The following is a 57,671-nucleotide window of genomic DNA, read 5'->3' as shown; positions in this document are numbered from 1 at the left end:
TTGGGCGGTCATCGCCTGACAGAAGCTCCAAACACGCTTGCTTGGCGTGTGCAACCTCATAGAGCGCCTCAACCGTCCAACCTTCTTTTGCTTCCAAACCGGCCTCAGCGAGTGCAATTCTCGCGCCCTTGGCTCTTGCCCGCGCTCTATCGTTTTCCTCGGTCGGCGGCATTGCCAGCGCGATCTTCTTATGGCCCAAATCACTCAGGTGTTTGGCAGCCAGATACCCAGCCTCATGGTTATCTACACCAACACACGAGAGCCGTGATTTATCGTCAAAGTTCCACATGGCAATGGCAGGGATTTTCTGCTGTTCAACAAGAACATAGGTCGCATCCAAGTGGTCAAGACCAATAAGCGCAATCCCATCAACCCGATGTTCCAGCAGCTTTCTTAAAACGACCTCTTCCTTCTTCAAGTCAAAGCCATGAGTTGCAATGAGAATTGTAAAGCCGGTCTCTTCCGCGACCTCTGAAAACGCTTGGATTAGTTCCGAGAAAATGACGTTAGCAACAACAGGAACAACAAGCCCGATTGTACCACTGCGCTTGCCGTGAATGGTCTGCGCAGCGCGGTTGCGAATATACCCAAGGCCGCGCACTGCGTCCTCTATTCGGTTTCTTGTTTCCGGCTTCACAAGATCAGGATGATTGAACGCCCTAGATACGGTTGCGGGTGAAACCCCAGCCTTGTTGGCGACTGCGAAGATGTCAATTTTTTCGGATTTTGAATTCCGTCTATTCATGAATAAGCGAGCCAATGAAAATTTTTATGAAAACGTTTGCAATACTATTTTCATACCATATCCTTTCACCTAAGGGAAGAGGAGGTCTCCCTGAACACCTTTTAAGTGCATCCATCTGCACGGCAAGAATTTAAGTATATTTAGTTGAAAGGACGGCCAACATGACCAAGATGACGACGGAGGAAGCGTTCATCAAAGTTCTTCAGATGCATGGTATTGAACATGCATTTGGCATTATCGGCTCAGCAATGATGCCTATCTCTGATCTTTTCCCAGAGGCCGGAATTACTTTCTGGGACTGTGCGCATGAGTGTAACGCAGGCATGATTGCTGACGGTTACACACGCTCCACCGGCAAAATGTCTATGGTCGTTGCCCAGAACGGACCGGGTATCACCAGCCTCGTTACACCAATCAAAACTGCTTACTGGAACCATACGCCGCTGCTTCTGGTAACGCCGCAAGCCGCCAACAAGACCATGGGTCAAGGCGGTTTTCAGGAAGTTGAACAGATGGCCCTGTTTGAAGACATGGTGGCCTATCAGGAAGAAGTGCGCGATGCATCCCGCGTTCCTGAAGTGCTCAACCGTGTGATCCTTCAGGCAAAGCGCGCCTCTGCTCCGGCGCAGATCAACATTCCTCGTGATTTCTGGACTCAGGTCATTGATGTAGACCTGCCTGCAATTGTTGAATTTGAGCGCCCATCTGGCGGCGAAGAAGCGATTGCGCGTGCAGCTGAACTTCTTTCAAACGCCAAGTTCCCTGTTATTTTGAACGGCGCTGGTGTTGTAATCGGCGGCGCAATTGAAGCGTCCAAGGCTCTGGCAGAACGCCTTGATGCACCCGTCTGCTGCGGCTACCAGCACAATGACGCCTTCCCGGGTTCTCACCCTCTGCATGCTGGCCCATTGGGTTACAACGGCTCAAAAGCTGCAATGGAACTCATTGCAAAAGCTGATGTGGTTCTTGCTCTTGGCACCCGTCTCAACCCGTTCTCTACCCTGCCCGGTTATGGCATTGATTACTGGCCGAAGGACGCCTCCATTATTCAGGTAGACATCAACCCAGACCGTATTGGCCTAACCAAGCCAGTAACGGTTGGCATTGTGGGCGATGCGAAAAAGGTTGCAGAGTCTATTCTGTCCAAGCTTTCTGCTAATGCGGGTGATTTCGACCGCTCAGGCCGCACTGCACTTATCGCCAAAACCAAATCTACGTGGGCTCAGGCCCTAACCTCCATGGATCACGAGGATGATGATCCGGGCACCACATGGAACGAGCGCGCTCGCGGCCGTGAGCCAGAAAAAATGTCACCGCGTATGGCATGGCGTGCGATTACTGCAGTTCTGCCAAAGAACGCGATCATCAGCTCTGACATTGGCAACAACTGCGCCATTGGCAATGCCTATCCAAGCTTTGAAAAGGGACGCAAATACCTTGCTCCGGGCCTCTTCGGCCCTTGCGGTTACGGTCTTCCTGCTATCTGCGGTGCAAAGATCGGCTGCCCTGACACTCCGGTAGTCGGTTTTGCTGGTGACGGTGCGTTCGGCATTTCCATGAACGAGATGGTATCTGTTGGCCGCGAGGATTGGCCGGCGATCACAATGGTGATCTTCCGCAACTACCAGTGGGGCGCAGAAAAGCGCAACACAACCCTTTGGTTTAACGACAATTTCGTTGGCACTGAGCTGAACGAGAAGGTTTCTTATGCCGACATCGCGAAGGCGTGCGGCGTGGAAGGCGTTGCCGTTTACTCCATGGATGAGTTGACCGACGCTCTCGCGAAAGCCGTTGAGGAACAGACACACTACGGCAAGACGACCTTCATTGAGGTCATGCTCAATCAGGAACTTGGCGAACCGTTCCGCCGCGATGCGATGAAGAAGCCGGTCAGCGTTGCAGGTATCAGCATTGATGATATGCGCCGCAAGCCATCCGAGGCAGAGCTCTAGTTATAGCATCCAAACTTAAACAGAAAGGCCGGAGCTAAAACTCCGGCCTTTTCATTGTTCCAGCCTATCGGCCAAGAAGCGTTTTCAAAACGAAGCGTTTTAGGGCGGTGGTATATGGCGGATAGATAAACTTGGTAGAGTTGAAACCACCTTTACTGAGAACAGACTTGGCCTTGGAAAGCGTCTTGAACCCTTCCGGACCGTGATAGTGCCCCATACCGGATGGTCCTATCCCGCCAAACGGCAGGTCATCAATCGCCACATGCATCACACAGTCGTTGATGGAAACGCCGCCAGAGTGGGTCTGATGCAGAACATGCTCCTGCTTTGCCTTATCATTGCTGAAGTAATAAAGGGCCAACGGGCGTGCCCGCGCTCTCACGAATTCTAGCGCATCTTCGAGTTCGTCGTAGGCAATGACCGGCAGCAACGGGCCAAAGATTTCCTCCTGCATCACTGCCATATCGTCAGTTACTTCAGTCAAAACATGAGGCGCCAGTTTTCGGCCAGCCTCCACGTTAGCATCTGGGACTGAGTGAGCTTGCGCGCCCTGCTCACCAGCAGACTTCAAAAGCCCGTTGAGACGCGCAAAATGCCGATCATTGATGATAGAGGAGTAGTCTTTGTTCTCCTGCCAACGCGGATACATCCGTTCAAAAGCTGCAAGGTAAGCTGAAACAAATGCGTCGCGTTTTTCACGCGGTACCAACACATAATCCGGCGCTATACAAGTCTGGCCCGCGTTCAAGGACTTACCAAAACAGATACGATCAGCGGCTTCCTCAAGCGGGAAGTCCCTATCAATGATGGTTGGCGACTTACCGCCTAGCTCTAATGTCACTGGTGTCAGGTTATCAGCCGCTGCCCGCATAACATGACGGCCAACTGCAGTGGAACCTGTGAACACCAGATGGTCCCACGGCTGGGAAGAGAACTCGGTAGCGACCTGAGCGTCCCCCTCAACCACGCAAACAAGGTCTTTCGGAAACGCTTTACCAAGCACCTCAGCAAGCAAGCGCGAGGTGGCAGGCGTGAACTCTGACATCTTAACCGCCGCGCGATTACCCGCGGCTAAAGCTGTCATCAGCGGCCCAATGCTCAACATCAGTGGGTAGTTGAACGGAACAAGAATACCGACGGTACCAAGAGGCTGGTATATCACACGCGCTTTAGCTGGCTGCATCATCATGGATACGTGCCGCTTGCTAGGTTTCATCCAGCGCTTCAAATGCTTCAGCTGATACTTGATGCCTTCCAAAATCGGATAGAACTCGGCTATCTCGGTTTCTGTATAGGCGCGACCATTGAAGTCCTCATCGAGCGCCTTTTTAAAAGCCTCGCGGTTCTCTGTGAGGGCGTTTTTGAGGGTAAGCAGCCGTTCGCGGCGCTCTTCAAACGAGGGGTATTGATCGCGAAGGAACGCTTCTCTTTGAAGCTTAAGAATGTCAGCAACAGAAGGTGCAGCCTGTACTGCCTCTTCCGCCACCAGTGTATCTGACTGAATATTCACGCGTGCGTCCTCCTCCCGCTAAGGCTTGCACCCTATTACATGGAGCAGGTTGCACGCGCGTCAACTAGAACACAAGTCTGAGATTAGGCTCAGACTCGCATTTCCTCGGCGCAAGAGCCGTATTTACGCAACCTTGGAAGGCTGGAACAGCACTTCCGGTTCCAGCATTTTAAAGCCGGTCGGAACAATCTTCAGCTCGCGCTGACCAGATTTCAACGTGGACTGCAGAACCTCGTAGATTGCAGAGATCGTGCGGCTCAGAGCCTCAGGAGCGCTATAACCTTTGAGGATATGGCCGAGGAAGAGCGAAGACAGCATATCGCCAGCACCATTTGGAGCGATCTCCAGCGGCACGATAGGCGTAGTGACAGTCCAAGCGCCCTCATCGCTCACAACAAGGATTGTAATGGTGTCCGGTGCAGTCTCTTCAACGACCAGAGAGCTGACGACTACAATTTTTGGACCCATTTTACGCAGCAGTTCAGCAGCTTCCAGCGCATCCGCCATCGTTTTCACGGTACGGCCAGAGGCAAGTTCAAGCTCGAACATATTTGGCGTAATGATGTCTGCAGCCGGAATGGCTTTTTTGACGAACAGTTCAGGAATACCTTCCTGAACGAAGATACCGCGTCCCACGTCACCCATAACAGGATCACAGCAGTAAAGAGCCTTCGGATTTTCCGCACGAACACGGGCGACAGTATCCACCACCGCATTAACGATAGGCGCACTGCCCATGTAGCCGGAAAGAACCGCTTCACAGCCACCCAATGCCCCGCGAGCATGCATGCCATCAACCAGTTCACTGATGAAGTCACCATCAAACACGCGACCTGTCCAAGTGCCATAACCGGTGTGGTTAGAGAACTGGACCGTATGGATCGGCCACGTTTCATGACCCATCAGTTGCAGCGGGAAAACAGCAGCCGAGTTACCAACATGACCAAAGGCAACATGTGATTGAATTGAAAGAATACTCATGGGCAGAAATTCCGGTATTCGTGCGCTAACAGCGATTATGTAAGTTTGGTTCGACCCTAAAGTTAGTTAGGGCTTGAGGCAACTTTCCTTTAATGGAACACCCTAAGAAATCACTGGTATTTTGCGGGAGATTTGCAGGGTAAGCACGCCGTGGGAATTTGAGTTTTCCTTTACAATTAAAAACGGCGATTCTGTGCAAGTAAACCCACCTACCAAAGAGCCAAAGGTCCATCTGATTAGTGTTTGCGAGCGGGGCAATCTGGATACATGGAAGGTAGGGTCCCGCTACATTCTCAAGAACGTAAAGGCCGATACCTACCGCGTAATTGTACCTGAGAAGCAGCTACAGCTTTTTCAAGAAAACACGCCGACTTCGTTTTCAGTCGAAAATGAAAATCTCTACACGCTAGAGTTTGGAGCAAAGCTAAAAAAGGCGACTGAGCGAGATAATCCGCAGCGTTATGGCTGGTATCTTCAGCAGCTTATAAAGCTAACCGCAGCAGCCCAGTTTGATGTTGATGATCTCGTTATCATCTGGGATGCAGATACCATTCCTCTACGGCCGATCAACTTCGTCAGCAACAGCGGCAAACTCAGTTACTACCGCAGTAAAGAACACCACAAACCTTACTTCTCAATGATAGAAAGGTTGCTGGGCTACCCTCGCCAGACAAAAGCATCCTTCATTGCTCAGTGCTTCCCGCTGAGGGTTTCTTGGCTTCACCACTTTATCGCCGAGGTGGAGGCGAAGCACGAGAAGCCTTGGCAACAAGCGATTATAGATCTGATCGACTTCACCGAGCCATCCGGCTTTAGCGAATACGAAACACTGGGTGCATTCATCGCTCATAACTTCAATAGTGAGATAACGTTCATCCGCCGCAAATGGTTGAGGTTTGGGCAGGAGCTGGTCAATAGCGCGAGCGATCTTGAAAGACCGGCCTCACGTTTATTGTTGGGCGGGTACGATCACGTAACCTTTGAAAGGTGGGTCGCGCCACCTTCGAGCTCCTCACCACTTCATAGTATCTACGCGCGGAGAAGAAGCATAGCGCGGAGCTTACTGCTCTACCTCACTCCACCCCACTTCGGTTGGCCTCACGTTCCCGTAGCTCACCGCTTTTCGGAGCATTTAGAGGACAGCTCATTGGAAAACCCTGCGACAGTTGAGAGCCCTTAGTAACTGGCCGCAAATAGGTCCACGTAAGTTGGCACTCACTAGTTTGTAGACCATATTCGGCACCCGGCGCTCCGAAATGTCTCGTCTAGGCACCACTGCATCAAAGAGAAAACGTCGCTGAGAAAACAAAAAGCCCCGCCGACGTATCACGCCAGCGGGGCCCCCATAAGATCTTTGCATGAAGTCCGTTAGCCTGCTTTGGCAACAGCTGTCAGGAATTCATCAACCTCGCGGTTCAATGCCTCTGTCTTCTCAGAGACCTGTGTGGAGACGCCCAACACTTCCTCAGAAGCGCGGCTGGTCTCGTTCACATCAGAAACCACGCGGTCCATGTTCTCATTAACATGAGACGCACCCGCTGCAGCTTCCTGCACATTGCGGCTAATTTCGGAAGTTGCAGAGCCCTGCTGCTCAACAGCTGTCGCGATGGCGGAAGTGTACTTGGTCACTTCGTCCATGGTGCGGGCAATGCCTTCGATGGAAATAACCGCTTCGGATGTAGAGTTCTGAATCTCGCTGATCTGCGAACTAATTTCCTCGGTCGCCTTAGAGGTCTGGTTGGCAAGCTCTTTCACTTCGGCTGCCACAACCGCAAAGCCTTTACCTGCATCACCTGCACGGGCCGCTTCAATAGTTGCGTTAAGAGCCAGAAGGTTGGTTTGCTCGGCAATTGCCTGAATGAGACCAACAACCTCACCAATTTTGGATGTTGCCTCGGCGAGCTCCGTAATGCGCTGGTTGGAAAGGTGTGCACCATCGGTTGCCTTGTCGACAACAGCAGTTGTTGCGCTGACCTGACGGGCGATTTCTTCGATGGAAGAGGAAAGCTCTTCGGCTGCCGAAGAAACCATCTGCACGTTTACAGCAGTTTCATTGGATGCCGCGGTAGCCCGCTGAGTGGTATCGCTGGTGCCACGAGCAAGCTCAACCATGTTGTTTGCCGTCTCACCCATGTAGCTCATGCTGGTGCTGACAGAGCCAAGCATATCGCGGGAAGTTTCACGGAACTGGCTGATAAGTTCCTCAATCTGCTTTTGCTTGGCAGCTTCCTTATCGGACTTTTCTGCCTGCTCCTGACGAAGACGAGCGCGCTCGATAGCGTTGTCGCGGAACACCTGAACTGTGCGGCTCATTTCGCCGATTTCATCTTTACGGCGAGTACCGTCAATCTCTACGTCCGTATCACCGGAAGCCAAGCGCTTCATGATGTTTGTGAGGCGGTTGGTAGGACGGGTAATGCCGAGAGACAGCAGCGTTGCAATAAGAGCGGTGAGAACCAAGCAGACCACCAAAGCGCTGCCGATCATCTTCATCGCGTTGCTGCCAACAGCGTTCGCGGTTTCAGCTTCTGTGGTTGCAATGTCGCTGATGTCTTTTTGAACCACTGCGGACTGTGCAGTCAGGTTCTGCAGCTGCTCTGCAAGGTCACCACGGCTGGAAACGAGTGAATCGAAGCTCTGCTGGATTGCACCAACCAGTGCGCCAATTTCCTTGGCTTCCTTGCTTGCGCCCTTAATGTTCTTCACTTCGCCGTTGAAGCCTTTTGCCATCTTGGCCAGTTCTGTCAGGCGTGTGTTGACGTCCGCAGGCGTTGTGGTTGAGCCAGCGCGGGCGTAGTCGATAATCAGCATGCCGGACTGCAAGGTGTTTTGCAGCAGTTCTTCCATCGCGCCTTCAGCGGACTGGATGACTTTCGCTCGCTGGTTGGCCTCTTCGGTGCCAACGGTTGCCACATCGACAGAACGGTAGGTGATACCCAGAACAATCTTCGCGTTGGCAAGCAGATCATCGATCGATGTGCCTACTTCCTGACGCAGAGAATAGAGTTCCGAGAATTCGGTTGTGTTATTCAGCGCCTGAAGCTTGGTAACCAGCGTGTTGACCTGCTCGCTCAAGCGATCAAGGGTTGCCTTGTCCAGAGATTCCAGACCAACACCAACAAGCGCTTTTACATCGCGGCGGGCTTTAGCAGCTTCAAGAAGAACCACGTGGGCAAGGTCCTCGCTTGAGCGCGTGCTGTACATAAGGAAGTCGTGACGAAGAGTAAGGGCTTTTTGCAGAATATCAGAGACGATACGTCCCGCATCATCTGCCTTCTTTTGTAGCGCAATTGCATCGTCAGCCTGCTGTGCGGCCAGCTTCGCCTCTTTCTCTACAAGCGCCTTGATCGACTGGTTTACAGTGCGAAGCTCTGCAATTGCTTCAAGCACTTTTTCCATCTGCGCTTCTTGGGCCGCAACAGAACTACGCACATACCCGAATGTTGACTGCAGGATGCGAACGTCCTTGATCATCATCTCGGTTGTTTCAAGAGGCTTGCCATGGGCGACCATGCTTTCGCGGAATGCTTGAAGCTGGGAAGCAAGCGTATCAAGCTGCGCTGCCGCCTCGTCCCCTTCTTTCGGGCCAAAGTCACGGGTGTAACTCTCGCGAGCAGCCGATGCGCTCTCCAGAGACTGCATAAGCCGCGTTGTTTCGCTGGTAATCTCAGTCTGCTGCGCCAGCTGGGACAGTGCTAATGCACCGATACCGCCAATTGCCGCCGACAATAACAAAACAACAACAAAGCTAGCGCCAATTTTGACTGATAGCTTTAAGTTCGAAAACACCCTTAAGACACTGCCCATCATCTTCCCCACTCGCCCACACGACGAACCTGTAAAAAATGCCAATGCACTTAGAAGTGGTTGGATGCAGTTAATTTTCGATTAAGTGGATATTTTCAATTCTTCGGACCAAGCCAAACAACTGATGAATTGAGCGATTTATTGTTTCTGCCTCATCGGCAATCCGCGCTTATTACTACGCAGGTTTGACTAGATTTTACTTATTCCGACTCAATCAATACACACCGAAGGTTGTATATGCGTCGAATAATAACGGATTCCCCAAGGCAAAATGCTGGCAGCGCACACCTCATGCGTGCACCGCTCCCATTCGCCTCCAGCAAAGTTAGCTGTGGCCGTCGACAAGAACTTGGCTGACGCTCAAATCATTATCAAGCAATGTAATAGATGCGCGGTATCCGCTTCTAAGGTAGCCAAGCTCACTGGCAAGCCCCAGCGCATGAGCGGGATTTGTGCCCGCCATTTTTAGCGCTGCGGCGAGATCAACCTCAGCGTAGCGAACCATGTTCGCAACGGCTTCATTCATGGCAAGCTGAGCCCCTGCCAAAGTACCTTCTGCATTTGTCAGGCGGCCATCGCGCAAGAAGATCCTGTAGCCATCCAACTCAAACTCGGTCTTCGTACCGGCAAGCGTTTGCATAGCATCACTCACCAGACAAAGGGTGTCTGGCTTGAGCGTCGCCGCCAACTTTAAGTTATCAGGATGAACATGAACGCCATCGGCAATAATGCCGGCGAACGCCTCTTCATGGGCAAGAATGCTACCAACCACACCGGGGTCGCGAGCGCTGATCTGCGACATCGCGTTAAACAGATGCGTCGCCCCTTTGAGGCCATGCTCGAGCGCCTTAGAGCATTCATCACCACTTGCTTGACTGTGCCCTACAAACACAATCACTCCCGCCTTCTCCAATTGCTCCAAAACAGTGGAACTGGTGCATTCCGGAGCAAGGGTCAGGAGGAGTTTACCGGGAAACGTCGCCCGCAAGCGCTCAAGGTCGCTTTCGTCCAGTTCCCGAATAAAACCGGCACTATGAATGCCGGGCCGCTGCTTGGAAAGAAATGGCCCTTCCAGATGAATACCAATGATGCCGGAGGACGTGGCCATTGCCATCGCCTCTTGAACGCCTGCCAGGGCTCCTTCATAGGCCGTCCCGCTGGCGGTTATAAACGTTGGCAACAGGTGGGCAGTGCCCCCTTTTCGCGCGCCTTCCGCAATCTTTAAAAGACCAGATGCCCCACACTTACTATCAAACTGAACATCATTGGCACCGTTTATCTGTATGTCGATGAAACCCGGTGCTGCGATGTCAGCGACCACCGCGCCGTTTTCTCGTGCCTGCTTTTCGTCTGCGCCATCGATTGCCTCAATACGGCCAGCATCAATGGTAATGAGCTGGTTTGACTTTGGCTCGGCGCCACTGCCGTCAAACAGGCGACGAGCAAATACGAAACGTGGTTGGTTAGTCTCAGGCATAAAGACGATCTTCCCCGGCAGGGTGAACCTGCTCGTAGTAGTGTTTAAGCTTCAACTTGCTTGCGGCAGCTTCGTCAAGAATTACGGTTACCCGTTGGTGGAACTGCAAGGCGGAGGCCGGACAGATAGCGCTCAGCGGACCTTCGATCATGTGCGCGGCAGCATCAGCTTTGCTCTCGCCGGTAGCCAGCAATACACAATGGCGAGCACTCAAAATGCTCTCAATGCCCATGGTGATGGCAAAGTGAGGCATCTCTTCATCGCTGTCGAAGTACTGGCGGTTCGCTTGCAGTGTAGATGTGGTCAGCGTCTTCACACGGGTTCTAGAACGAAGGCTGGAAGTTGGCTCGTTGAAACCGATGTGCCCGTTCTTACCAATACCCAGAAGCTGAAGATCAATGCCGCCGGATGTTTCAATCAACGCCTCATAGGCATCAGCGGCAGCAACAGGATCAGCAGCGTCCCCTTTTGGCAGGTGCGTATTTTGCGTTTGAATATCGATGTGCTTGAAGAGCGCTTCTTTCATGTAGGTGTGGTAGGAGCTTGGATGGCTTGGCGCCAAACCCACATACTCATCAAGATTGAAGCTCTGAACAGAGGCAAACGAAACGCCGCCCTTCTGGTATTCGGCAACGATATTTTCGTAGACCCGTTCCATGGTTCCGCCGGTAGCCAAACCAAGAATGCAATCTGGCTTGGCCCGCACCATTTCCATAATCAGGCTGGAAGCCTTTTGTTCTGCTTGTTGTGCGCTCTTAAAAATCAGTGTTTTCATTCTTGCTTTCCTGCTGTGATCGAGCAGAGCGAACCTGCAATTATTGGCTACAACTGTGGCATCACAGAAGTGCTGGCGCAGAACCGCTCCCATTTTTTATTTTCCGGCAGTGACCAGCCTGCCTCAGCAACCGCATAAAGTCTTGGGAAGACGACGTAATTGAACATTGACTGGGTGGAGATATGCTCACACCAAATTCCGGCCTGAACACCCTTGAGTTTGTCTTTGAGGGCTTCAGGTAAGGCGCTATCTGCCTCGTATTTATAGCAGGCTTCAGGTGTGCTCACACCCGCCCAGCTTGCGCCCGGTTCATTCCAACCGCTCGCTTGAACCATATCCATGTAATAGGCTTGGCCGGGGGTTGCGATAACGTCATAACCCGCTTCAGCCAACTGAGCGATAACCTCTGGCTTTTGCCAAGCAAACAGGAGAGTTCCTTCGTTGTTCACTCCACCCCCATGAGCGACTTCGTCCCAACCAGCTAAATCTTTATCAAGCTTTGCCAGTATGTCTTTGACTCTGCGCATAAAATACGCCTGCAGTCGCATAGTGCCGTTAAGTCCCTGCTGGCTCATCATCTCCTTGGCTAGTGGAGATTGCTGCCAAGACTGTACGTTCACCTCATCACCGCCAACATGGACAAAGCGGGATGGGAACAGCTCTGCCACCTCCTCAAAAACCTTTTCAAGGAAAGCGTAGGTTTCTTCCATCGCGGGGTTAAGCGCGTTGTTCGGATAACCTTGAACAGACTGGTAGCTGTTTTCCGGCTCATCCGGGTCCTTAAGGTGTGGTAGCGCCTTTAAGACCGCAGTCGCGTGGCCGGGCACGTCGATCTCTGGAACCACGTCGATATTGAGAGAGGCGGCATGTGCAACAACCTCGCGCACTTCCTCTTGTGTGTAGTGGCCGCAATACTCGACTGCGCCATAACCAAGCTGAGGAATAAGCGGCCCTTCAGGGCGGCGTACCGAGCCAATCTCCGTGAGTTCCGGATAGGCTTTGATCTCCAGACGCCACGCTTCATCGTCGGTCAGGTGCCACTGCAAAACATTCATGCGGGACCAAGCAAGAATGTCGATAAAGCGCAGTACTTGGCTCTTGGTCCAGAAGTGGCGGGATACATCAAGGTGGGACCCACGCCACTCATAGCGCGGTGCGTCTTGAATATAACCGCTTACAGGGAACTTATATGTCCGCGGTTCCCGCGCGCAGCCCATCAACATTTGCGCAAGTACAGTCAAGCCGTAGTCGCGTCCTGCCTGATCGCTAAATGACAGGCTTACTTTTCCATCAGCAAAGTCCAGCCGGTAGCCTTCACGCCCGTGACCGGCTTCCTTTACAAACACCACTTGAGATGGCGTAGAAGCTGGCAAAAGCACAAAAGGCATCCGCTCTTGAGGAAACAGCCGGTGAGCAAGTTTGGAAACTTTCGCCATAGAGGCGATATCTTCCGCACTTGTGTTCGCCGCTGGAGAAAGAGTGATGGGACTATCGCCCTGCTCCGTGATTGCGACGGTCTTTGGCCACGGGAGGATGGCGTTCGGAACGGTCAACTCTCCGGTAGGAAGAACCCGACGCTCTTGGCTGTCTTCGCCTCCAACCAGATTGAGATCACCAACGCTCACCGGCTGAATCTCTCCATTGGCAAGTTTTAGGAAGGCCGACTTAGGGCCATCTTGGAAATGTCGTGGCGGCTCTTTCAAGCCTTCCAGTTCAAGCTCTACGCTTCCCAAAGCAGGCAGAACAGATGAGGCGGCCAGTTGGATTTCGTGAAATCCACCAAAGCGCTCAACAAGTTCGCCGCCTTTCACGTTTACATCGGCTCTAGCATAGGCAACGCAGGTGTAACACAGCGAAAAACCTTCCAGCGCCTCTTCTCCCAGATTGCGAAGAATCAACTGAAAGCGCCCAATGCGTTCGTCACCTGATGGATTAAAGTAAGTGTCGAGATGAACGCAAGCGCTGGAGACTGTTTCCGCTGGAGACATGCTGAAACTATCCTGAACTGAGAAGTCTGAAAGGAGCCCACCGCGCTTACACGCGGCAGGCAGGAGGGAGGACGTAAAGTCTTTTAAGCTGGCTCGACCTGAAGCATCGCTGGGTCGACATCTTCAAGCTTTACGAGGCGCTCTAGGGCCGCGCCAGTGCTGTCAAAGAGGTGACAGTCAGAAGCGTTGAAACCAACCGGAGCGGCTTCACCAACCACAACAGGTGCTGCACCATCAAGCAAAGAACAGAAACTTGTGTTAGCGCCCTCTACCGTGGCGTGGGAAACCGTATGGATACCGAGGCGTTCAACAACGTTGGCAACTACTGAAATGTGCGCGTCGGCCTGACCAAGTTTGATGTGCTCTGGACGGATGCCCAGTGTCATCTTCTGGCCTTCAAGGTTCGCTTGGCCCTTCACAGGTACTTCGACCTCGCCGCCATCTGGCAGGGTGACGGTAACGCTGTTTTCAGCAGAAGCTTTGCAGGTTACCTCAACGAAGTTCATCTTCGGGTTGCCGATGAAGCCTGCAACAAAGAGGTTCTGCGGCTTGTGGTATAGCTCAAGCGGTGAGCCCACCTGAGAGATCACCCCGCCATCCAGAACAACAATGCGGTCTGCCATTGTCATCGCTTCGATCTGGTCGTGGGTCACATAAATCATGGTTGCGCCAAGGCTGCCGTGGAGCTTGGAAAGCTCGACACGCATGTCTGAACGCAGGGCCGCATCAAGGTTGGAGAGCGGCTCGTCAAAAAGGAAAACAGAAGGCTCGCGGACAATGGCGCGGCCAATAGCAACACGCTGGCGCTGACCACCGGAGAGCTGGCCTGGCTTGTGCTTGAGGCGCTCATCCAGCTGCAAAATGCGGGAAGCTTTGCGAACACGCTCTTCCACCTCGGCTTCGCTCATCTTGGCGACGCGCAACGGGAATGCGATGTTCTCGTAAACACTCATATGAGGGTAAAGGGCGTAGGACTGAAACACCATGGAGATGCCACGCTTCACTGGCGGTAGGTTGTTCACTACCTTGCCGTCGATGAAGACCGTGCCGTCCGAGACTTCCTCCAGACCTGCAATCATGCGCAGCAGTGTGGATTTACCACAGCCGGATGGACCAACAAAAACGATGAACTCACCGTCTTTAACATCCAGAGATACACCCTTGATGACCTCGGTAGATCCGAAGCTCTTTTTTACGTCTTGAAGTGCCAGCTGGCCCATGATCTTTCCTTCCCCCAAAAAAGGGGCCGGACACCGCAACGCAGCGCCCGGCATTCCTCTATTACTTGTATTCTTCCAGGCGCTCAGCAGCTTCTTCTACTGCTTCTTCCGCGCTAACTTCACCAAGAACAACGCCCTGAATTGCTTCAACAACAACGTCCTGCAGGCCGATGTAATCAGTTACGAACGGCTCTGGACCACCAGATGGGATCGCGTTGATGAAGGTGCCCCAAGTTGGGTCGTTTTCGATGATGCCAGCAACTTCAGGCATGTCGCGCAGTGGAGTGAAGCCTTCCTTCACTTCAAACGCCATCTGGTTCTCAGGGTTAGTCAGCCACTTGCCGAGGCTAAGTGCCTGCTCTTCAACGCCAGAGCCTTTGAACACTGCAAGAGAGTCAGTGATCAGCAAGGTGGAGTTTGCACCCTTAGGACCAGCAGGAACCGGAGCAAGACCGAAGTTGGTGTCACCGATCAGACCACGCCCCCAAGGACCGTTGATGAACATCGCGATTTTGCCTTCTGCGAACAGAGGGTTCAGTTTCGCGCGGTCATAAGCAACAGGACCTGGCTGGGAAACTTCCGCAAGCTTGCCGTAGAATTCCATAGTCTCAACGTTGTTCGGGCTGTTGAATACGATCTCACCGTCAGCGTTGATCAGCTCACCGCCGTTCGCGTACATGTAGTTCAGGAACTGGTGCATGGTGTTATCGAAGGAAGCTGCTGCAAGGCCGTAGCCGTCTGCATCTGTCTTCTCTTTGATCACAGTTGCGAACTCAAGCAGTTCGTCCCAGTTCTTTGGTGGCGTTTCTGGGTCAAGACCAGCTGCTGCGAACAGGTCTTTGTTCCAGTAAAGCGCCTTGGTGGAGAATGCGCGTGGCAGGCCCCACTGCTGACCACCTGCGGTGATGGTGCCGAGAATTGGCGCTGCGTAGGTAGCCTTCTCTTCTTCGGTCATGTCTACCGAGATGATCAGGTCGTTCTGAGCAAGCTGCTTCAGAGTACGAGAGCCGATGTAAGCAATTGCTGGCGGTTTACCTGCAGAAGCGAGTGTGGTGGATTTTTCCTGACACTGACCCCATGGCACGAACTCAACGTCAACGTTGAAACCGGCGTTCGCAGCTTCCCACTCCTCAATGTGAGCTGCCTGAACAGGAATACCCGCTCCGTTGTTGTCACCGCAGACAATCATGTGAATGCGTTTGTCTTCAGCTGCTGCTGATCCAATAACTGTGGCTGCAAAAACGCCGCCCAAAAGTACTGATTTAATATTCATTCCAACCTCCGAAAAAGAATAGTTTTCTTTTTGGTCTCACTCCTTCACTGCACCTGCCGTCAAACCGGCAACAATGTAGCGTTGGAGGAAGATGTAAATGACCAGCACAGGAACAATGCCGACCAGACTCGCGGCCATCAGTTCGTTCCAAACAACTTCCTGACGACCGAAAAACTGGAACAAACCAACTGGGAGGGGGTTGAGTTCATTCTTGGAGTTAAAGGTGAGCGCATAGATAAACTGCTGCGCATAGGCGACGATGAAGGTCGCGATTGCCACCACGATAATTCCCGGCATAGCAACTGGAATAATAACGCGGCGCAGAGTGTACATACGGCTGGCACCATCTGCCCAAGCAGCTTCTTCCAGCTCCTTAGGGATCTTGAGAAGGTACGAGCGTAGCAACCAGATTCCTGTCGGGATGACGAACGCCGTACCCGGAGCAATCATGGCGAAGTAGGTGTTCAAGAGGCCAAGCTGATGCATAACCTTGAACAGCGGAATAATAAGAACAGCGCCAGACACCATGTTCACTGCAAGAAAAGCAGCCAGCAATGTGTTGCTGCCTTTGAACTTGAAGCGGGCAAAGGCATAGGCCGCTGGAATAATGGCAAGCAGTGCAAACACCGTTACAGAACTTGCGATAAGGAACGAGTTGAAGATGTAAAGACCAAGCAGCGGGACGTTCTCCCACATGGTGACATAGGCCCTAAAACTCATCTCCTCGGTGATGAAGCGGTAAGGGATCGAGAACAGCGCATCCAGAGGACGCATGGACACCACAAACGCTTCTACAAACGGCGCCAGAATAAACGTGAGGAAGACAGCGATACCAGCATAGATGGCGACAACTTCCCACCAACGGTACTTATCAATCATTATGCTTCTCCACGTTTAGCAAGGCGGGACAGAAGGAAGAAGTAGAAGCCTGTGAACGCACTCAGGAAGCACACAATCATCACAGCACGCGCTGCACCTTCACCATACTTGAAGCGACTGATGGCCGTTTTGTAGGTGTCGATAATCATCGTCGTCGTAGAGCCACGCGGACCGCCCTCGGTCAAAATCCAGATGATATCGAAGGAGTTAAACGTCCAGATCGCGGAAAGCAGAGCCATTGTTGCCATTGCAGGCATGATAAGCGGCAGCGTGATACGGCGGAAGCGATAGAAGCGCCCTGCACCATCAACCCATGCAGCCTCCTGCATTTCCTTGGAGATGCCCTGCATTGCAGCCAGCAGATAGACGGTGACCATAGGCGTGCCGATCCAGACATCGGTAATGATGGTCGCCATAAACGCGGTATCACGGTAAGCAAGGAATTCCAGCGGAGTACCGATCATATGCATGCGCTGCATAAGGCCGGAAATCATGCCGAACTGGCCGTTATACATCCAGCCCCAGATGAACACGCCAACAGCAATCGGCACAATCCATGGCGGCATAACGAGCACGCGGAAGAGCGCCCGACCGGGAACAGCAGCGTTCAAAAGAACAGCGCCAAGCAGACCAACGAGCATTTTGAAGCTGACCGAAAGGGCCATCCAGTAAAAGGTCCGCCCGATCACTTCAGGAAAGCGGCGAGAGAACATTTTTTCATAGTTGGCAAGGCCAACGAAGTTCTCTTCCGGCTTCAACGAAGCGTCAGTAAAGGAAAGACGAACGGTCTCGACAAGAGGCCACGCCACGATCACCATGGTGATCAGCAAAGCCGGAACGAGCAGAAAATAGGGAAATAAATCAATCCGCTTACGCGTTGCGATGTCATAGGATCGATCAAGGGCTACGGTCATTGCGTTATCACCTTAGTTCGAAAGATAGGCATCGAAGCGGTCCCATGTCTGGGTCATATCTATTACTGCTCCGCTGTTTCTTGCTTGATCTAGTTTGAGGGCTGTCAGGCCAGCTTCCAGCGCTTCAACGACTGAAACCGGAAGCGGCTCGCCGCGCTCCAAATGCGCGACCAAATCTCGTGCCATCGCCTGATCTGCGCCGTAGTGGCCAGCTTGCTCACCATCCAGCGTTTCCTTCTCGCTCACGACACTGCCGGAAAACGCGTCATGAACTTTGAAGAACCCGCGGATAAAGTCGCCTTCGGCCATGCCCTTGGTTCCGATCACCGCAAAGCGACGGAATTCATCAGGGACAAACATGTTGGTATGGAAACAAAGCTGCGAGCCATTGCTGTACTCGATCAACGCCGTCTGGTGATCGATCAAGTCGCCATCGCTATTGTATTCCGAGGCCCCGCCATTCCAGCGCGGCGAAAACGGGTCAATTGAGCGAGCGGTATCCGGCTGCGGGAAACCTTTAAAGTCTGCGGGCCTGTTTTCAGGCCGGAAAATGCGGCGCCCGCCAAAGCTGGCGATCTTTGCAGGACGTGCGCCAACAAGACCCTGATAGAGGTCTAGATCATGGCAGCACTTCTCAAGCATAAAGCCGCCGGAAAGACTCGTGAAGCGGCGCCAGTCGCGCATAAAGAACGAACCGTGATAAGGCCCGATATGCTCGCTGGCTTCAATGGAGACAACTTCACCAAGCTGACCATTTGCCTGCGCTTCACGAAGCGCCACGTAGAGCGGAGAGTAGCGCAACACCAACCCCACCATGACGCGTTCATGTCCGTTGTGCTTCTGCATAAGATCAAGCAGCTGGAAAGTTTCTTCCTCGCTGATAACCACTGGCTTTTCGCAGAAGATCTTTGGCGTATCAGACTCCCGAGCCGCCTTTAGGTGCTCCAGATGCAGAAAATTCGGAGATCCAATCAGCAGTACATCCGGCTTTTCTTCAGCCAGCATAATCGCCAGATCATCATAGGATGTGAGCGGCGCGCCGTTGATCTCTTCCACTAGATGAATAGCTGCGGGCGCAGGGTCTACATAAGCTGCAAAAGTGAAGTCAGGCTTTGCCTGTTTCAACTCTTTAGAAACAGCTGCAATTCGAGCACCTACGCCAACGATACAGACCTTCATGCTGCGAGCCTCCCCGTTGCTTGTGCTTGCTGGCCAGCAATACCAGCGCCAACTAGGCCGCCGTTGCGAGCAAACATGCCCGGAACCACCACTGGCTCTGCGTAGTGCGCGAGGGTCATTTCCCGAACGCGCTTGTCAATTTTCGTAAGCAGAGCAGGTTCGCTTGCAAGACCGCCACTAACCGGCACGACATCGGCACCAAGCGCGTTCAACATCACGGTAAGAGCGCGGGCTAGATGCTCGCAAAAAATCTCGATCGTTACACCGCAGTCTTCATCGCCAGCGTGCCAGCCTTCGGTAATCTGGATGCTGCTCTTATGAGTGCCGTGCAGCCCGACGTGGAGCTTTTCCATTCCACGCGCCGAACAGATCGCATCAATGCAGCCCACATGACCACAACCGCAGGAAATAGCTGGAAAATCTTCAATAAGCCCGCCACAGGTAGGATCGACAATCGGACCATGGCCCCACTCGCCAGCGACGCCGCCATGCCCCTTGAGAAGTTGCCCGTTTACAACCAGCCCGCCGCCGACACCGGTGCCCAAAATGACGCCGAAGACAACTTCTTTACCAACACCTACACCACAGTGAGCCTCAGCTAAGGCAAAGCAATCAGCGTCGTTAGTAAGAAGAACCGGCAGACCAAGCTCGGCGGAAAGTTCATCCTGCACCTTGCGGCCATCAAGACACGGAACATTTGCAACAGTTGCAATGCCGGTATCACGGTCAAAAAAGCCAGCAATAGAAAGAGAAACGGCAGAAGCACTGCTGAGAGAAGCGCCTTCTTTGATTACATCAACAAAGGATGCCCATGAATGCGCGGGTGTAGGGCGGGCATGACCTTCCATCATAGTGCCGACCTTATCGCGCCAGCCGGAACGCATGAATGAACCACCGATGTCGTAACAAAGAATCATTACCGCCTGGCTCCCCCCTGCTCTAGGCCGCAAAATCTAATACCAATATAGGACCATTTTTTTCTAGGCGTAAATACCTATTTCATAAAAACTTCATTATCAGAAGGTCTCACATCGCTATCTTCTTGGAATTAAACCAAATTTACCTAGAGATTTTTTCGGAGCTTCCCTAGGAGAGCAAACCGCAGCTTCCTTAGGTGCCTCCTATTTTCCGTCGCTGAACATAGGATTCTTCTAGGGCTTTTCGCGTCTAAATGGCGATTCTCGGCAAAAAGTTGAGAGGCTCTCAATTTTCAACCTTTGCAAAGACCGGAAAATTTCGTATTGGTATCACAATTGGTATTAGTCATGAAAATGTGGTGATGTCAGAAAGCCCAGTCATTTCTCTGCTAGAGCCCGGACCTTGGCTTAGCCCGTCCGGTGGGCCGCGCTATATTCAGCTGCGGCGGCGCATTCAGCAGGCGATTGAATCCGGCGCGCTGCAAGAAAATGACCCGCTTCCATCAGAACGCGACATAGCAGCGGTTACCGGCCTAAGCCGCGTTACCGTTAGAAAAGCCGTCGCGGCGTTGGTAGATGACGAACTCGTCTATCAAAAACAAGGCTCTGGCTCCTTTGTAAATCCGCAGACCGACAGATTCGAGCAAAGCCTTTCGCGCCTTTCATCGTTTACCGAAGATATGGCCAGACGCGGAATGCACGTGCAGTCACGCTGGCTGGATTGTGGTGTTTTTGCCCCTTCCACTCAGGAAACATTTGCGCTCGGTTTAGAACCTGACGAACATGTCACGCGTCTAAACCGCCTTCGCTTGGCAAACGGCACGCCGATGGCGATAGAAATGGCCAGCACGTCAGCAAAGATCCTTCCCAACCCACAAAAGGTGGAAGGCTCTCTTTATACCGCACTCAGCGAAGCAGGGCATAAACCTGCAAGAGCGGTACAGCGCATCTCGGCGATTAATCTGGATGAAGAGCAAGCAAAGTTGCTTGGAGTGCCTGTTGGTGCGGCGGGTCTACACATCGAGCGCGTAGCGTATTCCACTTCGGGCAGGGTTGTCGAGCGGACAATCTCGATCTATCGCGGCGATGTCTATGATTTTGTTGCCGAATTGAAGGTGTCGCTCTAAACGCGAAGTGGGCCCCTGCGCGCGCATGGCCCACTCCCTATTTTCTAGGCCCATATCGGCTCTATTTCAGAACCAAAACAGGCATTCTGGATTCAGGCAAAATGGCATCAGCCTACAGCTAAGCAGCAGAAGCACTTCTCACCTCATCTAGGAATGCGTTGACCTGATGTCGCAAATAGTTTGCCTGTTCCAGCAGTTGCTCAGAGGACTGGTTGACTTGCGCCGCCGCATCGTTTGTAGCCTGCGTTGCATGCGTTACATTGGTAATGCTGGATGAAACTTCCAGTGTTCCTGTAGAGGCTTGCACCACGTTACTTGCAATCTCCTGCGTTGCTCCATCTTGCTGATCAACAGCAACCGCGATTTGAACGGATGCTTCCGACAGCTTCTGGATCATGCCGGAAATTGACACGATTGCAGAGACAGCCTCTTCCGTATCCAGTTGGATCTGCGAGATCTGCTTGTCGATTTCCTCGGTTGCTTTTGAAGTTTGCCCCGCAAGCTCTTTCACTTCCGTTGCAACAATCGCAAAGCCCTTACCAGCAGCGCCTGCGCGTGCGGCCTCTATTGTTGCATTAAGTGCAAGCAAGTTGGTTTGCTCCGCAATTGCCTGAATGATTGCAACTACATGGCTAATCTGCTTTGCGGATACCGCAAGCCGCTCCACACGCTCGTTTGTAAGAGCTGCTTCCTTCTGCACCATCGCCGCCATGTCGTTTGAGCTAGAAACCTGCCGCGCAATTTCTGTAACAGAAGCAGCTAGTTCCTCTGCAGCAGCGGCAACCGCTTCTACGTTCTTTGTCGCTTCCTCAGAAGCAGCAGCAACTTGCATGGTCTGCTGCGAGGTATCATTTGCAGTTACCTGCATTGAGTTAGAAACTCGGGTCAGCTCGTCACTAGAAGAGGCTACGACGTTCAAAACTTCAGAGATATTCTGATCAAATGCCTCGCATAGCTTTTGAATACGCTCACCGCGCGCCATTGCCTGCTCTTGATGTTTTTGCTGCTCGGCAACCAGAGCAAGGCGATCTCTTTCATTTTCAACGAATACAGCAACAGCCTTTGCCATAGTTCCGATTTCGTCCTTACGGCTCTGCCCTGCAATCTCTAACGAGTAATCACCTTTCGAGATCGCCTCAACCTGTTGCGTCAGCGTTGAAATTGGGCCCGAAAACGAACGCCCTATGAAGAAGCAAGCAGCGCCGATTACGATAAGGATCACGCAGAACTTGGCAGATTCACTCAAGCCAGTCGCCCAAAGCTGCTCGTCAATAGAGCTTAGATGAACGCCCGCACCGAGCACCCAGCCCCAAGGTTCGAAATGTTCGACATAGGACAACTTATCGTGGATTTCACCGTCCGCACTGCGCCAAGCATAAGCAACATAATCACTGTTGTTGGCTCTTGCTGCTGCAACAAAGTTAGCGATGTGCGTTTCACCGTTTCCATCCAACTCCTTGGCCATACTGGTGCCTTCGGAATTTTGCTTAGCTGGATGCACAACGGCCACGGAGTCATGATCGAAAACGAAAACGTAGTTATCACCCTCGAACCGGATACCTCTAATGGTGTTACGAGTTCTTTCGATAGCTTCCGCTTCGCTAAGTTCGCCTGCTGTAAACTGCTGATAGTTGACCCGCGCAACGCTAATCGCTGCTTCTACGACAGTTTGAGCTTCCTCACGTTTGGTCTCAGTAAGCTCATACTTGAGCAAATACAGTTGGTTCACCAGCATCAAAACCATTCCAGTAACGACAATCACCAGAATGGACATTACTTTTGCAGAAATTGACCTTAATGACATAATGCCCCCTTTCACTCCCCAGAGCAATTAAGAGTCCTCGCAGGAGGCGTTCGCCATACGCATCATTTCGCATACCTCGAAGTGAACAATCACCTTTCAACTAAAATTTTAGGAAATTTTCTTCCATTATAGACTTTGGAACTACAATATTTTTTCAATTACGCGCAATTATTGCATCAAGTTGAACTAATTTTCTTGAACGTAATTTCGCGTATAATCAGACAAGCGAGCGCATTGTTCACTGACAGCGCGCCAGAGAACAGCGAAGTTTCAATGAAAATTGTAAGTGAAAATGGCGCCCTTAGAGACTACAGCTTATCGCGAATGCTGTAATACAACATGCCCAGCACCATGAGCGGCCAGCGTAGATGACGACCGCCTGGGAAGATGTGCGTCGGCACCTTTTCCATCAAGTCGAAACGACTAGCCTGCCCGTCAATAGCTTCCGCCACGATCTGTCCTGCCAGCGTTGCCATCGCAACACCGTGGCCTGAAAACCCGCTCGCACTCAGAATATTCGGCGACATTTTTGCAAAGTACGGCATGCGATTGAGCGTAATGCCGAGCGTTCCGCCCCAGCCGTAATCGATGCGGACATCTTTAAGCTGCGGGTAAACTTCCAGCATAGGTTTGCGGACAAACTCTTTAATGTCACTAGGGAAATTAAAGCTGTAGTTTTCACCGCCACCAAACAGCATCCGCCGGTCCGCAGAAAGCCGATAGTAATTGATCACGAAACGGGAATCTGCAACGGCCACATCATCACGAATAAGCTCGCGGGCAACGTCTTCGGAAAGCGGCTCCGTTGCGATGATGAAGTTGTTCATCGGCATAACGCGGGCAGCTATCTTGGGTTCGAGCTTATCGACATAACCATTGCAAGCCAGAACGACAAACTTGGCTTTTAACCTGCCTTTTGCAGTTTCTATCGTTGCAGGTTCTCCCTTCTGCAGTGCTGTAACGGGTGATTTTTCATAGATCGTAACACCAGCATCACTACAGGCTTTCGCCAGCCCCAGTGCGAAGTTGAGAGGATGCAGATGCCCTGCATCATCATCCAGTGTACCGCTGTAATAGTTGGTCGTCCCAACCATCTGGCACACCTCGTCACGATCCACGTAGCGAATATGCTCATAGCCGTAGTCGTTCTGAAGCTTCTCAGCGAGTGCCTTGCTATCCTTGGAATAGCTTTTCTTGTGATCGGTATAGAGCAAACCAAGTTTCAGATCGCACTGGATATTATGCTTGGCGATAAGGTCCTTGGAGACCTTCTTACTTTCCTCACCAATCTTCCAGAGCTTATGGGCCTCTTCAATGCCCACCATCTCTTCCAGCTCGAATTGGTCTTTACGTTGACCAGACCCGAGTTGCCCGCCATTGCGACCAGAAGCGCCCCAACCAACGCGGTGGGCTTCGAGGATGGCAACTTTGTAGCCGCGCTCGGCTAGGTGCAGTGCTGTCGAAAGGCCGGCATAGCCGGCGCCTACGACAGCAACATCACACGTTTCCTCCCCCTCAAGAGCTGGAAACTCTGGCAACATATGCGCTGTTGCTGCGTAGTAAGACTGCGGGTAGGTGCCCGGAACATCATTGCTGTACAGAAAACTCGCAGACACCTTAAACCTCGTCTAAAAGTCCGTTGACGCTAAGCCTGCGCAGCAAACCAACTGCGCCGCTATAGAGTCAACTAAATCAAGCCCTTAGCTTTCACTGCTTCGAGTGTTAAATCAAGCGCTTTATGTGCTTTAGCAACCAGCTCATCAATTTCTTCCTTGGTGATGACCAGCGGCGGAGAAATGATCATGCTGTCGCGAACGTGGCGCATAACAAGACCGGTTTCAAAGCAGAAATCACGGCAAATAGTACCAACAGTTCCGGTTTCTGCAGCAAACGGCGCGCGGGTTTCTTTGTTTGGAGAAAGCTCCAAAGCACCAACCAAGCCACAGATGCGAGCTTCACCTACCAGCGGGTGGTCAGCAAGCATCATCCACTTTTCGGCAAGGTAAGGACCGGTCTCATTGGCCACCTTCTCGATAATACCTTCGTTTTCGAGAATCTCCAGATTGGCGAGTGCTGCAGCACAAGCAACCGGATGTGCTGAGTAGGTGTAACCGTGGTTAAAATCACCACCGTTTTCAATGAAGCCTTCTGCAACTCGGTCGCTCACCAGCACCGCACCAATCGGCAGATAACCGGAAGACAAACCTTTCGCGATTGGCATGAGATCTGGCTTGATATCGAAGGTTTGGGAGCCGAACCAGTTGCCGGTACGGCCGAAACCGCAGATCACTTCATCGACCACCAGAAGAATGTTGTATTGCTTACAGATACGCTGAATTTCAGGCCAGTAGGTATGCGGAGGAATAACCACGCCGCCTGCGCCTTGAATTGGCTCAGCGATAAAGGCTGCAACGTTTTCTGCTCCAACCCGTTTGATCTCGTCTTCAAGAGCCTGCGCACGCTGAATGCCAAACTCGGCAGGAGACATGTCACCGCCCTCACCGTACCAGTATGGCTGGTCGATGTGGTTGATGTCAGGAATTGGAAGCCCGCCTTGTGCGTGCATTGCTGTCATGCCGCCAAGGCTTGCACCGGCCATAGTGGAACCGTGGTAACCGTTCTTGCGGGAAATGATGATCTTCTTGGAAGGCTCACCCATGCTTGCCCAATAGTGACGCACCATACGCACAACAGTGTCGTTGGCTTCAGAACCCGAGCCAACAAAGAACACATGGTTCAAATGCTCCGGTGCCAACTTTGACAGCTTCTCCGCCAATGCAATTGCTGGCGGATGAGAGGTCTGGAAGAACGTGTTGTAGTAAGGCAGTTCCTGCATCTGGCGGTGCGCGGCATCGATAATTTCTTTGCGGCCATAGCCAACGTTCACGCACCAAAGACCAGCCATACCATCAAGAATCTTGTTGCCGTCTGTATCCCAAAGGTACACGCCGTCAGCGCGGGCGATAATGCGCGTACCCTTTTCATTCAGCGCCTTGGTATCAGTAAACGGATGCAGATGGTGCGCTGCATCTTTTGCCTGAAGAACTGCGGTTGGTAGGTTGTTGGCGATGTGGTTCATTGAGACAGCCCTTCCCTCTGACTGAAACTATATAAATCAAACGGTTAGTAGAAGATGTTCACGTTCCCAAGGCGTGCAGACGCGCATGAACTCTTCAAATTCGTGATACTTGATGGTGGAATAAACGCTTACAAAATCCGGCCCGAGCACCTGATGCAGCGCCTCGTTCTTTTCCAAGCGAAGCAGACTGCTATTGATAGAGCGTGGTAGCTCGTGCGGTGCTGTGTAGGCTTCACCCACAAAGGCAGCGCGTGGCTTAACCTTATTGATGATGCCCAAATATCCGCAGGCAAGGCTGGCAGCGATTGCAAGATATGGGTTTACATCAGCCCCCACCACGCGGTTTTCAACCCGTCTTGCCTCTGGTCCTGAATTTGGAACGCGAAGACCTACAGAGCGGTTGTTTTCCGCCCACTCCAGATTGATTGGTGCTGACGCATCCGGCACTAAGCGGCGGTAGGAATTAACGTAGGGCGCAATCATACTCATGACGTCTGGCATGTAGAGCTGCTGCCCGCCAAGGAAGTGATAGAAGAGCTCGTTGGCCTCACCATTTTCGTTAGAAAAGGCGTTCTTGCCGGTCTCTGCATCCACCAGTGACTGGTGAATGTGCATGGCGCTGCCAGGTTGATTATCCATAGGCTTTGCCATGAAGGTAGCGTAGCAATTCTGACGGAAGGCGGCCTCTCGGATCAAACGCTTGAAGACGAAAATCTGGTCTGCAAGATCGAGCGGATCACCATGAATGAGGTTGATCTCGATCTGAGCTGCACCGCCTTCTTGGATAACCGTATCGATCTCCAAACCCTGCGCCTCGGCAAAGTCATAGATATCTTCAATAACGCGGTCATATTCATCAACTGCTGCGATAGAAAACGCCTGACGGCCCACACTCTGGCGACCGGAACGGCCAACTGGCGGCTCCAATGGGTCATCGGGATCCGTGTTCCGCTTTGTCAGATAAAACTCAAGCTCTGGCGCAACAATCGGCTTTAAACCCATTTCCGCAAAGTGCCGCACGACACGCTTGAGAACGTTTCGCGGTGCACACTCAACAGGCGTTCCATCGAGATTATAAAGATCGTGAATGACCTGCAGCGTTGGGTCGTTTGCCCACGGAACGGCGCGAACCGTTGAAAGGTCCGGCACCAACTTAAGGTCCACCTCAGTCAGATAGTCCTCGCGTTCCAAATCAACATAGTCGCCGGTAATAGACTGAAAGAAAATAGAGATCGGCAGAAAAGTCGGCTTGAAATCCTTGAACTTTCCCGATGGCATCGCCTTTCCTCTAGCGACTCCGGCAAAGTCCGCAATGACACATTCTACCTCATCGATGTGGCGTACATTCATCCACTCCAACAGCTCTTCATTGGTTTTGAGGCCATGGGGGGATGCGCGCAAGGCTACAGGCTGTGCTTCGGACATTGTATTGCTCATCTGCTCACTTGATTTCGCATAGCGGAAAGAAACGGAACGGCAGAGCACGCGACGCAGCCATCAATGACAGAGCGGCATAGCGTGTTTTTACCTATACTATTTTGTGATCACATTTTGCAGAATGTCAACCACCGACCAACGGATAAGACGGTATTGCGGGAGCAATAGAGGGCGCTCTTACAACCACACGAGCGCAGAGAGGCAACAGCTTATTATAGATAAACGCGGGCCGATTTATCTGCCTAGCGAGTGTGCACCGCATCAGACATGAAGTGCATACCTTGGCCGATATCCGCCAGAATCGCAGCCCGTAGCGCCTGCTCGTCACGCGCGCGAAGGGCATCGATGGCCTGACGATGCTGGTCTTCCAGATTCGCAGTTCCATAGCGCCCGTAGACCAAACGCATAAAAGGGCCGAACTGAAGCCAGAGACTTTCAACAAGCCCAAGCATGATTGGTGATTTGGCCGCCGAATAGATGAAGAAATGGAACTGATGATTGCCGCGCATATAGCCTTCAACATCGCCATTTAGCAGCGCATTATCGATGAGGCCGTCAATGCGGGCGAGCTCTTCTATATCGCGCTTCTCGAGGTTTTTCATCGCTCGCACCGCCAATTCTGGCTCCAGAAGGCGGCGGGACAATGAAAGCTCCTCATAGCTTTCTTGCGTCATCAAAGGCACTGAAACGCGTCTGTTTCCGTGCATCTCCAGCGCTTTTTCAGCGATCAGACGCCGCACAGCTTCACGCACTGGCATGGCGCTGACATCAAGATCTTCCGCCAGTCCGCGCAGCGTGACAGCCTTACCCGGAAGGAAGCCGCCAAACAGAATGCGTTCCTTGAGGTTCTGGTAGATTCGCTCATGTACGGTAGGTAAGTTGAGCTTTTCTTTTGCAGTCGGCGTCTTTTCTATAGTCATTACGCACTTATAAGATGCATCGGCGAAAGTTTAAAGATTTTTTGATCACAAAATATTGCGCATGACGTTTGGATGTGTTCATAATTCGTCTACGTAGAAAATATTACGGGGAACAATTAGCGTATCTACGATTACCGGAAACGGTTGTTTGGAGGGGAACAACACATGAAAAAGACTTTAGCGGGAAGCCACATTGTTGCGGGCGTGGCCCTTGGTGCCATGACCCTTGCTTCTACAGCTGCAATGGCTGAAGGCAAGCTGCACATCTTTAACTGGTCCGACTATATCGACGAAGCAGTCATTGAAGAGTTTGAAGCTGAAACCGGCATTGACGTCACTTATGACGTTTTCGATTCCAATGAAATTCTGGAGACCAAACTGCTTGCAGGCAGCACAGGTTACGACCTTGTCGTTCCATCTGGCGCCTTTCTTGCGCGACAGATTCAGGCTGGCGTTTTCCAGAAGCTCGACAAGAGCGCCCTGCCAAACCTCTCCAACATGTGGGACGTGGTAAGCGAGCGTACCGACATTTATGATCCGGGTAACGAGTACTCCATCAACTACATGTGGGGCACAACCGCGATTGGTTACAACGAAGGAATGGTCGCTGAGCGTCTTGGCGACATGCCAGTTGATAGCTGGGAAATCTTCTTCAACCCAGAAATGCTGGCGAAGCTGAAAGATTGCGGCGTTTACGCGCTTGATGCACCGACTGAGCTCATCCCAGCGGCTCTGCGCTACCTTGGCCTGAACCCAGACAGCCACGACAAAGCCGACATTTTGAAGGCGTCTGAGCTGCTGCAGAAGGTTCGCCCATACATCCAGAAATTCCATAGCTCCGAGTACATCAACGCTCTTGCTAACGGCGACATCTGCCTTGCAGTGGGTTGGTCCGGTGATGTTTTCCAAGCGCGTGACCGTGCAGCCGAAGCTGAAAACGGCGTTTCCGTAAACTACGTCATCCCTAAAGAGGGTGCGCTGATGTGGTTTGACCAGATGGCAATTCCAGCTGACGCGAAAAACGTCAAAGAAGCGCACATCTTCCTTGATTACATCATGCGTCCAGACACCATCGCCAAAGCGTCCAACTACGTTTACTACGCGAACGGCAACAAGGCTTCTCAAGAACTGCTTGAGGAAGACGTGATTGGTGATCCTGCTGTTTACCCAACACCAGAAGCACTCGCAAACCTTTATGTAACAACACCTTATCCGCCAAAAATCCTGCGCGTTGTTACCCGTGAGTGGACCACGATCAAGTCCGGTCAATAACTCCTGAATGTGAAGAAGAGGAAGGCTCGCAAAAGAGCCCTCCTCTTTACCGTCTGCACGTTAAGACACACGCATGCCTTTGAAGGCGTGCCAGCTTTCAGGATCACCCATGGAAACTATTGTAAAATCCAACCAGCAGCAGGTCTTTGCACCTTGGACAGACCCGCAAAACAAGCCGCTTCTGCGCTTTGAAAACGTAACCAAGAAGTTCGGTGATTTTACCGCCGTCGATAACCTTACACTGGACATTTATGAACGCGAGTTCTTCGCACTTCTTGGCCCGTCCGGCTGCGGTAAGACGACGATGATGCGCATGCTCGCAGGGTTTGAGCTGCCAACCACTGGCAGAATTCTACTGGGTGATAACGATCTAAAAGACACCCCGCCGCATAAGCGGCCGGTGAACATGATGTTCCAGTCCTATGCGCTCTTTCCGCATATGTCTGTTGAGCAGAACATTGCCTTTGGACTGAAGCAAGACAAGCGGCCGAAACAGGAAATTAAAGAGCGGGTAGAGGAAATGCTCTCCCTCGTTCAGTTGGAAGCGTTTGCTAAGCGCAAGCCTCACCAGCTCTCCGGCGGGCAGAAGCAGCGTGTCGCGCTAGCCCGTTCTCTTGCCAAAAAACCAAAGCTCCTTTTGCTGGATGAACCCCTCGGCGCGCTTGATAAAAAGCTGCGCGAGCAGACCCAGTTCGAGCTGATGAACATTCAGGAAAAGCTCGGCATGACCTTTGTGATCGTTACCCACGATCAGGAAGAGGCCATGACCGTTGCAAGCCGCATTGCAGTGATGGACCATGGCCGCATCAAGCAGGTCGCTACACCTGCCGAAATCTATGAGTATCCGAACTCTCGTTATGTCGCGGACTTCCTTGGTGATGTGAACATTGTAGAGGGCCGCGTTGGCGTCACAACAGGCGAAACCGCAAGCCTCAATTGGGCAGAGGGCCAGAGCCATCTTGCAGTTTCCACTAAGGAGCGCCCACAAAGTGGCGACACTGCATGGATAGCAGTTCGTCCTGAAAAAGTTCGCATTTCCAAAGAGATGCCCGAAGAGGCTGATAACTGCCTTCAAGGTGAGGTTTGGGATATCGGCTATACCGGCAACATCTCTACCTACCACGTTAAGCTTGCCAACGGACAGATGATCAAAGCGCAGGTGGCAAACCGCCAGCATCTGGCTAACCGGCCTATTACGTGGGAGGATTCCGTCTACGTTTACTGGGAAAAGGGCGCTGGCGTCCTGCTGCAGTCATAGGAGGCAAGACCATGGCTGTAACCCAACCTGCCGATTTAGTTGAAACGGAAGAGGTATCAACCCAAGCGCAGGAAGGCATAGGGCAGAAGGTCCTTATCGCTGTTCCTTATGTCTGGCTGCTTGTTTTCTTCCTCGCCCCGTTCTTTATCGTCTTTAAAATGTCGCTGTCCGACATTGCGATTTCCATTCCCCCTTACACACCAACATTCGATTTGAGTGAGGGTTGGGATGGACTTGTTGCACTCTGGAATGCGCTCGATCTTGAAAACTACGTTTGGCTGACCGAAGACGACCTATATTGGAAGTCCTACGTGAGCAGCCTTAAGGTCGCTTCCATTTCCACCTTGCTGGCGCTGCTGATCGGCTATCCGATCGCCTACTCCATGGCAAAAGCTCCATCGGAATGGCGCTCTACCTTGGTGATGTTGATCATCTTGCCGTTCTGGACGAGCTTCCTGATCCGCGTTTATGCATGGGTGGGCATTCTCAAGAAAGAAGGCTTCCTCAACTACGCGCTAATGTGGCTGGGTGTAATTGATGAACCACTCACGATCCTCAATACAAACACCGCCGTTTATATCGGCATCGTTTATTCCTACCTGCCATTTATGGTGCTGCCGCTCTATGCCGTTCTTGAAAAGATGGATGGCGCTTTACTGGAAGCGGCAAACGATCTTGGCTGCTCGCCGATCAAAACCTTCTGGATCATCACCATTCCGCTTTCTCTGCCGGGTATTATCGCAGGCTGTTTCCTCGTGTTCATTCCGGCGGTTGGTGAGTTTGTTATCCCAGACCTTCTCGGTGGCTCCAACACGCTGATGATTGGTAAAACCCTCTGGACAGAGTTCTTCTCTAACCGAGACTGGCCTGTAGCCTCCGCCGTTGCGGTCATTCTCCTATTGCTTTTGATCATCCCGATTGTGCTGTTCCAGAAGCAGCAGGAAAAGCAGATGAAGGAGGATGGCTAATGTTACGCTTTAACTGGCTGAACGCGACAACGCTGACACTGGGCTTCGTTTTCCTGTACCTGCCGATCTTGCTGCTGATCATTTATAGCTTCAACGAGTCCCGCTTAGTCACTGTTTGGGCGGGATTTTCTACCAAATGGTACGGCTCCGTCTTCCAGAATGAAGACTTCATCAACGCTGCATGGGTAACAGTGCGCGTTGGCGTAATCTCGGCAACCATCGCCACTGTTCTTGGAACAATGGCGGCACTCATGCTTAGCAGAGCCGGGCCTTTTCTGGGGCGCACGCTGTTCTCCGGCATGATCTATGCGCCGATGGTTATGCCAGAAGTGATCACCGGCCTTTCCCTGCTACTGCTCTTCGTTTCCATGGACTTCACCCGTGGGTTCTGGACCGTCACAATCGCTCATATCACCTTCTCCATGTGTTACGCGGCTGTGGTGGTTTCTGCCCGTCTTGTGAGCTTCGAAAAATCCTATGAAGAAGCTGCGCAGGATTTGGGCTGCACCAAGTTTTCCGCCTTCATGCAGGTGACACTACCAATCATCGCGCCTTCTGTCGCCGCGGGGTGGTTGCTTGCCTTCACTCTCTCCCTCGACGATCTCGTCATCGCATCCTTTGCGTCTGGACCGGGAGCAACAACGCTGCCGATGAAGATCTACTCGCAGGTGCGCATTGGCGTTTCACCGGAGATCAACGCCCTCTCCACCATTTTGGTGGCTGTCGTCTCGATCGGCGTTATCACCGCCTCCCTTGCAATGAAACGGGCGGAAGTGAAGCGCAAACGGGAAGAGCAACTGGCATTCGCTGGGTAAGGGAGCTGCATTATGTCCGATACACTTGATCTGGAAAAGCAAGGCTCATCGCTGGACGAATACTCCCAGTCCGACCTTGCCTTTACCCGCGATACGCCGCTGGGAACGTTGGCAGAGCCATCCTACTCTGGCGCGCTTAGCTTTATGCGTCGACAGTTCTCAAAGGATTTAAAAGGCGCAGATGTCGCCGTATTTGGCATTCCTTACGACTTGTCAGTCAGCAACCGCCCCGGCGCACGCTTTGGCCCCCGCGCTATCCGGCAAGCTAGCTCCATCATGGCTTGGGACCGCGTTTGGGGATGGCCGTTTGACCCGTTCGACAAGTTGAAGGTGGTTGATTTTGGTGATCTCGCCTTCGATCCGGGGTATCCATCTGACATCCCCCACGCCTTGTCAGCCCAGACGTTCGGGATGCTCTCCAAAGCGAAGACGACGTTGATGCTCGGCGGCGATCACTTTAGCAGCTATCCGGTTTTGAAGGCCCACGCACAAAAGCACGGCCCTCTTTCTCTGGTACAGTTTGATGCGCACAGCGACACTTGGGCTGACGATGGCGATGGCCGCATCGACCACGGAACGATGTTCTACAAGGCGATCAAAGACGGCATCATCAATCCAGATACATCCATTCAGGTTGGCATCCGCACCAACAATGACGAGCCGCAAGGAGTAAAGACCCTCTCGGCCCGTTGGCTGCGAAAGAACGGGGCTGATGCGGCAAGCGAGGAAATTCGCCGCCGTGTTGGTGATACGCCTGTCTACATCAGCTTTGATATCGACTGTCTGGACCCTGCCTATGCGCCGGGTACTGGTACCCCTGTTGTTGGCGGGCCAACCACGGGCGAAGTTCGCGATATTCTTCGTGGACTTGAAGGCATCAATCTAAAAGGAATGGATGTCGTGGAAGTCTCCCCTTCCTACGATCACGCAGAAATTACAGCGCTTGCTGGGGCAACCATAGCGCTGGACCTTCTATGCATCTACGCAACAAGAAAATAAGGCCTAGCGCCGTGTACCGAAGCACTTTTGCCTGCGGTACAAATCAGCAATAAAGCGAGGAAATATGCTGGTTCTTGCAGATACCAACGCAGACACACAATCGTTTGCCGAGGAAGCAAAGGCATTCATTGCCGCAAACCCTGACATCAAGAAGATAGAAACACTCTACCAAGGGTACTGCGGGCCTCTTCGCGGTAAATGGCTGCCAGTCTCAGCGCTTTCCAAGCTGGCTAAAGGTGAGGTGCGCCTGCCTGTTTCCACGGTAGCGCTGGACGTTTGGGGTAACGACATTCCAGAAACCGGCCTTGCCATTGAGCGCGGTGATCCAGATGGGGCGTTGATACCGGTTCCCGGTACGTTGAAGCGGGTTCCGTGGGCGCATTCTCCAACCGCGCAGGTACTGGTTTATCTGGCTGACCTAGATACGGGCGAGCAGAGCATCTATAACCCACGCGCTGTTCTGCATGAGGTCCAGCAACGCTTCGCCAAAAAAGGCCTCGTGCCGGTTATGGCGACAGAGCTTGAGTTTTATTTCGTCGACGCAGAACGCGATGAAAACGGCATGCCACAGCCACCGCTTATTCCCGGCCGCAAAGAGCGTCTTTCAATCAGCCAGATTTATGATCTCGATATCATGGAGGGCTTTGCGCCTATTCTGGAAGAGATCAACGAGATCTGCGCCGCCCAAGGTATTCCGGCTGACACAACCATCGCGGAGTTTGGCCTAGGGCAGTTTGAGATCAATCTGCTGCACGTCGCTAATGCCATGACAGCAGCTGAGAACTGCATTCTCTTTAAACGTGTCGTTAAGGCAGTAGCCCGCAAACACGGTATGGATGCCTGCTTTATGGCAAAACCTTACAAAGGCGAGTCCGGCAATGGCTTCCATGTTCATTGCAGCGTGCAGGACCTTGAAGGGAACAACATCTTCGATAGCGGCACAGAAGAAGCAAACGATACCCTGAAGAGTGCGGTTGCTGGCCTAGTAGAGACCATGCAGGACTTCCAGCTTATCTTTGCACCGCACGCGAACTCTTACCGCCGCTTGCAGCCAGCTTCCTACGCACCAACGACACCATGTTGGGGCTACGATCACCGCGCGGCTGCCGTGCGAGTACCGGAAACCAAGGGCAAAGGCGCTCGACTGGAACACCGCGTCTCAGGTGCGGATGCCAACCCGTATCTCGTGCTGGCCGCTATCCTTGAAGGCATGATGCAAGGCATTGAAGCAAAGATGGATCCGGGCAAACCGGTTGAAACGCTTGAAGATGTCGCGGCCCTCAAGCCTCTTGCAGCCAACTGGGAGCTTGCCATTCATAACTGGCAGCACAGCAATTACACGCGCAACCTCGGTTCCTGCGAATTCTACGAGGCTTACACAACAAGCCGGATAAGCGAGCACGCGATTTTCGCTGAAACCGTGACACAGTTTGAGTGCCAGACCTATCTTCAAAAGGTCTAGTCATCCTAATTATACTTTAGTATCAAGCTATATAATATGAGCCGCAAAGACCTATCCCTGTTCCTTGCGGCTCATACACTTACTACCCTGCATATATTTAGGAAAATGATTTCAAAAATGGCTGGATAAATCTGTTTTTTCTTTTTTGAAATCCATAATTAGAAAAATTAGTCATGCCTAGAGCCCCTTTTAGAATAGAATTCGTCTCTTATTTCTGATTAATTCATTAGTCATAGGCAGAGACAAACGAGTGCAAGAAGCTCATCTTGCAATCGGGCATATAAAATTCTCGGTCATGTTTTGGGGGCAAAACACTATGAAGAAAAGCAGTACAGCTGGCGTATTCGGTCTTGCAGTGGCAAGCGTCGTTGCTTTTTCCGCTCAAGCCAAAGAGCTTAAATTCAACAACCCACTTCCAGAATCCCGCCCAGAAACGCAAGAACTCATCAAGTTTGCAGATGAAGTTGCCGCGAACTCCGGCGGCGAGCTCGGCATCCGCTTGTTTAACGGCGGCTCCATGACCCTCAAGAACGCAGATCTGCTGCGCACGCTTCCACGCGGTGTGGTTGATATGAGCCTTCTGTGGGCCAACTATCTCGGCCGCGATGCACCTGCGCTCAGCACCGTGTTGGTTCAGGGCTCCATTGGCAATGTTGAAGAACTGGAAGCAGCCCTTCCTGTCGTTAAAGACATCTATGCCAAGGAGTTCGACAAGTGGGGCGTGAAGACTGTTGGTAACCTCGCAATTCCGATGCTTTATGCAAGCGTTTTCTGCCGCGATGAGCCAGTGCGTACGCTAGACGACCTGAAGTCCAAGAAGCTGCGTGTTTGGTCCAAAGATCAGGTGATGACCTTCACCAAGCTCGGCGTTTCGGCCCAAATTATCAATCAGGACGAGATGTACATCTCTATGAAGACCGGCGTGGTTGACTGTGCCCTTTATCCGGCGCTCTACGCCCACACTGCTTCGCTTCAGGAAACCGCCAAGTACGCGTCCTACCTCTATCCGATTGCGGCAGGCCCTTACACTCTCGGCATGGCGACCTCCAAATGGGATGCCCTTTCTGAGGAAGAAAAGGCAGCATTGCAGCAGGCCGCTGACAACGTGTGGGAGCGCACCAACGAATACTCCAACGACCTTCAGCGTGAAATGGCTGCTCGCGAAAAGCTGGGCGAGCAAGGCGTGACCTTCCTTGAGGACTTCCCGCAGGAAGACCGCGACCTGTTCCTTTCCACCGTATCTGGCACTTGGAAAGAGCTGACTGATGAAGCTGGTGGCGATGCTCCTAAATACCGCCAGCAGGTACTGGAAGCACTCGGTCGCTCATAAGCTAACTGAGAAACAGCGCTCGAAAACAATAAACTCAGGCGGCGGGCATTACAGAAGCCCCGCCGCTTCTCCCCCTAATGGAGCGTGCTCTTCGTGATCCTTAAAACACTTGAATATGCAGAGCGCGGGCTGGACTATCTGGCCCGCTTTGCTGCCTTCATCTCTGCGCTTGCCGTTAGCAGCATCATCGTCGTGATCTGCGTCAGTGTATTTATGCGCCGCGTTGCCAGCACCCCGCTTTACTACGGGGAGGAACTGGTCGGCCTACTGCTCAGCGTAACAATGATGTGCGCCCTGCCCTTGGTCACCAAACGCGGCGCGCATATTCGGGTGACGCTGGTAGTGAACTATCTAAGCGAGCGTGGCCAAGCCTTGATGGCACTCTTCGCCATACTGGTATCCCTCACCTTCTTTTTATGGATGCTTTGGGAAGCTGTGCCGTGGATGGAATTTGCAATGCGTCTCGACATCAAGTCGGAAGTTGCAGCCATTCCACTGGTTCCTTGGATGATGGTGTTCCCCGCCATGTTCTCACTGACAGCACTTATTCTTGCCGTTCAGTTTTTACGAAATCTGGCCCAAATCCTTTTGGGTGGGCCACAAGACCACGGCACCCAAACCGGCGGACATAATTGATGTTCTGGACCACGCTTCTTTCTGCACTAACAATCACCGCCGCAACCGGTGCTGCCCTTGGCGCGGCACTAGGCATTACCGGTATGATTATTCTGCACTTCTTTGTAGGCGGAGCGACAGCGCTCGCCCTCGACGCAGTGTGGAATGTCTTTAACTCGTTCACCTTGAGCGCTATTCCGCTCTTCATCATTCTGGGTGAAATTCTACTGCGCAGCGGGTTGTCCGAACGTGTTTATTCCGCCCTAACACCTGCGTTCACCAAGGTGCCGGGCGGCCTGCTGCACACCAACATTGTCGTTTGCACCATCTTCGGCGCTGTCAGCGGTTCCAGCCTTTCAACGGCGGCCGCCATTGGTTCCGTCGCCTATCCGGAAATGACAAGCCGCGGTTATAGCCGTAGCATGGTTGTTGGTAGCCTTGCAGGTGGCGGTACACTGGGTCTTCTAATTCCGCCAAGCCTGTCATTCCTCATCTTTGGCGCGTTGACTGAAACATCCATTGGCCGCTTGTTCTTGGCAGGCATCGTACCCGGCATCATGGTTGCGGGTCTGTTTATGACCTACATTCTCATCCGCTGTTTGATGAACCCATCGCTATATCCTCGCGAGACAACTCATCTTCCAGTGATGAAGGTTTTGCGCGGGGCACTCCAAATCTGGCCAATTCTGGTTTTGATCTTCGCCATTATGGGCAGCATCACCTTTGGCTGGGCAACACCAACGGAAGCTGCAGCCATTGGCGTCGCCGCCGCTGTGATCGTTGGGTTTGTCTGGGGTGACTTCACTCTTAAAAAGCTATGGGACTCCATTTACCACTCAGTTCAGCTCTATGCTGCCATTGGTTTGGTTCTTATCGGCGCAACCATTCTTGCCCAATCCGTTGCCTTGCTTGGCATCCCGCAGGATGTGTTGGAGGCAGCAACCAGCAGCGGTCTTAACCGTTATGGCATCCTCTTCATGGTGGTGTTGGTCTATCTCATTCTCGGCTGCTTCTTTGACGGCCTGTCGTTGATGATTATGACCCTGCCAATCGTCTTTCCGCTTTTGACAGGATTGGGCTTCGACCCGATCTGGCTCGGCGTGATGATTACGATCATGATCGAAATTGGCCAGATTACTCCACCAGTTGGTTTGAACCTCTCGGTTCTCAGCTCGCTCACCAAAAACCAAGTCACACTTGGTCAGGCCGCGATTGCCTCGATTCCATATTGGCTGATCTTCCTGCTCGCGCTGGTCATTCTAACCGCCGTACCACAGATCGCCCTGTTCCTGCCTAATCTCCTCTTCTAATGCAAAGGTTCACGTAGAATGAGCATTAAACTGAAACCAAAATTCTTCGGCCCTGTGACCATGGAAAGCGCGGGTGAAGGTGTATTTTCCTACAAAACTGAAACCGGCCTGACGGGCAAAACCGGAGCGCCGGCGACAAACGAGGTGGCTGCGCCCTACGATCTCATCATGGCAGCTCTGGCTTCATGCGTGGGCGTTTCTTTGGAGATGATCGCCCGGCAGAAGAAGATTGATCTTGGTGATATTTCGATAGAAGTGAATGCCGCAAAGGCGCTGGACTTACCAAGCCGTTTTGGCAGCTTTGATGTAAGCGTTTCTATGAGCGCTATTGAAGATAAGGAGCAGGCAACACAGCTTCTCAAGCAAGCCAAAGAAATGTGCACCGTCAGCAATACGCTGAACGCTGACGTCACGCTCTCGCTTAAAGAAACCGCAAGCGCTTAGGAGCACACAATGGCTACATACCTTGTGCAGGTTGCTTTTACTGCTGACTCCATCAAAGCATTGGTAGAAAAGCCGGAAAACCGCCTTTCAACCATGATCCCCTTGGTTCAGAAGATGGGCGGCAAGTTCATCGGCTCATGGCTCAGCTTCGGACGCTTTGACTCCACAGCGATCATCGAAATGCCGGACAACATTTCAATTAAAGCATTTGAGATGATGTGTATGTCAGGGGGCGGGCTTCGCTTTTTTGAAGCTACACCGTTGATCTCTTTTGAGGACGGTGTTGAGGCCATGCGCCTTGCTGGCTCGCACACCTACCAGCGTTTTGGCGAAAACTAGCAGCTAACAGAGCCCTCTAAATTCTGAGCCCCGTAGCCACATCTGCGGGGCTTTTTTATTTACCCTCCAAGAACATTTGTAATCAGGCAGGAATTAAGGTTCATCACTTATTGATGCTAATTTTGTACAATGATACATTTCACATAACATATGTACACTTCGGCTAGCCATTCCATCTAGAAGCGCGATCACCTGTGTGAATGGAGATAAAATTGCATAACATCGTACCGAGCGGCCTTGCCGCAGACCTCGAACTACGCGCAAAATCCGGCAAACCTATCCGTATTGGCCTTATTGGTTGCGGTGTTATGGGCACCGATATCGTTACCCAGTGTCGCCAGATGTATGGCATCGATGTTGCAGCAATTGCCGACATCCGACCTGATGTAGCCAAGCAGGCTGTTATCACTGCTAGTGATGGCAAAGATGAAGGCTATCAGATAGTTGAGGGCAGCGACATCACACAAGCCATTGAAGCGGGAAACACCGCGATTTGCGCTGATGCTCTCGCTATATGCCGAAACGAGTTAATCGACGTTATTGTAGATGCCACGGGTAAACCTGCAGTGGGTGCTGATATCGGCCTCTATGCCATGCAGCAGGGCAAGCACCTTGTGATGATGAACGTCGAAGCTGACAACACCATCGGCGCATACCTTGGAGCAGAAGCAAAACGCTTAGGCGTGATTTACTCATTGGGCGCGGGTGATGAACCAAGTTCCACTATTGAATTGATCGAATTCGTAACAGCGCTTGGCTACCCGATCGTTGCAGCTGGCAAGGGTAAAAACAACCCGCTCAAGATTGATGCGACACCGGATGAATACAAGGAAGAAGCAGACCGACGCGGCCTAAACCCGCGTATGCTTGTAGAGTTTGTTGATGGTTCCAAGACCGCCATAGAGATGGTCGCTATTGCCAATGCCACCGGCCTTATTCCGGATATTGATGGCATGCACGGACCATCTGCAAAGCTTGAAGACTTGCACAAGGTTCTATGCCCTGAGGCAGACGGCGGCGTACTAAAGCGCAAAGGCGTAGTTGACTACTCCATCGGTGAAGGGGTTGCTCCGGGTGTATTTGTCGTTGCCGAACTTGCTCACCCTCGCCTACGCGAGCGAATGAATGATCTTAAGATGGGCCCCGGCCCTTACTATACCTTCTACCGCCCTTATCACCTGTGCTCCCTTGAAGTTCCGCTAACCTGTGCCCGTGCAGTGCTTTATGGAAAGGCTGATATGAAGCCGCTAGACAAGCCAGTTGCGGAGGTTTGCGCTGTCGCAAAGCGCGATCTGGAAGCAGGTGAACGACTTGATGCGATTGGCGAATACACCTACCGCGCATGGGCAATGGAAGTCGATAGATCTAGAGAAGATAAGGCCGTTCCGTGCGGACTTCTGGAGAACGGTACAGTTCTAAAACCAATCAAAGCTGGCGAGCTGCTGACTTATGATAACTGCAAGCCGGATGAAACGTCTCGCCTGTTTGAGCTTCGCAAGTTGCAAGACGAAATGGTCTACGGCGCACCAAAGCTGGCAGCAGAATAGACCTGCAACATACTTATCCGAAAACGGGGGCCTCAAAGCCCCCGTTTTTTGTTGTGCCCATTCCTAGAAGTGTAAAGGCAAAAGGGCACCAAAAAGCTGGCGCCATTCTCACAGCGCCACCTCCAAAACTGTAGAAATTCCTTAAAGCTCAGAGATAATTTTCTTCGCCCGCAAAATAGCAGAGGGGCTCATGGAGAGTTCATCCACGCCCATTGCTACAAACTGCGGGATCAACTCTGGTTTGGATGCTGCCTCACCGCAGATACCAACCATTATCTCAGCTTCATTCGCGGCTTTGCAGACAAGGCGAATAGCTTCCATCACTGCTGGGTGATCAGTTTGGTAGAGGTGATTGAGCTTCGGGTTCAAACGGTCAGCAGCCATCACATACTGGGTAAGGTCATTCGTTCCGATCGAGAAGAAATCTACCATCTGCGCCAAAGCAGGAGCGGTAAGAGCTGCGGCAGGCGTCTCGATCATGATACCGACTTCAGGATCACCGTGAGCAACACCCTCTGCTTTCAGCTCAGCAGCGCAAGCGTACATCATCTGTTTGGCACGCCTGATTTCCTCGCCATCTGAAACCATTGGGAACATAACTTTAACGTTGCCATGAACAGCCGCGCGAAGCAAAGCGCGCAACTGTGGTCGGAAAATATCTGGACGATCCAGACACATTCTCAGCCCGCGCCAACCGAGGAAAGGGTTTTCCTCCTCAGGAAAGTCGATACCAGACAGAGGCTTATCGCCGCCGATATCAAGCGTTCTAATGATTACCGGATGATCGCCAAACGCTTTGGCCAGCTCACCATAAACAACCGCTTGCTCGTCTTCGTCCGGCATACTTCTGCGGTCCATAAACAGGAGTTCGGTTCTAAACAGACCGCATCCCATTGCACCGGCTTCTTTTGCAGCCTTTATTTCGCGAAGCGTACCGAGGTTGGCAGCAACCTCAATCCTGCGGCCCGCTTTGGTTACCGGCTCATAGTCACGGTATGCCTCAAGCTCTTTATACTGGGCCTCTTCTTCAAACTGCTTGGCCTTGCAATGCTCAATAACCTCATAGGACGGGTTAAACCAAACATGTCCGGAGGTACCGCTCATCGCTATGGTTTCAAACTTCTGGTCCGCACTTAAGGGCTGCGATAACCCAAGAATTGCCGGTATGCCATTGGCACGGGCCATAATGGCGACGTGTGAAGTAGCACTTCCGCGCATGCATATAATGCCTTGAATCATATCAAGGTTTGCCTTCGCAAAGTCCAACGCGGAGAGGTCTTCAGCAACAACAATACAAGGCGTGCTCAACTCGCTGAGACTCAAGTCTTCCTTGCCCAATAACTTAAGCGCAAGCTGGCGGGTTAGCCCTCTAATATCCTCTGCTCGTGCCTGCATATAGGCATCCGGCATATGCTCGAAACTGTAAGCAAGATCCTCACCAACGGCAAGACATGCAGCCGTTGCCTCTGAGCCTGCCAATATGCGGGTACGGATTGCGCCGATAAACTCTTCATCTGCGGAGACATCAAGTAGAGCCTCAACGATTGCGCTGTCTTCGGGTGTTCCGTTCAACTCACCCTTAAGCTGAGAGCAGACCGCATGGAAAATGGTTTCAAAACGCTGCCATTCCTTGACCTCTTGCCCAGCCTTGACGGTAGAAGACGGCGCAACGATGGCTTCTCGTACATAGACGAAGCCCGAGGCAACGCGGTGGCCTTCACTTGCCGCAATACCCTTAAAGGCTCCCGGGATGGCTGGTTCTGCGGGTATGCTCGTTTTCCGCAGCTCTCCTTCACCACCAGTGCTTCCGGCGCCTGCCTCCGGTTTTTCAACCCGAATGGCATCTTCATCAGAAAGGAACTTTTGCAATACCTCAGAGGCTTGCGCCTCATCTGCACCCACCGTTCGCAGAAGGATAGTCTCGTTTTGTTGAACACCGAGCAGCATCAGCTTTACAGCACTTTTGCCGTTTGCAGTCCTGCCATTTCGAACCACCTCGACCTCACAATCAAAGCCTTTGGCCATCTTGGCAAACTGGGTAGCAGGGCGCGTATGTAAACCTTCTTCGACTTTGACAACAGCATTCACTTCAAGCATGAACCATCCCTCTTATTCTATGATTTGGTGGAGAATTGCTGCGCGGAATGAGCAGCGCGAGTTCGCACCCGCACCGCTGTTGTTGATTTTCAGGTTGCAGCTAAACCTGTTTGACTGGCTACTTAAGCGACCAGTTCGATCACTTTGCCGGACTGTAGCTCGGCACGAATAATCGCAGGATCAACTTCGCCAGCGCAAATTTCACCCGGCCTCATGGCTTCATCTGCACCATTGAAGTTGATGACAACGTGCCCAATGTCTTGCACCTTGGACCATGCCGTTTCGCCAATGGCCGTAACCCCAACTTCTATTGCGCCAATCTTAAGAGTGCTGCCAGCGGTAGGTGCCTGATCAGATTGCTCTTGGACCTTATGCAGTACGGATACTTCAGCTAGCTCTGCTGGTGCTCCGTCTTCATAAAGAATGAGCACTCCCCCCTCCAACAGGTCGGATACTTCCTCGCCAATAGCAGTGATATTGGTTTTATACAGACACATTCCTTGTCTCCTTTAGTGGCGGCGATGATGGGATTACAGCAGGAAGCTTGCACCGTAAGCGATGAGCACCGAAATCGGGCCCGTGATCTGACGGCTGAGCAACAAGGCAGGAACACCAACCTTGATGGTGGAAGGTTTTGCTTCACCAAGGGCCAGACCAACTGGCACGAAGTCAGCACCAACCTGCGTGTTGTAAGCAAACAGAGCAGGCAGAGCCATTGCAGCCGGAATGACGCCAGTACCGATAGCAGGACCAATAATGGCAGCACCAATTACCTGAGCAATAACAGCGCCTGGGCCGAGGATTGGCGAAAGGAACGGCAAGCCGCAGATGGCAGACAGCACCAAAAGCCCGATGATATTGCTACCGAGAGGCTCAAGAACGTGAGCAAGCGCTTCACCAACACCTGTCGCGTTGATAACGCCGATGAGCATGGCAACGAAGGCGATAAACGGAAGAACGTTGCGAACCACCGTATCAATGGTGCGACGACCACTGTTAAACAGCACGTTCACAACATTGCCCATGACACGGCCAACACTGGTGATAAAGCCTAGGAATCCGCCTTGATCTTGTTCTGGCTCAGGCGCTGTTACCTTCTCGGTTTTGGCTTCAGTTGCAGGCGCTGGCGTTGCGGCTGGCGCTGCGGTCTCGTCAGCTTCCGTGGCATAGGACATGTTGCTGACCTTGACCGCAGACACATAGATATCTTCGGTTATGAACTGGGCCAGCGGGCCGGACTGGCCAACAGGTGTGAGGTTAATGGTCGGAATTCGTTTTCTTGGATACACACCGCAGCGGGCGGTACCGCCGCAATCAACCACGACTGCAGCAATTTCACTTTCAATTGGTGGAGATCTAAATCCGTCTACCACCGTAGCGCCGGTCATTTCGGCAAGTTTTCTAGCAACTTCTGGAATATCCCCGCCTGTAACGGCTACGATCTTATCGCGCTGCTCGGTTGGCTCAATAACAAGTGGTCCACCCCAACCACCGGCTCCGCGTTCAACTTTAACAGCTCTGAATTTGGTGCTTAGCATAACATCACCCAATCACTACTTTATTGTTCTAGGAAGTCTTCTTCAGTGGCAGCTATGCAGCTTTAGTGACTTCGATTTCTTCTTCATCGTCTTCGAAAACAACTCCCTCGCGTTTTGCGAGAAATAGAGTGAGCCATTCGGTTACAATGCCTTTGATGACAGCAACGATGAGACCAACAATTAGGTAGAAAAGAGCAAGCTTAGCGACGGAGAACGATGTATCGCCATTCATCGCCAGCGTGGTGATACCGGTTGCAACACCCATCCAAACAAAGAGTTCGCCCGGATTACAGTGAGGGAACAATCCGGTCGTTGGGTGCACCAACGATACAGCAGCATCATAAAATGCTGGCTTGTGACGTTCGCGCAAAAACGTGCCGAACGTATACGCCATTGGGTTTGTAAGAAAGAAAACCGCAAGAAACGGCAGCAACGAATAGCGCAGGATTACGTTCTTCGATGCAAATCTTGCGATGCCTTGAATTCTATGTTCACCGATGAGTTCGATAAGCGCGTAAACAGCGGTCAACAAAACGATAAGTGTCGGCAAAATTCCAGTTACGAACCCTACAAATACTGCTCCGCCTTGGTTGAATACACCAATAAAGGACTCCGCAGCATGTGTTAATACATCTAACATGGTTCCTCTCCATTTCCCGTTAGAGTGTCTCGAGCATCACTTCCCAAAGCTGAGTTGAGGTACGCTCATATCCTCGCCAGACATCTCCCTCTCCCGAGCTGCTTCTGCTTTCTCGATTGCCTGACGGGTTGCACCATGAAGGGCAGCAGAAAAGCGCGCTTTATCGCTGAATAAATCCAGCAGTGCTTCTGGCGTCTGCCCTTGCAAGTCTTTGTAAACTTTGAATTTCGAGAACACTGTTCTGCCGGTCATGGCTTGGAACTTCAGAATTTTTCGGTCGTCCCCAATCACGAGGATCACCATTGCACCTGTTTTGAGCAATGACTTCTGGATACCTACCCCTAGATATCCTGTTTCCCATTGAGAGAGAGTTCGACTAAGCGCGGCCTGATAACGACGAACTTGCACAATTGCACCAAGAGCCTGTAGCCCCCACAGCAATGCCAGTATCAATAGTGCATTTTGGACAAGTTCCATTGTGTTCTCCTGATTCAAACACTGGTCACTTGCGTGAAGTCGAAAACGACTCCACACCAAACGAACATATGTTACACATCTAACACAATTGTTCTTTACCCCGTCAATTTAGTGGAACTTTGTATATCAGAGCGCGAATATGGCTTCACGCAGGGAGAGGCATTTGGAAAGAAAAGCGAAATTAAGCCGGTTACGGTTATTGAAGTGACCCGTTCTACTTAAAATAGAAACCTAGATTCAATCTTGAACCAGTCACATTGTCGCGGTTATTTTCAATGTAATTTCTAAATGTATTATATAAATCGCGCATTAGAATACATATAGAAACACTAGGAAAGATCTATATCTTTCTGCATACAACCATTCCATCAATAGTGCGCAATGAGAAATATCCGAAAATATTACTTCTCTAAGAGAGAACGTGCCGCCCACTCATCGGTTATAAATGTTGTAGGCTCTATCAACCGAATTCCACCTAGAAGCGCATCGACCTTGTTCATCCCACCGGATGCTAGAATACGTCTTTTGGCTTTTTTCAGCGTCTGAGGCGGAATAGACATCACCCGATCGTTCAAAGGTGAAGGGGTCAGTTCGCCCTCAGCTCCGTAGAAATGGAGCATCAAGTCCCCTACTGCGCCAGCTTCTCTTGCTTGCGCTTGTTCTTGCCCACTTATCTGTTCAATCCGGCGGTAGGTTGCATCATCAACAGTAGCGCCGACACTAAGCAACACGACATCCAATGTCTGTGCTATGTCAAAGAGTTCCTTGAGACCGCAGTTGTCGATAAGACGGTGCCGCGTTTCTGCTGAGTCCACGAGCGCAGGTGCAGTCATCAGGAAGCAATCCGCGTTGAAGTTGTCAGCAAATCGCCATGCAAACTCAGCGGGGTTAAACTCCTTGGCTTTCATAATGCCGCCAAGCAGAGAAACAACGGAAAGGTTGGCGATATTGCTTCGCTGGATATGTGCAAGAGACTGTAAGAGCGTACGCCCCCAGCCTACCCCGATCTTCATATCAGGCATCACCAGAGACGAAATGTGTTGACCTATCGCGGCTCCGATTGGCACAACTGCATCGGCATTCGGGTCTGAAAGAGGGACAACAATCACCTCTCCAATGCCGAACTTTTCCTCCAATTCCCGCTCCAACTGAACGCAATTGGTGAGGTTATGGTCAATATTGATCTTCACCTCATTGTTCTCTCTGGCAGCAGCAATCATGCGCAAAACAGTAACGCGGCCAAGGCCCAATCGCTCTGCAATTTCGGACTGTGTCATGCCTTCAATGAAGTACATCCATGCGGCACGGAGGCGTAGTCTGCTAGAACTCTGATCGCCCGCCTTGTCATGGCCCGCTTCACTTGCAGATTTCTTTGCAGACATTCTCACTTACTCCAAATACCTGAGCGCCTTATAGAAAGAACAGGTTGCCCATACTCACCCCAAATGAGCCGAGCGGAGTTATCTGGAAAATATTTCGTCCAAGACGCCGCTCACACAAGGTGAAAACAAGAACATAACATTAGGCTATATGCACATTTGTTCATCCAAACAATCCCGTATTAAACCCACGTATCATTCACAGGCTACCTCCGAGGCAGACCAATATCGTCACCATGGGCCAAGTAGATATGATCGCCCGACACCCAAAATTGGAAGTTCCATTATTTACTAAAACTCAACTATGGCTCTAAGGCGAGATGCGGGAATGCAGATGGCATCCGCACGTCTTGGCCAAACGACACCCAATACGCACATACACCGATTGAATTTTTATGCGAAATTTTTAAAATATTTCAATTATGTAGACTAAGACTCTCTCCTCAACCATAGAGAGCTGCGGACGGAAGCAAGGGAGAGCCAATGTCCTCTCATTCGCCTCGCCTTTATCAAGACATCGGCGAAAAACTCAAAACCCTGATCCGCAATGGCACATTCAAGGTTGGCGATAAGCTACCGCCAGAACGTGTTATCTGTGTTGATTACGGCATCAGCCGAACTGTGGTTCGCGAAGCAATCATCATGCTTGAACTACAGGGCATGGTCTCCGTGAAAAAGGGATCAGGTATCCATGTCATCTCCGAAGTACCGATTAATGAAAGCAGCGGGGATTGCCGGACAGAGCAGGCTCTGCGCCGCCTCATATCCGAAATGCAGGAGGCTGGCCCCTTCGAGATGCTCGAGGCCCGTCAGCATGTGGAATGCCTAACCGTTGAACTGGCTGCATCCAAAATTACAGAAGAGCAGTTAGCCCAGCTTGCGGAAATTCAACAACGGGCAGTTTCCGAGGATCGTGCTCGCGACTCCAACTGGGACAAGGAATTTCACCTTCTGCTTGGCAAAGCGACAGGCAACTCGGTTATAGCGTTGCTCGTCGAGCTAATGTGGGACGGCCGTGCAAAGAACCCACTTTGGAACAGCCTGCACAAGCACATCGACGAAAAAGATCTGAACAGCTGGTGTAAAGAGCATCAGGACATCATGGATGCGCTTGCCTCGCGGGATTCTCGACGTGCGCAGCATGCCATGTGGGCTCATATCGAGAGCACAAAGAACGCGCTTTACAGTGCCTCTTCTGCAATGGATGAGCAGGACGAGCCTGTAGGGACAGCTGCCTAAACTTTCGAGCGGCTAAGAGAATGAATTACGGCGCGGATATCCTCCGCGCCTTTTTCTTCCCAAAATTCGTTGAAATTACAGCCTCTTCCAAACCCCGCCTTCTGATGAGCTTGCAACCGCAGCCTCAATAAACCGAAGACCATCAAGGCCATCTTCAACGCTTGGCAGCAACGCCGCGCAGTCAGGCGCAGGATTGCCCAGAATGTGTGCGCTCAAGACCTCAGCGAATTGATTATACAAACTACCGAAGGCTTCCAGATAGCCCTCAGGATGGCCACCTGGTATGCGCGATACCGCTTGAGCGGGATCACCAGCTCCGTTACCGCCCCGCGTCAATTTCTGGGTTGGCTGACCGAAAGGGCTGTAGAACAGATAGTTTGGGTCTTCCTGTGCCCACTCAAGCCCGCCTTTGTCTCCATAAACCCGCAGTCGTAGGCTGTTTTCATTACCCGGGGCGACTTGGCTTGCCCAGAGCGCGCCCTTCGCGCCGCTGCCATAGCGCAGCAAGATCTGCACGTTGTCATCGAGCACACGGCCATCAACAAAGTGGCTCAGCTCTCCCAGCAACTCCGACGGTTTTTCATTGCTGACGAAGTTGGCAAGGTTATAGCCGTGGCTACCGATATCCCCGATGCAGCCACCGGCCCCTGAACGTTTGGGGTCTGTTCGCCAACTGGCTTGCTTTTGGCCGGTCTGTTCCAGCGGTTCTGTGAGCCAGTCCTGCGCATATTCAACCTGCACAATCCGAAGCTTACCAATCGCGCCGTCTTGCACCATGGCCCGCGCCTGCCGGATCATCGGGTAACCCGTGTAATTGTGGGTCAGCATGAACAGCTTGCCTGTTCTCTTAACAATCTCAACAAGCTCAGCACTTTCCTCAGCGCTGGTCGTCATTGGTTTATCGCAGATCACATGAAAGCCAGCTTCCAGCAACAGCTTCGCAGCGGGAAAGTGCAGATGGTTCGGTGTAACGATAGAAACAACATCGACCCTGTCGGTGCGCCCTGCTTCCTTCTCCACCATCTCTTCTACGCTCGCATAAGCGCGATCCGGCGAGATATATAGCTCGCTAGCGGAGGCTTTCGCCCGCTCTGGGGCCGACGACAATGCTCCTGCGACAAGCTCATAGCGATCATCCAGCCTTGCAGCAATGCGATGAACAGCGCCGATAAACGCACCCTGCCCGCCGCCAACCATACCAAGGCGGAGGCGACGCCCAAGGCGTGCGCTCTCAGTTTCCGAGGAAGAAGTTTCGCTCATATCTGTACCTCGTGTTCAGGAGAGCCCAAGAATGCGGCGGTTGGCAGCTTCATCAGTTCCCGTACCTGCAAAGTCGTCGAAGGCATGCTCTGTCACGCGGATGATATGGTCCTTGATGAACTGCGCTCCCTCCCTTGCTCCATCTTCTGGGTGCTTTAGCGCGCATTCCCATTCAAGAACGGCCCACCCATCAAAATCCATCGCTGTAAGCTTTGAGAAAATCGACTTGAAGTCCACCTGACCATCGCCGAGAGACCGGAAACGTCCTGCACGGTTTACCCAGCTCTGATAGCCCGAGTAGACGCCCTGCTTTGGTGAGGAATTGAACTCGGCATCCTTGACGTGGAAACTCTTAATGCGATCAGCATAGACATCAAGGAAGCCAAGGTAGTCCAGTTGCTGCAAAACGAAGTGGCTCGGATCATAAAGGATGTTGGCGCGCGAATGTCCTTTCACCTCTTCAAGGAACATCTCGAAGGTGATGCCGTCATGCAGGTCTTCACCCGGATGGATTTCGTAGCAAACATCAACACCAGCCTCGTCAAAAGCGTTCAGGATGGGCAGCCAGCGTTTACCTAGTTCTTCGAATGCAGTCTCAACCAAACCTGCCGGACGCTGCGGCCACGGATATACATAGGGCCAAGCCAACGCACCAGAAAATGTCGCATGGGCGTTCAAGCCCAGATTTTTTGAGGCTTTCGCCGCAAGCATCAGCTGGCTAGCAGCCCACTCTTGCCGCGCTTTCGGATTGCCGCGAACCTCTTCGGCAGCAAAGGCATCAAACATTTCGTCATAAGCTGGATGGACTGCTACCAACTGCCCTTGCAAGTGGGTAGAAAGCTCTGTCACTTCCATGCCATGGGTAGCGAGCATACCCTTTATATCATCACAGTACGCTTTGCTTTCGGCAGCCATCTCCAAGTCAAACAAGCGCTTATCCCAACTTGGAATTTGCACTCCCTTGTAGCCAAGGTTACCGGCCCAACCAGCCATATTTTCAAGTGTGTTAAACGGGGCATCGTCGCCCACAAACTGCGCTAGAAACAGCGCAGGGCCTTTGATCGTTTTCATGTACTTCTCCTCCCCGAAAAGCAAAATGAGCTGATCTCTAAACTATGGTTCACTGAGCGCGGCTGTGCTTCGCCGCACCATCAAATTCACCGGCAAAACGGTTTGCCGCGCTTGGTTATTTCCGGATGCACAGTCCTCTACAGTGCCATTAATTCTGCGCAGCAATTTACCAGCTGCCTCCTGCCCAATCTCGAACCTTGGCTGACGTACAGTGGTGAGAGGCGGGATGAAGCGGGATGCGATCTCAATGTCATCGAAACCAACAAGAGAGACATCATCTGGCACTGACAAACCCATGCGATCCAGCTCTGACATAAAGCCAAAAGCGATCTCGTCACTCATGCAAAAAATGCCAGTTGGCCGCTCTTCTAGCACCTGCCAATGACGCGCAGCCTGCGCGCCTGCCTCTATCGAAAAATCACCTTCGAACAACCAGCTATCAGGAACGCCCAAGCCAATATCAGTGAGGGCTGATAAGAACCCTTCTTCACGCGCTGCCGTCAACGGATTGTCGGCAGGTCCACAGACCATGCCGATTTGACGGTGCCCCAACCCGAAGAGGTGCTCAACGGCGAGCTTCGCACCCTGCTGGTTATCGATTCGCACTGACGCGTACCGACCGTCTGCACCCCACTCACAACAGTAAACAACTGGCGGAACATCAAGGGTTTGCACGGCATCTGTGAGGGGTCTGAGGTCTAGTGAGCCGTCCAAAACCAGCAGGCCATCCGCCTGATTCATGAAGAGAAAATCGAAGGCTCTATCACGCTGAAAACCAGCTTGGGCACTGTCTACGACTAGCAGTCGGAGCCCTGCTTCTGAAAGCACGCTCTCGATACCGGAAAGGATTGAAGAGAAAAAGGGATTTCCAAGATTCGGCACAAGTGCAACCACTGCCCCAGCCTGTTGGCGACGCAAATTTCTCGCGGTTTGGTTGATGCGATATCCGGTGATCCGAACCGCCTCCATAACCTTTTCGCGCGTTGCGTTGCTTACCTTTTCCGGCTTGCTGAGCGCCCTACTTACCGTAGCTGTAGAAACGTCTGCAACAACTGCAACATCTTGTACCGTAACAACTTTCACTTCCCGTATCCGCCCAATACTTACTCTTATTGCAGAGTGCCCACTATTTATGGTTGACTCGCATCGATTTCACAGGCAACGATATAAATGTAATCGATTGCAGTCAAAACATTTCTGTCAGCAACCAATTACTTTTAGTCAAATGGCCTTCATAGGACGGGAGCGAGGGCCGGTTTGTATTTCGGATTACTGGGAGGATAATCCACATGCTTAAGACCAAGGCAATTCTTGCCGCCGCAACTATGCTTGCCGGCGTATCAACTGCATATTCCGCAGACCTTGAAGTTACTCACTGGTGGACCTCTGGCGGCGAAGCAGCTGCTGTGAAGGTTTTCGCTGATGCGGTGAACGCCAGCGGCCACAACTGGGTAGACGGTGCTATTGCTGGTGGCGGCAACGCACGCCCAATCATCATCAGCCGTATTGCTGGCGGCGACCCAATGGGCGCGACCCAGCTCAACACTGGCCGTGATGCCGAAGACCTCATCAAAGCCGGTTTGATGACCGACCTCACCGAAATTGCTGAAAAAGAAGGCTGGGCCGACTTCATCCGCCCTTCCAAGCTTCTCGACAGCTGTCGCTATGAAGGCCGCATCTACTGCGTACCGGTCAACATTCACTCATTCCAGTGGATGTGGTTAAACCGCGGCGTTTACGAGCAAAACGGCCTTGCAGTACCAACCAACTGGACCGAGTTCGTCGAAAGCTCTCCAAAGCTTGCTGAAGCTGGCGTTACTCCACTAGCCGTTGGCGGCGAGCCATGGCAGCTGAGCGGCATGTCCGGTGTGTTTCAGGTGGCACTAGGCGGTGTAGATCTTTATCGCCAAATTCAGGTTGATAAGAGCGTCGAAGCTGCTGGCGGCCCTGAAATGAAGAAAGTTTTCGAGGCGATCGCACAGGCTCGTACGCTGGTAGACAACGGCTACGTGGGTCGCGCTTGGAACGACGCTACCAACATGGTGATTACCGGCAAAGCTGGCGCGCAAATCATGGGTGACTGGGCGCAGGGTGAATTCTCTGTAGCAGGTCAGGTTGCTGGACAGGACTATGACTGTCTTCCGGGCCTTGGAGCCAACCCTGTTCTCGATACCGGCGGCGATGCCTTCTTCTTCCCGAAAACCGGCGATGATGAAACCACAGCTGCGCAGCTTGAAATGGCATCTCTACTCGTCTCCAAGCAGGTTCAGGTAGACTTCAACCTCAAGAAAGGGTCTTTGCCAATTCGCGGCGACATCAATCTTGATGATGCAAACGCATGCATGAAGAAGGGCATCGCGATCCTTTCTGACCCTGAGAACATCCTTCCGGGTTCCGAGCAGTCCTTCTCCTCTGACACACAAGGCCAGATGGAAGATCTCTGGGTTGAATTCTTCAACACTCCAGAAATGACTGTTGCAGAAGCTCAAGGCCGCTTCGTGGAAATCATCGAGTTCGCCGACTAAGGCGCCTCTCCTCACCAAGATCAAATGGATGGGTCGGCTTTACCGCCGACCCTCCTGATTTCCATGGGAGACGTGTTGATGTCTGTCGCCAAGCGGCCCAACCCGCTATTTAGAAACCTCAACGCCAAAATCGCGGCAATGCCGATGATCGCCACTACGCTGATCGTCTTTCTAGGCTGCTCTATTTGGACGGTTGTTTATTCCTTCACTAAGTCGCGCGGACTACCCGCTGAAGAGTTCATTGGGTTTGCGCAATACGAGCGCCTCTTCCGCACCTCCCGCTGGCTTATGTCCATGGAAAATATCGCCATTTATGGCGTTCTTTCCCTCACGATTTCCTTTATTGTCGGCTTTGTTCTCGCGGCTCTGATTGACCAGAAAATCCGCTTTGAGGATACATTCCGTACAATCTACCTCTACCCCTTTGCTCTGTCCTTCATCGTGACCGGCATTGTCTGGCAATGGATCTTGAACCCATCGCTTGGCATTCAGGAAACGGTTCGCTCTTGGGGCTGGGAGAACTTCACCTTTGACCTAATCGCTAACCGAGGAACTGTACTCTACGCGCTGCTGATTGCGGGTATCTGGCAAGGCACGGGCTTTGTTATGGTTCTTATGCTTGCAGGTATTCGCGGCATCGATAGCGAAATCTGGAAGGCCGCAAAGGTAGACGGCATCCCAACATGGAAGACCTATCTGTTTGTGGTCATCCCTATGATGCGCGGCGTTATGATTACGACACTCGTTATTGTCGCTGCTGGCATTGTGAAGCTGTACGATCTTGTCGTCGCAATGACACAAGGTGGTCCAGGGATCGCCTCCGAAGTTCCCGCAAAATACGTTTACGACTTCATGTTCGCTCGCGCCAATTTGGGTCAGGCCCTAGCCGCGTCCACCGTCATGCTCACTACCGTTCTCATTATTCTGATCCCTTGGATCTACCTTGAGTACGGCAAGAAAAAACAAGCACGATGAGGGGGCGCATATGACTGTTGAAACCTACGATATCGCGCAGAAGACACCGCGCTCCAGTAAATCCGCCGCTCGTGAACCAGCAGGCGCGAAGCCGATAAAACGCATCGATCCAGGGCGGATTATGCTTTATTCCGTGCTACTTGTTGCAGCCGTTTATTACCTGCTACCACTTTATGTGATGGTGATGACGAGCCTTAAGGGCATGCCAGAGGTGCGCCTTGGCAACATCTTCGCGCCGCCGCTGGAAATCACCTTCGCCCCCTGGGTAAAGGCATGGGATACCGCTTGCACGGGTCTTTACTGTGAGGGCCTAAAAGTCGGCTTCTGGAATTCTGTCCAGATCACCATTCCAAGCGTGATCATTTCCATCGCCATTGCATCAGTGAATGGCTATGCCCTCTCCAACTGGAAGTTCAAAGGCTCGGAAGTGTTCTTCACTATCCTGATATTCGGAAGCTTCATTCCTTATCAGGTCATGCTCTATCCGCTGGTGATTATCACACGTGAGCTGGGGCTGTTTGGTTCGCTTCAGGGAGTTGTGTTCGTGCACACCATCTTTGGCATGCCAATCCTGACGCTTCTGTTCCGCAACTACTTCGCTTCATTGCCAGAGGAACTGTTCAAAGCTGCCCGCGTTGATGGCGCAGGCTTTTGGGGCATTTTCCTGAAAGTGCTCGTGCCGATGTCGGTCCCGATTTTCGTTGTGGCGATCATCCTGCAGGTTACCGGTATCTGGAATGACTTCCTGTTCGGCGTCATTTTCGCAGGCGTCAAGAACTTCCCGATGACCGTCCAGCTCAACAACATCGTAAACACCACGATGGGTGTGACGGAATACAACGTCAACATGGCCGCTACGATCCTCACCGGCGCCGTGCCTCTGGTGATCTACTTCGTCTCCGGACGTTTCTTTGTACGCGGTATCGCCGCTGGTGCCGTGAAAGGATAAGACCGATGAACTCTATCAGTATCCGTGATCTGTCCCTGAAGTTTGGCGATACGACCGTCCTCAACCAGCTAAACCTAGAAGTAGCCGAAGGCGAATTTCTCGTCCTTCTGGGCGCTTCTGGCTGTGGCAAGTCTACCTTGCTGAACTGCATCGCTGGCTTGCTTGATTTGTCCGAGGGACAGATTTTCATCAACGGAAACAATGTCACCTGGGCTGAACCCAAAGATCGAGGCATCGGCATGGTGTTTCAGTCTTATGCGCTGTATCCGCAGATGTCAGTGCGCGGTAATCTCACCTTCGGCCTCAAGAACGCCCGCGTTCCCAAGGATGAAATCAATACTCGTGTGAAACGCGCTGCTCAAATGCTGCAAATCGAGCCATTGCTTGATCGCAAGCCAGCTCAGCTTTCTGGCGGTCAGCGTCAGCGCGTTGCCATTGGCCGCGCCCTTGTGCGCGACGTCGATGTGTTTCTCTTCGACGAGCCGCTTTCAAACCTTGATGCAAAGCTTCGTGCGGAACTGCGCGTTGAGCTGAAGCGCCTGCACCAGAACCTACGCAACACCATGATCTACGTAACCCACGATCAGGTGGAGGCCATGACATTGGCAGACCGCATTGCCATCATGCGGGGCGGTGTTATCCAGCAGCTTGCAGACCCTTACACCATCTATAACCATCCGGTGAACAAGTACGTGGCAGGCTTTATTGGATCGCCTTCCATGAACTTCCTAGATGGCATGTTCGGCGGCGGCGATGCGCCAACTTTCAAATCTACGGGACTGGATATCCAGCTCGGTCGATACGGCTTTAAGGATGGCTCATCGGATCAAGCACCGATCTACCTCGGCATCCGCCCTGAGCACGTACAAGCTGGTGAGGCCTCTCGCGAACTACCGTTCACACGAGACATTAATGTCGAGGTTGTCGAGCCGATGGGATCAGACACGTTGATCTGGACGTCTCTTGAAGGCCAGCCTTTCCATTTCCGCATGGACGGGCAAGCCCAAGTGGACGTGGGTGAAACCCTTCAAATCGGTTTTGATCCGGCCAAAGCATCCCTTTTTGACAAAGCTTCTGAAATTCGTCTTTAACCCAAACATTCGGAATTCAAATGAATTTTTCCCTGCAATTATATAGTGCGCGTAACTTCCAGCCTTGGTCCAAAGTTATTTCGGACCTTGCTGCTATGGGGTACACGCAGGTTGAGGGCTTCGGCGCTAACTACGAAGACCCTACAGCGACAAAAGCCCTTCTCGATGCAAATGGCCTGACCATGCCTTCCGGCCACTTTGGTATCAACGATCTTGAAGGTAATCTGGATGAGTGCCTCAAGATCGCGGCAACCCTTGGCATTAAGAATATCTACGCTCCCTATCTAGATGCCACTGAACGGCCGACTGACGAAAAAGGCTGGGTGGCGTTTGCCAAAAGACTCGCAGCGGTTGGCGAAAAGGTCACCGTGGCAGGCTTCAACTTCGGCTGGCATAACCATGACTTTGAGTTCCAAAGTGAGTTCGGTGGCCGCACGCCGATGGAAATCATCCTGACAGAAGCGCCCGAAATCGACTGGGAAGCTGACATTGCATGGATCGTTCGCGGCGGGCATGATCCGATGGAGTGGATCCAGAACTACGGTAAGCGTATCACCGCCGTACATGTCAAAGACATTGCCCCTCAAGGGGAATGCGCGGACGAAGATGGCTGGGCCGATGTTGGCCACGGCGTTGTTGCATGGGGTCAGATCCTAGCGGCATTGGAAGAGTGCAGCCGAGCCTCCATTTTTGTTATGGAGCACGACAACCCGAGCGACTTTGATCGCTTTGCGCGCCGCTCTATCGCTTCGGTCAAAATGCTGGAAGGCGTATAATGGCAGACACTCTTAGCATTGGTATCATTGGCTGCGGAAATATCTCGCAGACCTATCTCTCCCTCGGTCCCAAATTTCGCGGACTAGATCTGCGCGCCTGCGCCGATATCAACATGGAAGCAGCCGAACAGAGAGCATCCGAATACGGAGTTCGCGCTGAAACGGTAGACGGACTGCTGGCAGCGGATGACATCGACATCATCGTAAACCTCACCATTCCGGCTGCTCACTTTGAGATTTCCAAGCGCATTCTAGAGGCAGGCAAGCACGTCTACTCCGAAAAACCGTTTGTTCTATCTTTGGCAGAAGGTCAGGAACTGGCCACTCTAGCCAAGGAAAAGGGGCTGCGGATTGGCTCCGCCCCTGACACGTTCCTTGGTGGATCACATCAGCTTTGCAGGTCTCTGATCGATGACGGCGCAATTGGTAAGGTTTCCAGCGGCACATGTCATGTGATGAGCCGCGGCATGGAGCATTGGCATCCGAACCCCGACTTCTTCTTTAAGGACGGCGGCGGACCAATTCTGGACCTTGGCCCGTACTACATCACAAACCTTGTCCAGCTGTTAGGGCCGGTTAAAAGCGTTGCCGCGATGACATCCATTCCGTCACCCGAGCGCGTGATTACATCGCAGCCTCGCAACGGCGAAACCATCACAGTTGAGACGGAAACGACCATTCACGCGTTACTATCCTTTGAAAGTGGTGCCACCATTACCTTTGGTGCCAGCTGGGACGTGAAAGACCATAGCCACAACCACATGGAACTCTATGGTGAAACTGGCACGCTTTATGGTCCTGATCCCAATTTCTTCGGCGGTGAAGTACGCGTTGTTGATAGCGAAGGCACGTCAAAAAACATGACAGCCAGCGACCACCCCTTCGCAGTGCCAAACCAAAATCACGGCAACATGGGCGATCTTGCAAACTACCGTGCTGCAGGTCTTTCCGACATGGCACTCTCAATTCTTGAAGGAAGAGAGCACCGCTGTAATCAAGATCTGGCTTTGCATGTTGCAGATATCATGTTCTCGATTTTGCAATCCGGCAGGGAGCGCCGTTTCATTGATCTTGAAACAACCTGTCAGCGCCCCGCGGCATTGGGCGCTAAAGAAGCACAAAGCCTCTTGCAGTCTCATCCCGTTGAGTCTGCATAGAAGAAAGGCGCCGCAGGATACCCCCAGCGGCGCCTTTTTTGTCTCCAATACGTGCGAAGCTTATTCGCCGGAAATGTAAATCGCTCTGAAATCGTTGACGTTTGTACGGGTCGGGCCGGTAATCACGCTGTCCCCGATGGCTTCAAAGAAGCCG

Annotated in this window: 49 protein-coding genes and 1 pseudogene (1 of these 50 cut by a window edge); 22 read left to right on the top strand and 28 right to left on the bottom strand. The window is 52.2% G+C overall.

The window, feature by feature from the left end; all coding sequences use genetic code 11:
- Window positions 1-745, bottom strand: the 5' portion of a protein-coding gene (locus E1162_RS12655) for a LacI family DNA-binding transcriptional regulator (RefSeq protein WP_155131450.1). Its footprint begins 299 nt before the window's first position; 745 of the gene's 1,044 nt are visible here — the first part of the coding sequence; the start codon lies at window positions 743-745; the stop codon falls past the left edge of the window.
- A 161-nt stretch (window positions 746-906) separates the two neighbouring features.
- Between E1162_RS12655 and xsc the strand changes: the two genes are divergently transcribed.
- Window positions 907-2,697 (top strand): sulfoacetaldehyde acetyltransferase, encoded by a 1,791-nt coding sequence (gene xsc, locus E1162_RS12650; protein ID WP_155131447.1) that lies wholly within the window; start codon window positions 907-909, stop codon window positions 2,695-2,697.
- A gap of 64 nt (window positions 2,698-2,761) precedes the next feature.
- Here xsc and E1162_RS12645 read toward each other — a convergent pair whose 3' ends face one another.
- A complete protein-coding gene (locus tag E1162_RS12645) occupies window positions 2,762-4,207 on the bottom strand; it encodes a coniferyl aldehyde dehydrogenase (protein WP_371311930.1) in 1,446 nt (481 codons plus the stop codon).
- 123 nt (window positions 4,208-4,330) lie between these two features.
- Window positions 4,331-5,188, bottom strand: a complete 858-nt coding sequence (gene pdxY, locus E1162_RS12640) for a pyridoxal kinase PdxY (protein WP_155131444.1) — start codon at window positions 5,186-5,188, stop codon at window positions 4,331-4,333.
- Window positions 5,189-5,381: 193 nt separating this feature from the next.
- On the opposite strand from pdxY, the gene E1162_RS12635 reads away from it, so the two are divergent.
- Window positions 5,382-6,368, top strand: a complete 987-nt coding sequence (locus E1162_RS12635; RefSeq protein WP_155131441.1) for a DUF6492 family protein — start codon at window positions 5,382-5,384, stop codon at window positions 6,366-6,368.
- A 188-nt stretch (window positions 6,369-6,556) separates the two neighbouring features.
- Here E1162_RS12635 and E1162_RS12630 read toward each other — a convergent pair whose 3' ends face one another.
- From E1162_RS12630 to E1162_RS12585, 10 genes are all read right to left on the bottom strand, one after another.
- Complete coding sequence (locus tag E1162_RS12630; protein WP_371311929.1) at window positions 6,557-8,977, bottom strand: methyl-accepting chemotaxis protein; 2,421 nt, start codon at window positions 8,975-8,977, stop codon at window positions 6,557-6,559.
- A gap of 343 nt (window positions 8,978-9,320) precedes the next feature.
- The gene (gene nagA / locus E1162_RS12625; protein WP_155131435.1) at window positions 9,321-10,472 is read right to left on the bottom strand and encodes an N-acetylglucosamine-6-phosphate deacetylase; all 1,152 of its coding nucleotides are present in this window, start codon (window positions 10,470-10,472) and stop codon (window positions 9,321-9,323) included.
- Complete coding sequence (gene nagB / locus E1162_RS12620; protein WP_155131432.1) at window positions 10,465-11,247, bottom strand: glucosamine-6-phosphate deaminase; 783 nt, start codon at window positions 11,245-11,247, stop codon at window positions 10,465-10,467. Before nagB ends, nagA begins: the two co-directional genes overlap by 8 nt.
- Window positions 11,248-11,294: 47 nt before the next feature.
- Window positions 11,295-13,235, bottom strand: coding sequence for a beta-N-acetylhexosaminidase (locus E1162_RS12615; protein WP_155131429.1), 1,941 nt, complete (start codon window positions 13,233-13,235; stop codon window positions 11,295-11,297).
- 83 nt (window positions 13,236-13,318) lie between these two features.
- The gene (locus E1162_RS12610) at window positions 13,319-14,455 is read right to left on the bottom strand and encodes an ABC transporter ATP-binding protein (protein WP_155131426.1); all 1,137 of its coding nucleotides are present in this window, start codon (window positions 14,453-14,455) and stop codon (window positions 13,319-13,321) included.
- Between the two features lie 61 nt (window positions 14,456-14,516).
- Window positions 14,517-15,728 carry an ABC transporter substrate-binding protein gene (locus tag E1162_RS12605; RefSeq protein WP_155131423.1) on the bottom strand — a complete coding sequence of 404 codons (1,212 nt, stop codon included), beginning with the start codon at window positions 15,726-15,728 and terminating at the stop codon, window positions 14,517-14,519.
- A 36-nt stretch (window positions 15,729-15,764) separates the two neighbouring features.
- Entirely contained in the window at window positions 15,765-16,607 is an 843-nt protein-coding gene (locus tag E1162_RS12600) for a carbohydrate ABC transporter permease (protein ID WP_155131420.1), read from the bottom strand.
- A complete protein-coding gene (locus tag E1162_RS12595; RefSeq protein ID WP_371311935.1) occupies window positions 16,607-17,491 on the bottom strand; it encodes a carbohydrate ABC transporter permease in 885 nt (294 codons plus the stop codon). Before E1162_RS12595 ends, E1162_RS12600 begins: the two co-directional genes overlap by 1 nt.
- A gap of 42 nt (window positions 17,492-17,533) precedes the next feature.
- Complete coding sequence (locus E1162_RS12590) at window positions 17,534-18,700, bottom strand: Gfo/Idh/MocA family protein (protein ID WP_155131414.1); 1,167 nt, start codon at window positions 18,698-18,700, stop codon at window positions 17,534-17,536.
- Window positions 18,697-19,617: an ROK family protein gene (locus E1162_RS12585; protein WP_155131411.1), complete on the bottom strand. Its 921-nt coding sequence runs from the start codon at window positions 19,615-19,617 to the stop codon at window positions 18,697-18,699. The genes E1162_RS12590 and E1162_RS12585 overlap by 4 nt, the downstream gene beginning before the upstream one ends.
- Window positions 19,618-19,979: 362 nt before the next feature.
- Between E1162_RS12585 and E1162_RS12580 the strand changes: the two genes are divergently transcribed.
- A complete protein-coding gene (locus E1162_RS12580) occupies window positions 19,980-20,744 on the top strand; it encodes a GntR family transcriptional regulator (RefSeq protein ID WP_155131408.1) in 765 nt (254 codons plus the stop codon).
- A 118-nt stretch (window positions 20,745-20,862) separates the two neighbouring features.
- Here the strand turns inward: E1162_RS12580 and E1162_RS12575 are convergent, their stop codons facing one another.
- From E1162_RS12575 to E1162_RS12555, 5 genes are all read right to left on the bottom strand, one after another.
- Entirely contained in the window at window positions 20,863-22,548 is a 1,686-nt protein-coding gene (locus E1162_RS12575; RefSeq protein WP_155131405.1) for a methyl-accepting chemotaxis protein, read from the bottom strand.
- A gap of 308 nt (window positions 22,549-22,856) precedes the next feature.
- Complete coding sequence (locus E1162_RS12570; protein ID WP_371311928.1) at window positions 22,857-24,164, bottom strand: NAD(P)/FAD-dependent oxidoreductase; 1,308 nt, start codon at window positions 24,162-24,164, stop codon at window positions 22,857-22,859.
- A gap of 71 nt (window positions 24,165-24,235) precedes the next feature.
- On the bottom strand, window positions 24,236-25,627 hold the full coding sequence (locus tag E1162_RS12565) for an aspartate aminotransferase family protein (protein ID WP_155131402.1): 1,392 nt from the start codon (window positions 25,625-25,627) through the stop codon (window positions 24,236-24,238).
- A 36-nt stretch (window positions 25,628-25,663) separates the two neighbouring features.
- Window positions 25,664-27,052, bottom strand: coding sequence for a glutamine synthetase family protein (locus E1162_RS12560; RefSeq protein WP_257098946.1), 1,389 nt, complete (start codon window positions 27,050-27,052; stop codon window positions 25,664-25,666).
- A gap of 254 nt (window positions 27,053-27,306) precedes the next feature.
- Window positions 27,307-27,984 (bottom strand): GntR family transcriptional regulator, encoded by a 678-nt coding sequence (locus E1162_RS12555; RefSeq protein WP_155131396.1) that lies wholly within the window; start codon window positions 27,982-27,984, stop codon window positions 27,307-27,309.
- Between the two features lie 165 nt (window positions 27,985-28,149).
- Between E1162_RS12555 and E1162_RS12550 the strand changes: the two genes are divergently transcribed.
- The 12 genes from E1162_RS12550 (at window position 28,150) to E1162_RS12495 (ending at window position 40,343) form a co-directional block, all read left to right on the top strand.
- Window positions 28,150-29,256: a polyamine ABC transporter substrate-binding protein gene (locus E1162_RS12550; protein WP_155131393.1), complete on the top strand. Its 1,107-nt coding sequence runs from the start codon at window positions 28,150-28,152 to the stop codon at window positions 29,254-29,256.
- A gap of 109 nt (window positions 29,257-29,365) precedes the next feature.
- A complete protein-coding gene (locus E1162_RS12545) occupies window positions 29,366-30,514 on the top strand; it encodes an ABC transporter ATP-binding protein (protein WP_155131390.1) in 1,149 nt (382 codons plus the stop codon).
- 11 nt (window positions 30,515-30,525) lie between these two features.
- Window positions 30,526-31,482, top strand: a complete 957-nt coding sequence (locus tag E1162_RS12540; protein WP_155131387.1) for an ABC transporter permease subunit — start codon at window positions 30,526-30,528, stop codon at window positions 31,480-31,482.
- Window positions 31,482-32,297: an ABC transporter permease gene (locus tag E1162_RS12535; protein ID WP_155131384.1), complete on the top strand. Its 816-nt coding sequence runs from the start codon at window positions 31,482-31,484 to the stop codon at window positions 32,295-32,297. Before E1162_RS12540 ends, E1162_RS12535 begins: the two co-directional genes overlap by 1 nt.
- A gap of 12 nt (window positions 32,298-32,309) precedes the next feature.
- A complete protein-coding gene (gene speB / locus E1162_RS12530) occupies window positions 32,310-33,296 on the top strand; it encodes an agmatinase (RefSeq protein WP_155131382.1) in 987 nt (328 codons plus the stop codon).
- Window positions 33,297-33,360: 64 nt separating this feature from the next.
- Complete coding sequence (locus E1162_RS12525) at window positions 33,361-34,758, top strand: glutamine synthetase family protein (RefSeq protein ID WP_155131379.1); 1,398 nt, start codon at window positions 33,361-33,363, stop codon at window positions 34,756-34,758.
- Between the two features lie 316 nt (window positions 34,759-35,074).
- Complete coding sequence (dctP, locus tag E1162_RS12520) at window positions 35,075-36,088, top strand: TRAP transporter substrate-binding protein DctP (RefSeq protein WP_155131376.1); 1,014 nt, start codon at window positions 35,075-35,077, stop codon at window positions 36,086-36,088.
- A gap of 93 nt (window positions 36,089-36,181) precedes the next feature.
- On the top strand, window positions 36,182-36,724 hold the full coding sequence (locus E1162_RS12515) for a TRAP transporter small permease (RefSeq protein ID WP_155131373.1): 543 nt from the start codon (window positions 36,182-36,184) through the stop codon (window positions 36,722-36,724).
- A complete protein-coding gene (locus E1162_RS12510; RefSeq protein ID WP_155131370.1) occupies window positions 36,724-38,013 on the top strand; it encodes a TRAP transporter large permease in 1,290 nt (429 codons plus the stop codon). Before E1162_RS12515 ends, E1162_RS12510 begins: the two co-directional genes overlap by 1 nt.
- Window positions 38,014-38,031: 18 nt before the next feature.
- A complete protein-coding gene (locus E1162_RS12505; protein ID WP_155131367.1) occupies window positions 38,032-38,457 on the top strand; it encodes an OsmC family protein in 426 nt (141 codons plus the stop codon).
- A 9-nt stretch (window positions 38,458-38,466) separates the two neighbouring features.
- Window positions 38,467-38,796 (top strand): GYD domain-containing protein, encoded by a 330-nt coding sequence (locus tag E1162_RS12500; RefSeq protein ID WP_155131364.1) that lies wholly within the window; start codon window positions 38,467-38,469, stop codon window positions 38,794-38,796.
- Between the two features lie 212 nt (window positions 38,797-39,008).
- Complete coding sequence (locus tag E1162_RS12495) at window positions 39,009-40,343, top strand: NAD(P)H-dependent oxidoreductase (protein WP_257098945.1); 1,335 nt, start codon at window positions 39,009-39,011, stop codon at window positions 40,341-40,343.
- 141 nt (window positions 40,344-40,484) lie between these two features.
- Here the strand turns inward: E1162_RS12495 and ptsP are convergent, their stop codons facing one another.
- From ptsP to E1162_RS12465, 6 genes are all read right to left on the bottom strand, one after another.
- Window positions 40,485-42,440, bottom strand: coding sequence for a phosphoenolpyruvate--protein phosphotransferase (gene ptsP / locus E1162_RS12490; RefSeq protein ID WP_155131358.1), 1,956 nt, complete (start codon window positions 42,438-42,440; stop codon window positions 40,485-40,487).
- A gap of 122 nt (window positions 42,441-42,562) precedes the next feature.
- Window positions 42,563-42,937 (bottom strand): PTS glucitol/sorbitol transporter subunit IIA, encoded by a 375-nt coding sequence (locus E1162_RS12485; RefSeq protein ID WP_155131355.1) that lies wholly within the window; start codon window positions 42,935-42,937, stop codon window positions 42,563-42,565.
- Window positions 42,938-42,970: 33 nt separating this feature from the next.
- Window positions 42,971-43,978 carry a PTS glucitol/sorbitol transporter subunit IIB gene (srlE, locus tag E1162_RS12480; RefSeq protein WP_155131352.1) on the bottom strand — a complete coding sequence of 336 codons (1,008 nt, stop codon included), beginning with the start codon at window positions 43,976-43,978 and terminating at the stop codon, window positions 42,971-42,973.
- Window positions 43,979-44,030: 52 nt separating this feature from the next.
- Window positions 44,031-44,618, bottom strand: coding sequence for a PTS glucitol/sorbitol transporter subunit IIC (srlA, locus tag E1162_RS12475; RefSeq protein ID WP_155131349.1), 588 nt, complete (start codon window positions 44,616-44,618; stop codon window positions 44,031-44,033).
- A gap of 36 nt (window positions 44,619-44,654) precedes the next feature.
- Complete coding sequence (locus E1162_RS12470; protein WP_155131346.1) at window positions 44,655-45,095, bottom strand: transcriptional regulator GutM; 441 nt, start codon at window positions 45,093-45,095, stop codon at window positions 44,655-44,657.
- Window positions 45,096-45,496: 401 nt separating this feature from the next.
- The gene (locus E1162_RS12465; protein ID WP_155131343.1) at window positions 45,497-46,477 is read right to left on the bottom strand and encodes a sugar-binding transcriptional regulator; all 981 of its coding nucleotides are present in this window, start codon (window positions 46,475-46,477) and stop codon (window positions 45,497-45,499) included.
- Window positions 46,478-46,957: 480 nt separating this feature from the next.
- Between E1162_RS12465 and E1162_RS12460 the strand changes: the two genes are divergently transcribed.
- On the top strand, window positions 46,958-47,713 hold the full coding sequence (locus tag E1162_RS12460; protein ID WP_155131340.1) for an FCD domain-containing protein: 756 nt from the start codon (window positions 46,958-46,960) through the stop codon (window positions 47,711-47,713).
- Between the two features lie 75 nt (window positions 47,714-47,788).
- On the opposite strand, the gene E1162_RS12455 is transcribed toward E1162_RS12460, so the two are convergent.
- Genes E1162_RS12455 through E1162_RS12445 form a run of 3 tightly spaced genes read right to left on the bottom strand, consistent with a single transcriptional unit; the run spans window position 47,789 to window position 51,127 of the window.
- Window positions 47,789-48,973 (bottom strand): Gfo/Idh/MocA family protein, encoded by a 1,185-nt coding sequence (locus E1162_RS12455; protein WP_155131338.1) that lies wholly within the window; start codon window positions 48,971-48,973, stop codon window positions 47,789-47,791.
- A gap of 15 nt (window positions 48,974-48,988) precedes the next feature.
- Complete coding sequence (locus E1162_RS12450) at window positions 48,989-50,044, bottom strand: sugar phosphate isomerase/epimerase family protein (protein WP_155131335.1); 1,056 nt, start codon at window positions 50,042-50,044, stop codon at window positions 48,989-48,991.
- 42 nt (window positions 50,045-50,086) lie between these two features.
- Window positions 50,087-51,127 (bottom strand): LacI family DNA-binding transcriptional regulator, encoded by a 1,041-nt coding sequence (locus E1162_RS12445; RefSeq protein WP_371311927.1) that lies wholly within the window; start codon window positions 51,125-51,127, stop codon window positions 50,087-50,089.
- A 206-nt stretch (window positions 51,128-51,333) separates the two neighbouring features.
- Between E1162_RS12445 and E1162_RS12440 the strand changes: the two genes are divergently transcribed.
- The 6 genes from E1162_RS12440 to E1162_RS12415 all read left to right on the top strand — a co-directional run bounded on the left by E1162_RS12440 (window position 51,334) and on the right by E1162_RS12415 (window position 57,517).
- Window positions 51,334-52,569 carry an ABC transporter substrate-binding protein gene (locus E1162_RS12440; RefSeq protein WP_155131332.1) on the top strand — a complete coding sequence of 412 codons (1,236 nt, stop codon included), beginning with the start codon at window positions 51,334-51,336 and terminating at the stop codon, window positions 52,567-52,569.
- A gap of 78 nt (window positions 52,570-52,647) precedes the next feature.
- Entirely contained in the window at window positions 52,648-53,544 is an 897-nt protein-coding gene (locus E1162_RS12435; protein ID WP_155131328.1) for a carbohydrate ABC transporter permease, read from the top strand.
- 10 nt (window positions 53,545-53,554) lie between these two features.
- A complete protein-coding gene (locus tag E1162_RS12430) occupies window positions 53,555-54,493 on the top strand; it encodes a carbohydrate ABC transporter permease (protein WP_155131325.1) in 939 nt (312 codons plus the stop codon).
- Window positions 54,494-54,498: 5 nt separating this feature from the next.
- The gene (locus E1162_RS12425; protein WP_155131322.1) at window positions 54,499-55,584 is read left to right on the top strand and encodes an ABC transporter ATP-binding protein; all 1,086 of its coding nucleotides are present in this window, start codon (window positions 54,499-54,501) and stop codon (window positions 55,582-55,584) included.
- Between the two features lie 20 nt (window positions 55,585-55,604).
- Entirely contained in the window at window positions 55,605-56,360 is a 756-nt protein-coding gene (locus tag E1162_RS12420; protein WP_155131319.1) for a sugar phosphate isomerase/epimerase family protein, read from the top strand.
- Complete coding sequence (locus E1162_RS12415; protein WP_155131316.1) at window positions 56,360-57,517, top strand: Gfo/Idh/MocA family protein; 1,158 nt, start codon at window positions 56,360-56,362, stop codon at window positions 57,515-57,517. The genes E1162_RS12420 and E1162_RS12415 overlap by 1 nt, the downstream gene beginning before the upstream one ends.
- A 60-nt stretch (window positions 57,518-57,577) precedes the next feature.
- Here E1162_RS12415 and E1162_RS19805 read toward each other — a convergent pair.
- Window positions 57,578-57,671, bottom strand: a pseudogene (locus tag E1162_RS19805) (MOFRL family protein); the annotation flags it as partial.

The organism is Pseudovibrio flavus, from assembly GCF_009711345.1.
In the GTDB taxonomy this organism is placed as follows: Bacteria; Pseudomonadota; Alphaproteobacteria; order Rhizobiales; family Stappiaceae; genus Pseudovibrio; species Pseudovibrio flavus.
Note: the sequence above shows the minus strand (reverse complement) of the source record. Positions and strands in the feature narration are given on the sequence as shown.

Excerpts from the sequence above, each read along its gene's own strand:
- xsc (WP_155131447.1), top strand. The coding sequence starts at position 907 with ATGACCAAGATGACGACGGAGGAAGCGTTCATCAAAGTTCTTCAGATG.
- pdxY (WP_155131444.1), bottom strand. The coding sequence starts at position 5,188 with ATGAGTATTCTTTCAATTCAATCACATGTTGCCTTTGGTCATGTTGGT.
- nagA (WP_155131435.1), bottom strand. The coding sequence starts at position 10,472 with ATGCCTGAGACTAACCAACCACGTTTCGTATTTGCTCGTCGCCTGTTT.
- nagB (WP_155131432.1), bottom strand. The coding sequence starts at position 11,247 with ATGAAAACACTGATTTTTAAGAGCGCACAACAAGCAGAACAAAAGGCT.
- E1162_RS12615 (WP_155131429.1), bottom strand. The coding sequence starts at position 13,235 with ATGTCTCCAGCGGAAACAGTCTCCAGCGCTTGCGTTCATCTCGACACT.
- E1162_RS12610 (WP_155131426.1), bottom strand. The coding sequence starts at position 14,455 with ATGGGCCAGCTGGCACTTCAAGACGTAAAAAAGAGCTTCGGATCTACC.
- E1162_RS12605 (WP_155131423.1), bottom strand. The coding sequence starts at position 15,728 with ATGAATATTAAATCAGTACTTTTGGGCGGCGTTTTTGCAGCCACAGTT.
- E1162_RS12600 (WP_155131420.1), bottom strand. The coding sequence starts at position 16,607 with ATGATTGATAAGTACCGTTGGTGGGAAGTTGTCGCCATCTATGCTGGT.
- E1162_RS12590 (WP_155131414.1), bottom strand. The coding sequence starts at position 18,700 with ATGAAGGTCTGTATCGTTGGCGTAGGTGCTCGAATTGCAGCTGTTTCT.
- E1162_RS12585 (WP_155131411.1), bottom strand. The coding sequence starts at position 19,617 with ATGATTCTTTGTTACGACATCGGTGGTTCATTCATGCGTTCCGGCTGG.
- E1162_RS12580 (WP_155131408.1), top strand. The coding sequence starts at position 19,980 with ATGTCAGAAAGCCCAGTCATTTCTCTGCTAGAGCCCGGACCTTGGCTT.
- E1162_RS12575 (WP_155131405.1), bottom strand. The coding sequence starts at position 22,548 with ATGTCATTAAGGTCAATTTCTGCAAAAGTAATGTCCATTCTGGTGATT.
- E1162_RS12565 (WP_155131402.1), bottom strand. The coding sequence starts at position 25,627 with ATGAACCACATCGCCAACAACCTACCAACCGCAGTTCTTCAGGCAAAA.
- E1162_RS12560 (WP_257098946.1), bottom strand. The coding sequence starts at position 27,052 with ATGTCCGAAGCACAGCCTGTAGCCTTGCGCGCATCCCCCCATGGCCTC.
- E1162_RS12555 (WP_155131396.1), bottom strand. The coding sequence starts at position 27,984 with ATGACTATAGAAAAGACGCCGACTGCAAAAGAAAAGCTCAACTTACCT.
- E1162_RS12550 (WP_155131393.1), top strand. The coding sequence starts at position 28,150 with ATGAAAAAGACTTTAGCGGGAAGCCACATTGTTGCGGGCGTGGCCCTT.
- E1162_RS12545 (WP_155131390.1), top strand. The coding sequence starts at position 29,366 with ATGGAAACTATTGTAAAATCCAACCAGCAGCAGGTCTTTGCACCTTGG.
- E1162_RS12540 (WP_155131387.1), top strand. The coding sequence starts at position 30,526 with ATGGCTGTAACCCAACCTGCCGATTTAGTTGAAACGGAAGAGGTATCA.
- E1162_RS12535 (WP_155131384.1), top strand. The coding sequence starts at position 31,482 with ATGTTACGCTTTAACTGGCTGAACGCGACAACGCTGACACTGGGCTTC.
- speB (WP_155131382.1), top strand. The coding sequence starts at position 32,310 with ATGTCCGATACACTTGATCTGGAAAAGCAAGGCTCATCGCTGGACGAA.
- E1162_RS12525 (WP_155131379.1), top strand. The coding sequence starts at position 33,361 with ATGCTGGTTCTTGCAGATACCAACGCAGACACACAATCGTTTGCCGAG.
- dctP (WP_155131376.1), top strand. The coding sequence starts at position 35,075 with ATGAAGAAAAGCAGTACAGCTGGCGTATTCGGTCTTGCAGTGGCAAGC.
- E1162_RS12510 (WP_155131370.1), top strand. The coding sequence starts at position 36,724 with ATGTTCTGGACCACGCTTCTTTCTGCACTAACAATCACCGCCGCAACC.
- E1162_RS12505 (WP_155131367.1), top strand. The coding sequence starts at position 38,032 with ATGAGCATTAAACTGAAACCAAAATTCTTCGGCCCTGTGACCATGGAA.
- E1162_RS12500 (WP_155131364.1), top strand. The coding sequence starts at position 38,467 with ATGGCTACATACCTTGTGCAGGTTGCTTTTACTGCTGACTCCATCAAA.
- ptsP (WP_155131358.1), bottom strand. The coding sequence starts at position 42,440 with ATGCTTGAAGTGAATGCTGTTGTCAAAGTCGAAGAAGGTTTACATACG.
- E1162_RS12485 (WP_155131355.1), bottom strand. The coding sequence starts at position 42,937 with ATGTGTCTGTATAAAACCAATATCACTGCTATTGGCGAGGAAGTATCC.
- srlE (WP_155131352.1), bottom strand. The coding sequence starts at position 43,978 with ATGCTAAGCACCAAATTCAGAGCTGTTAAAGTTGAACGCGGAGCCGGT.
- srlA (WP_155131349.1), bottom strand. The coding sequence starts at position 44,618 with ATGTTAGATGTATTAACACATGCTGCGGAGTCCTTTATTGGTGTATTC.
- E1162_RS12470 (WP_155131346.1), bottom strand. The coding sequence starts at position 45,095 with ATGGAACTTGTCCAAAATGCACTATTGATACTGGCATTGCTGTGGGGG.
- E1162_RS12465 (WP_155131343.1), bottom strand. The coding sequence starts at position 46,477 with ATGTCTGCAAAGAAATCTGCAAGTGAAGCGGGCCATGACAAGGCGGGC.
- E1162_RS12460 (WP_155131340.1), top strand. The coding sequence starts at position 46,958 with ATGTCCTCTCATTCGCCTCGCCTTTATCAAGACATCGGCGAAAAACTC.
- E1162_RS12455 (WP_155131338.1), bottom strand. The coding sequence starts at position 48,973 with ATGAGCGAAACTTCTTCCTCGGAAACTGAGAGCGCACGCCTTGGGCGT.
- E1162_RS12450 (WP_155131335.1), bottom strand. The coding sequence starts at position 50,044 with ATGAAAACGATCAAAGGCCCTGCGCTGTTTCTAGCGCAGTTTGTGGGC.
- E1162_RS12440 (WP_155131332.1), top strand. The coding sequence starts at position 51,334 with ATGCTTAAGACCAAGGCAATTCTTGCCGCCGCAACTATGCTTGCCGGC.
- E1162_RS12435 (WP_155131328.1), top strand. The coding sequence starts at position 52,648 with ATGTCTGTCGCCAAGCGGCCCAACCCGCTATTTAGAAACCTCAACGCC.
- E1162_RS12430 (WP_155131325.1), top strand. The coding sequence starts at position 53,555 with ATGACTGTTGAAACCTACGATATCGCGCAGAAGACACCGCGCTCCAGT.
- E1162_RS12425 (WP_155131322.1), top strand. The coding sequence starts at position 54,499 with ATGAACTCTATCAGTATCCGTGATCTGTCCCTGAAGTTTGGCGATACG.
- E1162_RS12420 (WP_155131319.1), top strand. The coding sequence starts at position 55,605 with ATGAATTTTTCCCTGCAATTATATAGTGCGCGTAACTTCCAGCCTTGG.
- E1162_RS12415 (WP_155131316.1), top strand. The coding sequence starts at position 56,360 with ATGGCAGACACTCTTAGCATTGGTATCATTGGCTGCGGAAATATCTCG.